At 51.3% G+C, this 57,671-nt stretch carries 46 protein-coding genes and 1 pseudogene (1 of these 47 running past the window's edge); 13 read left to right on the top strand and 34 right to left on the bottom strand.

Features of this window, described 5'->3' with window-relative positions:
* The 11 genes from ACGG90_RS09885 to ACGG90_RS09835 all read right to left on the bottom strand — a co-directional run.
* Positions 1–199 carry the beginning of a hypothetical protein gene (locus ACGG90_RS09885; RefSeq protein ID WP_390409007.1) on the bottom strand. The gene continues 380 nt to the left of window position 1, outside the view, so only the first 199 of its 579 coding nucleotides appear in the window; it begins with the start codon at positions 197–199; its stop codon lies beyond the left edge, outside the window.
* Between the two features lie 180 nt (positions 200–379).
* Positions 380–1,360 (bottom strand): ROK family glucokinase, encoded by a 981-nt coding sequence (locus tag ACGG90_RS09880; RefSeq protein ID WP_390409004.1) that lies wholly within the window; start codon positions 1,358–1,360, stop codon positions 380–382.
* 2 nt (positions 1,361–1,362) lie between these two features.
* Entirely contained in the window at positions 1,363–4,365 is a 3,003-nt protein-coding gene (locus ACGG90_RS09875) for an alpha-mannosidase (RefSeq protein ID WP_390409001.1), read from the bottom strand.
* 58 nt (positions 4,366–4,423) lie between these two features.
* Positions 4,424–5,521: a glycoside hydrolase family 88/105 protein gene (locus tag ACGG90_RS09870; RefSeq protein ID WP_390408998.1), complete on the bottom strand. Its 1,098-nt coding sequence runs from the start codon at positions 5,519–5,521 to the stop codon at positions 4,424–4,426.
* 68 nt (positions 5,522–5,589) lie between these two features.
* Positions 5,590–6,414, bottom strand: coding sequence for a carbohydrate ABC transporter permease (locus ACGG90_RS09865; protein ID WP_390408995.1), 825 nt, complete (start codon positions 6,412–6,414; stop codon positions 5,590–5,592).
* On the bottom strand, positions 6,411–7,298 hold the full coding sequence (locus tag ACGG90_RS09860; protein WP_390408992.1) for a carbohydrate ABC transporter permease: 888 nt from the start codon (positions 7,296–7,298) through the stop codon (positions 6,411–6,413). The genes ACGG90_RS09865 and ACGG90_RS09860 overlap by 4 nt, the downstream gene beginning before the upstream one ends.
* A 120-nt stretch (positions 7,299–7,418) precedes the next feature.
* Positions 7,419–8,711: an extracellular solute-binding protein gene (locus ACGG90_RS09855; protein WP_390408990.1), complete on the bottom strand. Its 1,293-nt coding sequence runs from the start codon at positions 8,709–8,711 to the stop codon at positions 7,419–7,421.
* On the bottom strand, positions 8,708–11,224 hold the full coding sequence (locus ACGG90_RS09850) for a hypothetical protein (protein WP_390408987.1): 2,517 nt from the start codon (positions 11,222–11,224) through the stop codon (positions 8,708–8,710). Before ACGG90_RS09850 ends, ACGG90_RS09855 begins: the two co-directional genes overlap by 4 nt.
* Positions 11,208–12,089, bottom strand: a complete 882-nt coding sequence (locus ACGG90_RS09845; RefSeq protein ID WP_390408985.1) for an AraC family transcriptional regulator — start codon at positions 12,087–12,089, stop codon at positions 11,208–11,210. The genes ACGG90_RS09850 and ACGG90_RS09845 overlap by 17 nt, the downstream gene beginning before the upstream one ends.
* Positions 12,090–12,636: 547 nt before the next feature.
* A complete protein-coding gene (locus tag ACGG90_RS09840; RefSeq protein WP_390408983.1) occupies positions 12,637–13,518 on the bottom strand; it encodes a hypothetical protein in 882 nt (293 codons plus the stop codon).
* 67 nt (positions 13,519–13,585) lie between these two features.
* Positions 13,586–14,242 carry a GrpB family protein gene (locus ACGG90_RS09835; RefSeq protein WP_390408980.1) on the bottom strand — a complete coding sequence of 219 codons (657 nt, stop codon included), beginning with the start codon at positions 14,240–14,242 and terminating at the stop codon, positions 13,586–13,588.
* Positions 14,243–14,783: 541 nt separating this feature from the next.
* Between ACGG90_RS09835 and ACGG90_RS09830 the strand changes: the two genes are divergently transcribed.
* On the top strand, positions 14,784–15,116 hold the full coding sequence (locus ACGG90_RS09830) for a hypothetical protein (RefSeq protein WP_390408978.1): 333 nt from the start codon (positions 14,784–14,786) through the stop codon (positions 15,114–15,116).
* Positions 15,117–15,183: 67 nt separating this feature from the next.
* Here the strand turns inward: ACGG90_RS09830 and ACGG90_RS09825 are convergent, their stop codons facing one another.
* The 15 genes and pseudogenes from ACGG90_RS09825 to ACGG90_RS09755 all read right to left on the bottom strand — a co-directional run bounded on the left by ACGG90_RS09825 (position 15,184) and on the right by ACGG90_RS09755 (position 37,330).
* Positions 15,184–16,344, bottom strand: a complete 1,161-nt coding sequence (locus ACGG90_RS09825) for a hydroxymethylglutaryl-CoA synthase (protein ID WP_390408975.1) — start codon at positions 16,342–16,344, stop codon at positions 15,184–15,186.
* A gap of 4 nt (positions 16,345–16,348) precedes the next feature.
* Entirely contained in the window at positions 16,349–17,593 is a 1,245-nt protein-coding gene (locus tag ACGG90_RS09820) for a hydroxymethylglutaryl-CoA reductase, degradative (RefSeq protein WP_390408972.1), read from the bottom strand.
* A complete protein-coding gene (locus ACGG90_RS09815; protein ID WP_390408969.1) occupies positions 17,590–18,768 on the bottom strand; it encodes a thiolase family protein in 1,179 nt (392 codons plus the stop codon). Before ACGG90_RS09815 ends, ACGG90_RS09820 begins: the two co-directional genes overlap by 4 nt.
* A gap of 172 nt (positions 18,769–18,940) precedes the next feature.
* The gene (locus tag ACGG90_RS09810; RefSeq protein ID WP_390408966.1) at positions 18,941–20,122 is read right to left on the bottom strand and encodes an NAD(P)H-dependent oxidoreductase; all 1,182 of its coding nucleotides are present in this window, start codon (positions 20,120–20,122) and stop codon (positions 18,941–18,943) included.
* A gap of 35 nt (positions 20,123–20,157) precedes the next feature.
* Positions 20,158–20,682 (bottom strand): annotated as a pseudogene (locus ACGG90_RS09805) (NADPH-dependent FMN reductase); the annotation flags it as partial.
* Positions 20,683–21,305: 623 nt separating this feature from the next.
* Positions 21,306–22,091 (bottom strand): DUF2399 domain-containing protein, encoded by a 786-nt coding sequence (locus tag ACGG90_RS09800; RefSeq protein WP_390408962.1) that lies wholly within the window; start codon positions 22,089–22,091, stop codon positions 21,306–21,308.
* On the bottom strand, positions 22,084–25,185 hold the full coding sequence (locus ACGG90_RS09795) for an SbcC/MukB-like Walker B domain-containing protein (RefSeq protein WP_390408959.1): 3,102 nt from the start codon (positions 25,183–25,185) through the stop codon (positions 22,084–22,086). Before ACGG90_RS09795 ends, ACGG90_RS09800 begins: the two co-directional genes overlap by 8 nt.
* A complete protein-coding gene (locus ACGG90_RS09790; RefSeq protein ID WP_390408956.1) occupies positions 25,175–26,185 on the bottom strand; it encodes a hypothetical protein in 1,011 nt (336 codons plus the stop codon). The genes ACGG90_RS09795 and ACGG90_RS09790 overlap by 11 nt, the downstream gene beginning before the upstream one ends.
* On the bottom strand, positions 26,178–27,761 hold the full coding sequence (locus ACGG90_RS09785) for a hypothetical protein (RefSeq protein ID WP_390408953.1): 1,584 nt from the start codon (positions 27,759–27,761) through the stop codon (positions 26,178–26,180). The genes ACGG90_RS09790 and ACGG90_RS09785 overlap by 8 nt, the downstream gene beginning before the upstream one ends.
* An 88-nt stretch (positions 27,762–27,849) precedes the next feature.
* Entirely contained in the window at positions 27,850–29,922 is a 2,073-nt protein-coding gene (locus ACGG90_RS09780; RefSeq protein ID WP_390408951.1) for a hypothetical protein, read from the bottom strand.
* Complete coding sequence (locus tag ACGG90_RS09775; RefSeq protein ID WP_390408949.1) at positions 29,919–32,027, bottom strand: hypothetical protein; 2,109 nt, start codon at positions 32,025–32,027, stop codon at positions 29,919–29,921. Before ACGG90_RS09775 ends, ACGG90_RS09780 begins: the two co-directional genes overlap by 4 nt.
* 42 nt (positions 32,028–32,069) lie before the next feature.
* The gene (locus tag ACGG90_RS09770) at positions 32,070–33,290 is read right to left on the bottom strand and encodes a hypothetical protein (protein WP_390408946.1); all 1,221 of its coding nucleotides are present in this window, start codon (positions 33,288–33,290) and stop codon (positions 32,070–32,072) included.
* Between the two features lie 901 nt (positions 33,291–34,191).
* Positions 34,192–35,271 (bottom strand): LCP family glycopolymer transferase, encoded by a 1,080-nt coding sequence (locus ACGG90_RS09765; RefSeq protein ID WP_390408943.1) that lies wholly within the window; start codon positions 35,269–35,271, stop codon positions 34,192–34,194.
* A gap of 93 nt (positions 35,272–35,364) precedes the next feature.
* Positions 35,365–36,246, bottom strand: a complete 882-nt coding sequence (gene galU / locus ACGG90_RS09760) for a UTP--glucose-1-phosphate uridylyltransferase GalU (protein WP_390408941.1) — start codon at positions 36,244–36,246, stop codon at positions 35,365–35,367.
* A 418-nt stretch (positions 36,247–36,664) separates the two neighbouring features.
* Positions 36,665–37,330: a sugar transferase gene (locus tag ACGG90_RS09755; protein ID WP_390408938.1), complete on the bottom strand. Its 666-nt coding sequence runs from the start codon at positions 37,328–37,330 to the stop codon at positions 36,665–36,667.
* Between the two features lie 298 nt (positions 37,331–37,628).
* Between ACGG90_RS09755 and ACGG90_RS09750 the strand changes: the two genes are divergently transcribed.
* The 3 genes from ACGG90_RS09750 (at position 37,629) to ACGG90_RS09740 (ending at position 39,313) form a co-directional block, all read left to right on the top strand.
* Positions 37,629–38,051 carry an OsmC family protein gene (locus tag ACGG90_RS09750; RefSeq protein ID WP_390408936.1) on the top strand — a complete coding sequence of 141 codons (423 nt, stop codon included), beginning with the start codon at positions 37,629–37,631 and terminating at the stop codon, positions 38,049–38,051.
* A gap of 107 nt (positions 38,052–38,158) precedes the next feature.
* A complete protein-coding gene (locus ACGG90_RS09745; RefSeq protein WP_390408933.1) occupies positions 38,159–38,989 on the top strand; it encodes a glycosyltransferase family 8 protein in 831 nt (276 codons plus the stop codon).
* A 51-nt stretch (positions 38,990–39,040) separates the two neighbouring features.
* A complete protein-coding gene (locus ACGG90_RS09740; protein ID WP_390408931.1) occupies positions 39,041–39,313 on the top strand; it encodes a type II toxin-antitoxin system RelB/DinJ family antitoxin in 273 nt (90 codons plus the stop codon).
* 292 nt (positions 39,314–39,605) lie between these two features.
* Here the strand turns inward: ACGG90_RS09740 and ACGG90_RS09735 are convergent, their stop codons facing one another.
* The 5 genes from ACGG90_RS09735 to sstT form a co-directional block, all read right to left on the bottom strand.
* Complete coding sequence (locus ACGG90_RS09735; protein ID WP_390408928.1) at positions 39,606–40,394, bottom strand: Fic family protein; 789 nt, start codon at positions 40,392–40,394, stop codon at positions 39,606–39,608.
* Between the two features lie 158 nt (positions 40,395–40,552).
* Positions 40,553–42,133 carry an IS1096 element passenger TnpR family protein gene (locus ACGG90_RS09730; RefSeq protein ID WP_390408925.1) on the bottom strand — a complete coding sequence of 527 codons (1,581 nt, stop codon included), beginning with the start codon at positions 42,131–42,133 and terminating at the stop codon, positions 40,553–40,555.
* Between the two features lie 147 nt (positions 42,134–42,280).
* Positions 42,281–43,162: a hypothetical protein gene (locus tag ACGG90_RS09725; RefSeq protein ID WP_390408923.1), complete on the bottom strand. Its 882-nt coding sequence runs from the start codon at positions 43,160–43,162 to the stop codon at positions 42,281–42,283.
* A gap of 116 nt (positions 43,163–43,278) precedes the next feature.
* The gene (locus ACGG90_RS09720; protein WP_390408920.1) at positions 43,279–44,094 is read right to left on the bottom strand and encodes an IS1096 element passenger TnpR family protein; all 816 of its coding nucleotides are present in this window, start codon (positions 44,092–44,094) and stop codon (positions 43,279–43,281) included.
* A gap of 31 nt (positions 44,095–44,125) precedes the next feature.
* Complete coding sequence (gene sstT, locus ACGG90_RS09715; RefSeq protein WP_390408918.1) at positions 44,126–45,376, bottom strand: serine/threonine transporter SstT; 1,251 nt, start codon at positions 45,374–45,376, stop codon at positions 44,126–44,128.
* A 1,079-nt stretch (positions 45,377–46,455) separates the two neighbouring features.
* Here sstT and ACGG90_RS09710 point away from each other — a divergent pair.
* The 8 genes from ACGG90_RS09710 to ACGG90_RS09675 all read left to right on the top strand — a co-directional run bounded on the left by ACGG90_RS09710 (position 46,456) and on the right by ACGG90_RS09675 (position 53,854).
* The gene (locus ACGG90_RS09710) at positions 46,456–47,280 is read left to right on the top strand and encodes a PTS mannose/fructose/sorbose/N-acetylgalactosamine transporter subunit IIC (RefSeq protein WP_390408917.1); all 825 of its coding nucleotides are present in this window, start codon (positions 46,456–46,458) and stop codon (positions 47,278–47,280) included.
* Entirely contained in the window at positions 47,273–48,112 is an 840-nt protein-coding gene (locus tag ACGG90_RS09705) for a PTS system mannose/fructose/sorbose family transporter subunit IID (RefSeq protein WP_390408914.1), read from the top strand. Before ACGG90_RS09710 ends, ACGG90_RS09705 begins: the two co-directional genes overlap by 8 nt.
* Positions 48,113–48,811: 699 nt before the next feature.
* Complete coding sequence (locus tag ACGG90_RS09700) at positions 48,812–49,291, top strand: PTS system mannose/fructose/N-acetylgalactosamine-transporter subunit IIB (RefSeq protein WP_390408912.1); 480 nt, start codon at positions 48,812–48,814, stop codon at positions 49,289–49,291.
* Positions 49,292–49,294: 3 nt separating this feature from the next.
* Entirely contained in the window at positions 49,295–50,167 is an 873-nt protein-coding gene (locus tag ACGG90_RS09695) for a MurR/RpiR family transcriptional regulator (protein ID WP_390408910.1), read from the top strand.
* A complete protein-coding gene (gene murQ / locus ACGG90_RS09690) occupies positions 50,160–51,065 on the top strand; it encodes an N-acetylmuramic acid 6-phosphate etherase (protein ID WP_390408908.1) in 906 nt (301 codons plus the stop codon). Before ACGG90_RS09695 ends, murQ begins: the two co-directional genes overlap by 8 nt.
* Positions 51,062–52,066, top strand: a complete 1,005-nt coding sequence (locus ACGG90_RS09685; RefSeq protein ID WP_390408905.1) for a serine hydrolase domain-containing protein — start codon at positions 51,062–51,064, stop codon at positions 52,064–52,066. Before murQ ends, ACGG90_RS09685 begins: the two co-directional genes overlap by 4 nt.
* A complete protein-coding gene (locus ACGG90_RS09680; RefSeq protein WP_390408902.1) occupies positions 52,063–53,112 on the top strand; it encodes a dipeptide epimerase in 1,050 nt (349 codons plus the stop codon). Before ACGG90_RS09685 ends, ACGG90_RS09680 begins: the two co-directional genes overlap by 4 nt.
* Positions 53,105–53,854, top strand: coding sequence for a serine hydrolase (locus ACGG90_RS09675; protein ID WP_390408899.1), 750 nt, complete (start codon positions 53,105–53,107; stop codon positions 53,852–53,854). The genes ACGG90_RS09680 and ACGG90_RS09675 overlap by 8 nt, the downstream gene beginning before the upstream one ends.
* A gap of 97 nt (positions 53,855–53,951) precedes the next feature.
* Here ACGG90_RS09675 and ACGG90_RS09670 read toward each other — a convergent pair whose 3' ends face one another.
* Genes ACGG90_RS09670 through ACGG90_RS09660 form a run of 3 tightly spaced genes read right to left on the bottom strand, consistent with a single transcriptional unit; the run spans position 53,952 to position 55,975 of the window.
* Complete coding sequence (locus ACGG90_RS09670) at positions 53,952–54,602, bottom strand: heavy metal-binding domain-containing protein (protein WP_390408896.1); 651 nt, start codon at positions 54,600–54,602, stop codon at positions 53,952–53,954.
* Between the two features lie 9 nt (positions 54,603–54,611).
* Positions 54,612–54,866 carry a TFIIB-type zinc finger domain-containing protein gene (locus ACGG90_RS09665; RefSeq protein WP_390408893.1) on the bottom strand — a complete coding sequence of 85 codons (255 nt, stop codon included), beginning with the start codon at positions 54,864–54,866 and terminating at the stop codon, positions 54,612–54,614.
* A 2-nt stretch (positions 54,867–54,868) separates the two neighbouring features.
* Entirely contained in the window at positions 54,869–55,975 is a 1,107-nt protein-coding gene (locus ACGG90_RS09660) for an SPFH domain-containing protein (RefSeq protein ID WP_390408890.1), read from the bottom strand.
* A gap of 738 nt (positions 55,976–56,713) precedes the next feature.
* On the opposite strand from ACGG90_RS09660, the gene ACGG90_RS09655 reads away from it, so the two are divergent.
* Positions 56,714–57,541 (top strand): hypothetical protein, encoded by an 828-nt coding sequence (locus ACGG90_RS09655; protein WP_390408887.1) that lies wholly within the window; start codon positions 56,714–56,716, stop codon positions 57,539–57,541.
* Positions 57,542–57,671: the final 130 nt, after the last annotated feature.

Here is a 57,671-nt window from a genome sequence, read left to right as displayed (position 1 = left end):
TTTCGGCTTCGGGGATATGCTTGATCAAGGTTTCTTGGTTATCGATCAAGGTCATGATGTCGTATGAATGCGACTTGCCTAACATTTCCAGCGAGCCGCCGAAATCGGCGATGCGAATGGTGCCAATGCGCTCTTGTCCGCCTTCTGGCCAAGCCACAACATCCCCAACGCGGTATTTCATGGGTGGCAGCTGATTCATGGGTTTGTCCTCCAGAATTATGAATATAGGCCCTCAACGCGGTTATCAAATGGAACTTACCAAGTATTTAATAAAGCAACATCATTATACAAGCCTTAAAGACGTCTTGATACCCTTTTGTTGTCTCTTGCAACGGGTGAAAACTAAGTTAAGATGCTTTCAACAGAAAGTTCTATTCACTCAATGTGAAATTTTCTTCAGTGCACTATTAATCAATGCCCCAGCCCCAATCACTCCCGCCTCATTTCCCAAGGTAGCGAGTGTCACCATTGTGGCCGAGTCATCACCGGCAAAGACATATCGTGGAATTGTCTGCTGAATACCTTGTAAAAAATAGTTTCCTCCAGCCGCCATTCCACCACCGATGACGATTGACGCGGGATTTAAAATATTGATCAAATTACCGACAAGCCACCCCAAATATTCACAAACTTTCTTCACAACCTCAATAGCTAGTCGGTCTTGTTCAACACTGGCCAAGCGCATAATTTCTTTACTGGATATCGGCTGTCGTGAATTAAAGGCTTCTACCAGAGATGACGAGTGTGGATATGTTTTTGCCATTCTCCGCGCAAGTCGCACCATACCATTAGCACTAGCAACAGTTTCTAAACATCCAGTATTACCGCAACTACATTGAAATTGATTCCCAGGTACCACAATATGGCCAACCTCACCAGCACATCCAGTAATTCCAGAATAAATTTCACCGTTGATGATGATGCCAGCACCAATACCTGTCCCCAGGGTAATCAACACCATGCTTTTGGCGGTTCGAGCAGAGCCAAAGCTAGCCTCCCCCAAAGCAGCAACATTCGCATCATTTTCTACCTCGACCGGAACATGTAAACGTGAGCGAATTTGCTTTGACAATGGAACTGATAACGGCCACCCGAGGTTGAAGGCTTTGAGAACGGTGCCATCTTTGGTGTTAATATTACCTGCAACACCGACACCAACTCCAACTAACACATCTTGATGATCCGCCAGTGAAGAAATGTGAGCGTGAATAGATTCGCAGATATCCGCCACGATTGTTTCCCCGTGATCTTGAATACGAGTCGGGATTGTCCAAGCTGTTAATTCACGCATTGATCGCGTGAAAAACGCCATCTTGGTCGTCGTGCCGCCAATGTCAACTCCAGCAAGCAATTCTGCCATTACTAATCCTCCTTTCGGTCGTACTGAGGAATTTCGAGCAACAACGTCTTAATTTCTTTCGGGCTAAAATGGACTGTTAGTCGCGTCCCGGCAACATTTCGACCAAACAATAACTCCTGGGGTTCATCTAATAGATTACCTGAATAAATTGCATCAACGTCCACCTTTAACAGAGCCTCAGCATTCATCTCAACACCGTTCGCTTGAAACAACCTGACACTAACAAAGCGTTGCGAATCAGTAACTTTGACGGCTTCGACAATAACACCCGTGGCCATTCCATCAATAGCGATAGGTCCTTGCACCGCTATATTTGAATGTATAATCTGCACTGGTCGGTTTAATTGATATGCTGCCGATTCAATTACAAGATTGTGATCATCCCCGGCATGCGGTAACAGTGAATAAGTGAATTCATGTTTACGCTGGTCGATGTGTGGTGCCGGGTAATTAGCACTTCTCAATAGCGTGAGATAAATATGATGATCATGGATTTGATGGCCATATTTACAGTCATTTAAAATTGCAACTCCACAGCTACTTTCAGACAAATCTGCCCATTTTTGAGCACACACCTCATACTTAGCCTTCTCCCAGCTTGTATCATCCGTTGTTGGTCGATGTAATTTACCAAACTGAATATCATAGGTTGCTGTACCATTGTTTATTGTAACCGGAAAGCTGACCCGCAATAGCTTATGATTTTCGTGCCAATCGATAGACGTTTTGAAGTCAATGCGCGGATTATCTCGATAGACAATGACATCTTGAATAAACTGTGAATGTAAAATCTTTTTTCTGATTCTAATAGTCGTTTTGAATGCATTGTTTGAGACACATTCGAACGTCGCCTTGTTCTCAATTGGGTTGGGGTGGTTAAGTGTCTCTGCATCAATATTCCAAGCTTCATACTCTGCCGGATAGTCATAATAGAATAACAGTTGATTTCCCTTTTCTCCTGGTGCAATCATCTCGCGCTGCCCCAACGCCTTCACTCGAAGTGATGTGATTTGACCGTACTCGTCAAACACAATCTTGTACCGTTCGTTATCGAGCTTGCCGTTAATAAAAGTGGACAAGGAGGTATCATCAACTTCCGCAAAATCATTCACTTTGCCAGTGATACTCGATAATCCCGGCACCGTTACAACCACTTGCTTCCCCTCAATATTAATCAGCTCGGTCCTAGTAAAGTTCGTACTGTTCACGATACACCAGTTGTTCGTACGTTCTTGGTTGTTCAACGCCAAGATCTGTTCATCGCACAAACTTTCAGCAGTATCATATCTCACAATAGCCTCATCATGCACTGCTGTAACTGAACTTCCAGGCAGAATATCGTGAAATTGATTGATCAACACCAAGCGCCAAGCTTCATCCATCTGGGCATGCGGATACGCAGCAAGTTTATGAGAATAGTTCGACGACAAAATAAACTCAGTGTCTAATAATTTCGTCTCCATCTGTCTGTTCCGACGCTTCAACAACGCATCATTCGTTAATGTCCCACGATGCGTTTCTAGATACAACTCGCCGTGCCACTCGGCCGGGTGCTCAACGACAGCCAACTGCCTCTCTAATTCATGGAAGAAGTCGCTTGGCTGTGCATTGATGACGACAGGAAATCCTTTTAACCCACGCGCATATAGTTGCTGTGCAACTAGCATTTTCTCCGTAGGCCCACCCCCACCATCACCAAAACCATACAACTGCAGAGTAACGTTTGATTCGGCCTGATTTTGATATCGCGTCCATGTTCCCATTACTTGTGAGGCATTCATCCGACCGTTATACGTAGTGCCTTTCTGATTTGACTCTGAATAATCAGAAGTGGTTAACAGATGTGCCAACACTTTTGACCCGTCAGGTCCATACCAATAGAAACTGTCATTTGGTAACCGGTTTGTGTCATTCCAATCCATTTTCGAAGTAAAGAAATATCTCAAGCCAGTTTGGCACATAATCTGTGGTAAAGTTGCCGGAAATCCAAAGCAGTCAGGTAACCATAGTATTTCAGATTCCCTACCGAACAGCTCCTTGAAACGGCGTTTTCCAAGTGCAATCTGGCGCACCAATGCCTCACCAGTTGGCATGTTGACATCACTTTCAACATACATTGCACCTTCTGGCTCCCAGCGGCCTTGAGTTACAAGTGCTTTGATCTGAGCGAACAATGTTGGTTCGTGCGCTTTCACAGCCTCATAGAGCAATGGCGTGCTAGACATAAAAGTCATCTCTGGAAAACGGTTCATCAGATAAACTGCATTAGCAAAACTGCGAACAGCTTTTTCTCGGGTCTGCTTCAATGTCCACAACCAACTGATATCAATATGGGTATGACCAACAACGAACTCTCGAGGTGATTCTTGATCCAAAGAATAGAGTTCTGGACGAAAACTAAGATTCTGGCAAGCAATCACTTTATCCATAAGCTTTTGCTGTCCGAACCAAATTGATTGGATTCGACGAAGTGTCTGTTCAATCAAACGGTAATCCTGGTGATGCTTTCCCAAGACTGTTAAAGCTTCAACCAGACTACGCACTGAGTGATACAAGCGATAGACTTGTTGATTACGTTTTGCATATCGACAAGTAACGAAAACATCTGGCTTAGGCGTGTTGGTGTAGATATTCATCAATACGTGAACCTTGCCGTTTGATGGCAAGACAACAAGATTATGATTCATATCCAGTGCGCGAACAACACAGCCATTAACAGAAACAATGAACTGCGGATTATTTGTGTTCCACATGTCATTAGCGTCCGTAACCACCTGCAAAACATTTTCAAAGGGCAACTCAACTGGATCAAGAATTGTATCCCAAACCACTTGATAATGCGTATCTAGATTGCCAATGCCATCTCTTGACTGTAGGCGCGAAGCCTCGTTTGGGATTTCCTGATGCCATTGATAATAATCACAAGGCATATAGCGGAGATTCTTAACCGTTCTGGCCTCGACGATGATGTTCTCCGAAATTGCTCGGCAAAGTCCTTCAAACATGAAATATCTCCTTTATTACTCGACTTTCTCATCAGCAAGCTAGCGCAAACTCCCTTGCTTAATCTAGATGCTTATACTGCATTAACGCGCAAATCATCATTGCTTGCCCATACGCCATTGGTTGAATCACAATATTTTTATAATGTTCAGCCGTCTCCCCAATCGGAGTACCAGCTGACACACCTTGAACGGTGCCGTCTTCACCAATGGTTGCCAGCAAAGACGCCACCGCATCTTCGGCCAACTGACGATATGCATTAGTGGGTAATAATCCCATCTGCATACCCATCAACAGGCCTGCCACAATTCCGGCAGAACCAGATGTCTCAATGTAACTAGTTGAATCATTCAAGATGGTGTGCCACAAACCAGTATCATGATCTCGGAGGCTCATTAGCGCATCAATTTGAACACGGTACACCCCCTGGAGATACTGTTTATCTGCTTGGGATATTGATGCCTCTGCGATGTTTAAATACTGTGGAATCGCCATGGTCATCCAGGCATTCCCTCGGCACCAGAACAGTCCGTTAAAGTTCGAGCGGCGAGTAAAATCCCAACCATGATAGAATAGCCCAGTCGGTCGGTCGAGCAAGTATTTAAGATGTAGCAACACTTGATAGTGTGCAACGGCTTGCCAATCATTACGATGATATTTGCGAGCCATCTTGGCAATAAAGAGGACTGCCATAAACATGGTGTCTGCCCAGATTTGATTTTGGTTGCGGTGTAACTTATCTTTACTGTTCCCGGTCGTGGTGTGTTCAATGCCATCCTCATTGGTACGAGGTAGATCATTTAACAATGTTATTAACCATTGATTCGTCAACGGTTCAAACTCCGGATAATCCATTAACGTCTGCATTGGACACATCGTATTTACATTTGGAATTGGCAATCCGGCAGCAGTTTGTCTTCTTGCCCAACTACAGATGTAGTGTTCATACGCCGGTCCTGCATAGCTAAGACCAAATAGGCCCACCCCTTGCGGCCAATCCCAATGCCCCATACCAAAGTCACGGGAGAAAACTCCAATAGCCGTTCTATCTTCTTCAGATAAATCGTCATACTTGTGTTGACCAGCAGCTTTCAAATGAATAAGTTGCTCGATTACCAAGTGCAGTTTGTCATCGATTTCATCCAAGTTTCGTTTCACAACATGTGCTCCCTCCATTTATGTTTCGGTGCTCATCATCGACTGATGAAAGAATCTGCTCAACACAATTACCCTTTATCACCAGCTGAAATATTGTTATTTACAATGTACTTCTGCAAGAACATGAAGATGATCATCACTGGAATAATCGAAATGACAGATGCTGCAAGAATAGAGTTCCAATCAACCCCATTCATGCCGATAAAGTTCTTGATAGCAATCTGAATCGTATACTTCTTTTGATCAGATAAGACTAATAGCGGCAGAATATAATCATTCCAGCGCCACATGAAACTGAACAATGCGAGTGTGATCGTCGTCGTTCGGGCTAACGGGAACATAATTTTGCGGAAGGTATACATCTCCCTTGCACCATCAATACGCGCAGCCTCAACGAATGAAAAGGGAACCGATAGATAGAACTGTCGATACATGAAGATACCCGTCGTCGTCGTAACTACTGGAAGGATGACCCCCCAGATATTATTGTATAATCCCACAAAACTGATTACTGTAAATTGTGAAACCGTCAGCGTCTCCCCTGGAATCAGGGTACCTAATAGAAAGATTCCAAAGATCAAGTTCGTATAGCTTATATTACGTCGGTAAAGTGCTAACGCATAGCCACACATCGCACTAATTGCAAGCGTGATAGCGGTGCCAACAACAGCCAGAAAGAAGCTGTTGTATATATACGTCATAAACCCGCCTTTCATGACGCTCACATAATGCTCTGCAGTAAAATGTTTTGGAAGCAACGTCAATGGATAATGGAAAAGTTCACTGGAAGGCTTGAATGAGCTAAACACTAACCAAATAATTGGAAAGACGATGAGTAATCCGCATATTACACTGATCAAAGTCAGCGCGATGCTGGTTTTTTGTCTTTTCATGATTTACCCTCTCCTCCTTCATTAAACTTGAATTGGATGTATGAAATTACCGCGAAAACTACCATGATGACTGCGGACATGGCAGCGGCATACCCGTACTCAGACTGGTTAAATCCTTTGTTGAAGATATATTGAATGATATATGTGGTACTTGTACCTGGTCCCCCTTGGGTAACCCCTTGAATTAGCGCATACTCTTTCAGAAGATTAACAGAACTTAGCAAAGTGACTAAGAATGTTGTTGGTGCCAATAGTGGCACTGTGATTTTTGTAAATCGTTGCCAAGGCGTTGCTCCATCAATTTCCGAAGCTTCGTATACATCTTCTGAAATACTGTTAATCGCCCCAATATAGATAATCATATAAAAACCAGTAGAAGCCCAAGTGCTGGCCACTGATATAACGAATGTTGCCAAAACGGGATGCAACCCCCACTCCACAGCCTTGCCCCCAAGGGACGTAATCAAGAAATTAACCAGGCCATATTCCTGAGAAAACATCCAGTTAATAGTGATGCCGACAACTAATGATGACAGGAGAACGGGCAAATATATCGCGGTTCGTGTCAACGTAGTCCACTTAACTCGTTTGGAGGTCAATAACCCCGCCAAACCTAATGGCAACAGCACTTTAAAAGGCATATTAACAATGGTATAAATCATAGTAATCCCTAATGATTTATAGAATGCACGATCTGTCAAGGCTTTGACATAATTGTCCAACCCAACCCAGTCCATTGTTTTCCAGCCATCATAATTGGTAAATGAGAGATAAATGTTCAGAAGTAATGGGATCATGAAAAAGACTAAAAACAGTATGCCACTGGGGGCAATGAACATCCAAAATGCTCTTTTCAGACGGCGATTTTGAATTTTCGAATACATGATTCGGTCACCTTTTTTCTATGTTGACGGTAAGTATCGAACGGATTCCATTTGATAAAAAAGCCAAAGCACTTGTGCTTTATCCCCTGCGGGTCAGTCACACGGCTTTGGCTACAATCATTATTCGATCTTCCAGCCAGACTTTTCGCTCAGGCTCTTGGCAAACGTATCCAAAGTTTGCTTGGCAGTTACTTCACCGCTAACAGCATTCTTAATGGCATCACGGTATTCATTATCCAGCCAAGTCCGCCATTCAGACTCTTCATCAACTAGGAATTGCTTCGAAACATTGCTCATCTCGTCATGCATCAACTTGTAATCAGCATCTGTTTGTGCATCATTTGACTTGTAATCCCAACCCTTAATGAAGGATAGGCCATGATCATTCTTAATGTATTCCAGATAGTTGTCTTTCTTGTACAACCACTTAATAAAGCTCAAGGCTAGCTTACTATTTTTAGCATCTTTCGGAATTGCAAGGCCTGCACCACCAGTGATAGCTGATTGCTGCACGGATCCTTTTGGAGATGGCATCACCGCGAACTTAAAGTCAGAAACTTCATTCTTCAATTGCGTATAGCTCCAAGAACCTGACATATAGATACCAACATCACCATTCTTGAAATAATCAAGAGGGTTATCACTTGAACCGCCAGTCCAGATTACTTTAGGCATAACACCTGATTCATTGGCTTTGACAAACTGATTCAGGGTTTTGACGTTTTTGTCACTATTGATCGCGACCTTAAACTTCTTGCCGCTTCGTTCAGTCATTGACCCACCGTTGCTGTACATCAGGTTATCATAACGTGCACGCGAGAAATCTACCGCCAAGCCATACTTAACGCCACCGTTCTTCTTCAACTTAGCAGCGTTTTCGTATAACTCGTTCAAAGTCCACGGATCGTTCTCAGACGGAACTGCAATTCCCGCCTTCTTAAAGGCATCTTTGTTGACGTAGTAGCATGTAATCGTGTACTGATTTGGGACCTCTAATACCTTGTTGGTGTTGTAGTTTTGGCTCACAATCTTCAACGCTGTTTGATCAAACTTCGTTGTATCAATTTTCTTGGACAGGTTGACGAATTCATCAGGGAATAATTGAGTCAAGAAGGTAGTCGAAACCAAGTCTGGTACATCATGGTTTTTGACCATGGACGGGAATTTTGTGCGCTGGTCATCGTATGGAATGACAATCTCGTCAACTTTATTACCACTCTCTTTAGCCCATTTCTGTAATGCAGCGTTCAACGCATCGCCTTTTTCAGGTTCTTCTGATAGCAGAATTTGCATTGTTTTGCTATTACTGCCGGACTTAGACGCGCCACTCGACTTACCACATGCGCCAAGCAACAGCAATGCGACACTCGCCAATACAACCCCGGAAGCTTTCCATATGGATGATTTTTTCATTTTTCCTTCTCCATTTCAGATTTCGAGTCAATTTGCTCAATCGTCGGTGTAAAATCGCAAGAATAATCTACAAGGGTACCGTTCAACTTTAGATCGTCTGAAAATTCAAACATTCCTAGCTGTTTATCCCGTACGGTCAATGTACCGTTCTCAAAACGTATTAACGCGTGCTTGGATGCATTTACAAAATGGGCAAAGTCTCCATCTAAAGACTTGCAACCCAGACGTAACATAACAACCTGTTCTTCACCGGAGACCCTCACTTCTCGACGTGTAACCGCACCATATTGCGTAATCGTAAACGGATTGGTGAAATACGCCGCAAGATAAGCGGTTCCCTTTCTAATAAAGATAAAGTTGTCATCCTGCTCGATACTATCAAGGTCCCAGTATGGTAGGTAGAGATGAATATATTTATAGTCGCTCTTCTCCAATGAATAATGCATGAACAGATAGTTATTATATTGGCGTGCAACTGGCATGAAGTCGTTTCCAGCCCAGAAACTCGGTCGATTGTTCCCACTGTATGCGGCTTCGCCTGGGTTATTCACCCACAACATCGTACTGTCACCTAGCGAGATATTCATAATGTGTTGCTGATGCCCTCGTTCGAAGGCACGATAATTGATAACAGAAGCGAGCGAATAGCTTGGCGTCTTATAAAGATAGGTATGAGCACGACTGGCACCTTGCAAGTACTGAATTCTCAAAGGCAAAGCACCTGGCTGAGAATTGAACAGGTTCACCAAATCCGACGGTGGCTGGTAATCAGACATGGCAAACAGTGCCCCGACACGCAAAGAGTTGTTGAAATACCCGTTGCCCCATGCAATCTCAGCCAAGCTAGACAGCTCGCCTTGCTGCATTGCCTTGAGGTTATGCTCGTAAACCCGTCCATAGGTGGATGCTAACGTCCCACCTTGATAATTCATTGCAATGATCCTGAAAGTATAATCCAGCGCCCGTTTACTTGCTTGACGAATATCATCGTCTGGTGCGCTTAGATATAAACTAAAGAATCCAATCAGATCAATCGGTAAATAAGTTGTTGAATTCCATTCTGAGAAGCCAACTTGTTCAAAATGTGTGAACCAATCAAGCAACCGTTGCTTACCTAGTGCGGCTTGGTCGGCTCCAGTACGATGACTAACGCTGAATACTTCATTAGGGTACAGAGAACCTGCAAGATATTGGCAACTGTGGAATAACAATGCATGATTCTCACTAAAATACCACATTACGTCGTTTCCGGGCTCGTCGATCCAGTATCGAAAGTTTAAACATAATCTCTTCACCGTCTCAGCAAATTCATCTGGAAATCCCTTTGGAAACGCCCGAAAGCAAGCAATCAACGGCGTTAGGATGAAATCTGCACAATCCCCCTTATCTTCAATTAGCTGAAACGCCGAGTGGTATTGCGTCAATATTTCATTGGTATCTTCTTGTGAAAGCATTCCAATCTTGGCTTCGACAAGTGCAACGTTAATATCAGGGAGCGTCAATTCAGCATAATACGCAAGCGCTTGCAATTTTCTGGTTTGTAAATGGGCTCCCGAGATAATCGATTCGAATTTTGACTGGTCATATAGTGAACAGGTCAAAGCTTTTGTTAGCCATGACTGATCTGACATCTCGATACCAAATTCAACAGTTGTTAACCCTGCAGTTGGGATACTTTCAACAGTACCAATCTGAAAGCTCGCGTCACTGCGGTGAATTTCAACGACCGTATCCGGGACCTCGAAATCTGTGATATCACCATCTTGCGCGTCATCTTCAATCAATCTATTCCTCGGATTAAATCTGACTCGTACCGTATATGACTTACGACGATTGGCCGACGGTAATTTCACTGTAACTGGCCCTTTCTTAAACATGTCGCGTTCAAAATACATTCCTGCCAACAGTTTCTCAGCTTCATGATAAAGCCGACTGTCACAAGGTAGTGGAATGAAACCTTTTAAGGTTACATCATTTTCATTCTGCAAATCGAAGTAATAACTGACGTCACGTTCAGCTAAGTCTTCCATGTAAATGACAACTTCGTTACTGCCACCCATCAACGATAATTTAAAATGTGCGCTAGAAGCGGTGTTACGGGTATACGGTGAGAACTCGAATTGTCGCTCACCATTGACCCAAATTATCACCGCACCACACGTTCTAATCTGAAAACTGTAACTTCCTGATGCATTAACTTGAAGATAAGTCTGCAAATAAGTCATAATTTTGTGCGGAGTTGCGAACTCCGTTGAAAAATCGACCCGGTCACTTTCGAATGCAGAATAGATATTTTTAAATTCTTCATCTGGAAACTTGACGTCATCTAGCCGATTATCACGAAGAAAATTCCGTCGCACGGGATAAACAACATCGGTATAACGCTCATCAGACGCGATTGTCCCAGTCATACTGGTCTTGGGGCTTTTCACTGGTTGAGCATTAATATCCGTATAGCGAAAGCGTGTAATCTTGCCTTGTGGCGCGACAATGTAACTAATCTTTTCTGCCACCCTCTAATTTCCTCCCTTCTCTCAAAATGTATTGCTTTGGGGAGATGCCTTTAATACTATGAAACTTTTTGATAAATGTAGAATCATCTCGATATCCGACTCGGCGGGCAACCTCTTTTACTGTGTAGCCACGCTTAAGAAGTTTCGTTGACTCGATTACCCGCACATACCCAATATATGCAGCCGGTGTCATTCCAATGTGATTCTTGAAGAGTCGTGTCAGCGTTGAACGGCTAATAAAGAACTGTTGTGAAAGTAGTACTAGTGTGATATCTTCCGCGTAGTTCGCCTTAATATACGCTACGACATTCGACAAGACATCCTCTTTGTGATATGAGATGGCGTCTTTTAGGTTATCCTTGAGTAAATAGATATCATCGAGAAACAACACAACTTCTAAAAGTTTCTGTTTGAGTTTTAGTTCCTGCAAGAAGACGTCGTTAGAACTGATCCGAATTAGCTCATTTAATAAATTCAACAATTTCGTTAGTTCAACATTATTCAGCCGGACGACATTCTCAAAATTTGGAAATCGTTCCGAAAATAGCAATAGTAACTCCGGATACTGAGCTGTTGCAAAGGCTAAAAACCGCGGTTTAAATAGAATGACATAGCGTTCATAAACAGAGCCCTCAGGCACCGTGACTCGATGAAGCTCTTGCGCGTTAAAAATTGCAACCGATCCAACGTCTCCTACATACTTGCGTTCGTCAACGTAGTAATATGTTTCATGATTTAATGTTAAATGTATCTCATACCCGTCATGAAAATGTGGTCGAAGCATCCGGTGAGTTGTATTTTTCTTGTAAGAGATATCAAAGTCTCGATCCAGCAATACTAGGTCATAGAAACTAGCTTCTGGCATATTCGTCCTCCGTTTATATAGCGCTTTCATTCCATCTGTATTATAGGCAGAACAAAATCAGAAAAGTTGATGTTTTGCACAATAAAATAGTTGAAAATCGTCATCACACGGAAAATATTCTAAATTACAACAGTTTACGTCTTCAAACAGCGTTCCCGTATCTTAATTGGCACTCTGTAAATGAATTAATTAGTCCATTTTTTACTAATGTGACGTTTTTAGCCAATTTTTCAATTTGATGATATTCGTCACCTCTGCTTCAGCGATTTACTTTATAAAAAAAGTCTTCAATGCGCGAATAGTGCACTGAAGACTATGAAAGGCTTCAACCCTCACTTTATGTTAATTGACCCAAAGCTGAATACGCATATTTCCAAGCCTAAACTTAACCATGAATTACGGTAATCAATCAACACCATGGTTCATCAACTCGGACACACTGTATATCAACAGCACTGATCAGCATTAGTATATTGTACCTGGCAAATCATCATCATTGATACGTGCATACGCATACTGCTTTAACACCTGCCCTCTGATAAAGTCGTCATTTACCCTTATACATCGTTTCAACACTGTGCCAAGCAATTTCGTAAAGCAGCCAAGCGAACCCTGCATAAAACGGCTGTGCTTCAACACGGACATCCATCCCCACCAACTCGGGATAAGACATCAACCCCAAACAACCATAATCCTTATTATCGCGGTCATCATGCATCACCGCATGCCAACGCAACCAGGGGTCTTGTTCGCTTGCATCATAATGCACAACGATGTGGCGGTCGGTGCGCTTAGGCGCTGATTCGGAGGCGTTGAGCAACTCAGTCAGCACGGTTTCCACCAGTTGGGCCACTTCAAATTTCGACATCTCTTTCAAGCCGTCGGACAACACGCCGATGATATCATCCCAACGCTCTTCCCTTTTTGCGACATAGGCCAGCGCCGCCAGTGAATAGGTCTCCGGATTCAGTGCCAACACCACCAGTGACTGGTCATCTTGGGCATAGTGCTGGACCACGTTTTCTTCCGTGGGCGCTGAATCTGCCGACCAGTCTATCGTGTAGACGGTCTTCTGCTTGCCGCGATAAAGCTCGATAGCTACAATGTCTGCGTAATCGCGGATCCGCGACAAGCCGGGATCTTGGTCGTAACGATCCAGGTAGATGCCGACGTCTTTGATGCTGCTTTCAGCGTTGACGATTTCTAAATAAAAGCCTTGGGTGAAAAAGTAAGGCTTGGGTGTTTTGCCGGTGATTGGCCGCAAGACTTGCAGGGCCTTGATGGCTTTAGGGTCAAGTGAGACGACTTCGGTGTTCTCGAATGCTAAATCGACTTTGTCGGCTTTTGCATAATCAACTGAGGTGAGCTGCGCGGCTGAGTAGCAGGTTTGAGCTGCGGCCATGGTGATTTCAGAATCTTGTCCAAGCATCTTGGTTCCCTCCAAACTTGCAGGTACAGCAATCAATCTATGGCACACAAATCCCGTTAGCGGACAGTCAGAAACAAATGCTTCGACGAGCCGATAGCAAAAGTCCAGCCGGCAACAATTTAAGAATTTCAACGAATTCCAGCCATCGCTTCGGTTGATAACGATGACCAAATGCTTGTCTGCCCAGCTGAGTATATTTGGCCACAAAAGCAGTCTTCCCTGCCGTATAAGCATCACGATCATGCTCATACTCGGCCATTAACCGTCGCTTAAGGGACGCATATTGACTGGCGATCTCAGGATGTGCGATCAAATAGTCGCGAAAGTAAAGTTCGCCCCAATCGCCAGCCGGCCTCACATGTAAACGAAAAACGCGGTCTGCAAAGCCGGCTGGCGTGTAACCTTTATTAAAATCAAGCGTGGCAGCGGCTTGGTTTTGATTCATCAAGCGCCACCTTGCGTGTTGCAGGCGAGCAATGACTGTCCTGCGGTCATAGTCCGCTGGTAATTCGAGCAGAATATCGACAATCGGTTTGGCCAGCAAACCAGGCACTGCCGTACTGCCGATGTGACTAATACACGTAATTTGCACGCCTTGCAATACCTGCAGTAAGGCGGCGCGTTCTTCCTGATACCAAGCAGCATAGTTGGGATCAGGCGTTTTTAGAATAATCGGGAAAAGCTGCCATAATTCCTGCAAGCTCATCTCTTCCAACTTTTTCATGCCCTGATACCGTCCTTTTCCACCTTACTTCGCTTCAACAGCAATGAAGATGTCTCCACATTTGGCTCGTATCCGATAACCGCGCCGTGCTATAATGATCGCAGAAAGCGCATGGTGTGTGACCATCACGCGCAATGCAGGCCGTTAAAGACGGCTGGCATTAAATGACAGCAATTAGACCGTCACTCTTCCCAGGAGTTTACTGACGGTCTTTTTTTGACTTCTGTTAGTTTAACGCTAGCAATCACGAGTTTGAGTAAGCCACCGAACGCGATCATCAGCGCGATTGCATCACCAACGGGAATCAACAAGACACCTCCCTTCACTTAGAGTTTGAATGTTCACCATAGGCGACCACCTCACAATGTGATTGGATTTGCCCAACCGTCATCAACTTTCTGCGCTACAATTCTATCATATGCCAGACGCAATTACTGCTCACATACAAACGATTGATCACTTCCATCACTAGTTCGAAACATATACATGATTCTCCAGCATGTTACACTAAAATCAGTCACCAAAATCTGCAGGAATTCCCATGCACACCCTTTTAGCCATCATCACCGCAATCAGCGCCGCCGTCAGTCTGGGCTTCGCCATTCAAGCCTATACCCAATCACGCAATACCAATGGACCAGCTTCAACCAATGCCAAATACGCCTTTTCCAGAAGCTTGGCTTTAGCGCTAGCAGCGTGCGGCTTGGTTATCATTCACGATTCAGGCTATCTGATTGCGTTAGCCGTTGTGATGAGCGGTGTCCAATTATTCGACGGGATCATCGGGCTAAAGATCAGCCGGTTCAAAACTTTCGGTCCACTGCTGACAGCCATCGCCAATCTGATTGTCTTGATCCTGTTCTTAACGATCTGACCATAAACAAGCCACAACAAAAGACGCTTGCCAACAACTCTGGCAAACGTCTTATTTATTAATTAACTCACTTTGCTAAATACTGTCGTTCCTGATCCTTAACCCCAGTCAACAAGAAGTCCCCAGCAAAGTACTTCGGATTAGCCTGATAATCATCCGCGGCATAAGGCACCTTATCGCTAAAGACCTGCTCGTATTCCGCTACTGACAATCGCTTGCGAGCATCTAACATCGCAACATGTTCTTGACCATGCAACATATCGCCAAACCCTGGCTGCAAAGTCCCAGAGAAGAACTCACCAACCGCACCAGAGCCATAAGAGAACAACCCGATCCGATCGCCGGCTTGCAGGCTGGCGTCGCCTTCCAGCAGCGACAACAAGCCCAGATAAAGCGAGCCGGTGTACAAGTTGCCGATGCGGCGGGTGTATTGAATGCTGTGGTCAAAGCGCGTCTTTAAGCTGGCTTGTTGCGCTTCGTCGGCTTCTGGCAAGGCCAAGCGCAAGGCTTTCAGGCCCATTTTGGTATAAGGCAGATGAAAGCACAAAGCCGCAAAATCAGTTATCGCGTGCTTGGTTTGCGCCTTGTATTGCGCCCACACCTTCGTGAAGAAGCTGAGATATTGTTCGGTGGAGTACTTGCCTTTGGCCAGCGCCTGATCGGTATAGACTGGACGCCAGAAGTCCATGATCGACTCGCTGCGATACACCGAATCATCGTTTAGCGCCAACAAGCGCGGCTCAGCTTTGACCAACATTGCCACGGCACCGGCGCCTTGGGTGACTTCCCCGCCAGTCGCTAAGCCGTAGCGGGCGATGTCACTGGCGATCACCAGCGCGGTTTTGTCAGGATGGGCAGCGACGAAATCACGCGCCATCATCAACGCGGCGGTGCCGCCATAACAAGCTTCTTTGATTTCAAAAGCGCGCACCCATGGGCTAAGCTGCAATAATTGTTGCACATACAAACTGGCGGCTTTAGACGAATCGATTCCCGATTCCGTGCCCACTACCACCATCCCTAAGTCGCCGGCTTCAGCCAATAGCGGCTTGGCGGCGCTGGCAGCCATGGTCACAATGTCTTGGCTGCTTGGGGCAACGGCTTGTTGATCTTGGCCGATGCCGATGGTGTATTTGTCCGGCTCATCCCCGCGGGCCTTGGCCAATTCGATCAAGTCCAGATAAAACGCCGGTGTGGCCAGCGACATTTGGTCGATCCCAATTTTCACGATGTTATCCTCCAATGCGAATTTTCTCTAATAGGCGCTTTGCCGTGGCCAAGTCTTTGGTTTCATGCTGCAAGGCAAGCGCTACGGCCTGAATCTCTGCGCCTGTGGCTCCCGCTTGCATGGCCAAGGCGTTAGCTTGCAGCGCCATGTGGCCGGCTTGAATACCAGGGCCAGCCAGTGCGCGCAATGCGGCGAGGTTTTGCACCAAGCCCAGTGATGCGATCACTTGTTGCAAAGTGGCAACGTCTTGGTAATGGCCAAGCGCCAAAGCGTGCTGCGCTGCCGGCATGGCAGAAATCGCGCCGCCGACCACGCCTAAAGGCAAGGGCAAGGCGAGTTCACCAAGCAGCGTATCGCCATCCAGTGTCCAAGTGCTTAATCCGCGGTATTGCCCGCGGGCAGCGGCATAGGCATGCACCGCCGCAGCTACGGCGCGGGTGTCGTTGCCGGTGGCTAACACGGCGGCGTTGACGCCGTTCATGATGCCTTTGTTATGCGTCACCGCCCGCGCCACGTCAACTTGCGCCAACTTTGACAGCTGGGCGATGCGCGCGGCGATCACAGCGCCGGTGTCAGTTTTAGTTGCCAACGCCGCCACCGGTACCACCAGCTTAGCAGTGGTGAGCTGGTCACTGGCATTGGTCAAAATCGCCACTAACGCCTGTTGCTGCAGCCAGCCGCCGATCACTGCGGCTAAGTGCTCACAAATGGTGTTAACGATGTTGGCGCCCATGGCTTGTTGGGTGTCAACTTGCACGGTGATCTTCAAAAAATCGTCGATGATCGTGCAAATCACGTCGCGTAAGCCGCCGCCGCGGCGCACGATCGAAGGATGCGCGGCCTTTGCCGCTTCAGCCAACGCGTCAAAGCGTTCTTCTACCAGCGCTGCGGCTTGGGTAATATTAGGCAAATCAGCAAAAACGATTTCCCCTTCAACCAGATGCGCGCTGGTTGCGGCGGTGACGCCACCGGCGAGCTTGGCGATGCGCGCACCATTTGACGCCGCTGCCACCACTGATGGTTCTTCAGTGGCCATGGGCACGTTGTATATCGTACCGTTGACCGTTAAGTCGCGCGCCACGCCCAGCGGCAAGGCGAACTGGCCGATTTGATTCTCGCTGAGGTGGCTGGCAACGTCTGCGGGCAACAGGACATTTTGCCCCCACCAGTCGGCGTCTGGTTGGCTGAGTTGGCCTTCTGCCACTAACTGAGCCAGGCGCTGCTGGGTTGTGAGTTGATAGAACTTCATTGCGCGTGGACCTGCATGGCCACCGCCATGCCGCCGCCGATGCATAATGCTGCGACGCCGATGTGCTTGGGATTGTGCTGCAGCTGATGAACCAAGGTCACCAGCAGCCGTGCGCCTGAAGCGCCTAGCGGATGGCCTAAGGCAATGGCGCCGCCTAGTGGATTAAGCTTGGCGGCTGGCAGCTTCAAGTCGCGCGCCACCGCAACGCTTTGCGCCGCGAAGGCTTCGTTGAGTTCAAAAATATCCACGTCATCCATGGCTGTGCCGGTTTTGGCCAAGAGGTGTTCGATAGTGGCTTTCGGCGCATAACCCATGATCCGCGGGGCGATACCATATTCGGCGAAGCCATCGATCACCGCCAGCCAGCTCAAGCCTAATTCTTCTGCCTTGGTTTGGGTCATTATCAACAACGCTGCGGCACCGTCGTTGATACCACTGGCATTGCCGGCGGTGACGGTGCCGTTAGCGCGAAATGACGGGCGCAGCTTGGCCAGCTTCTCTAAGCTGGTGTCAGCGCGCGGGCCTTCGTCGCGCTTGACCACCGTCTCGCCTTTGCGGCTGTGCACGGTGATGGGCGTGATTTCATCGGCATAAGCGTCGCGCGCTTGTGCGACAAGCGCCTTGTGATGCGAGGCCAAGGCGAAGGCGTCTTGTTGCTGGCGAGAAACTTGGTATTCTTGGGCGACATTCTCGGCGGTGATGCCCATTGGTTCGTTAGAGAACGCGTCAGCCAAGCCATCGCGCATCATGCCGTCAACGAAGGACACGTCGCCAAGCTTCTTGCCAAAGCGCATATTCGGCGCGTAAAAAGGCGCCTGGCTCATGTTTTCGGTGCCGCCGACTAAGACGATTGCCGCGTCGCCCATGGCAATGGCGGCTTGGCCTAAGCGCACCGCTTTGAGACCGGAGCCGCAAACTTCATTGATGGTCATCGCCGTGCTGGTCGGCGCCATGCCGACGCCTAGCGCGATTTGGCGGGCAACGTTTTGCCCGGAGTTGGCTTGTAAGACGTTGCCGAAAATCGCTTGGTCGATCAGTGTCGGATCGATGCCGGCGTCTTCGATCACCGCTTTGGCGGCATGTTGGCCCAGTTCTACGGCACTGAGGCTGCTTAAAGCCCCGCCGAATTTGCCGATGGCGGTTCGCTTAGCACTCACGATCACAATGTTATCCATACACCCTCCAAAGTTCCGCCAGCCCTGCTGGCATAAGAAATTATCTTTGTCCATTATACGCGTTTTGCTATGGTGGCGAAAATGGCATTAAGCATTTCTTAATCGTACACAACCTAAATCCTCACCGAGGCACGCAAAAAGCCCTCCCAAACATGGAAGGACTTCGTTGATGCTAGTGTTCAGACGCCCCAGAAGTGGCATCTGGTGCGTCTGTGGAAGCAGGCGTGTCAGAAGCGGCATCGGCGGGTTTGGCGTCAGAAGCGGCATCGTCATGTTCAGAAGCGCCAGACGTGGCATCAGGGACAGCCGGTGCGTCGTCATGCTTGGAGGCGCCAGTTGAGGCATCGGCGCCAGACTTGGAAGCGCCGGTGTTGCCGTCGGTGGCCCAGGCGCCATTTTCAAAGAAGTTCAAGATGTGTTCCACCGAGCCGGTGAATTCGATGGTGCCCAGATACGAACCGTCGACGTCACGCAAAGCGTAATATTGGATCAAGACGCGGTGGCCATGCATCCACAACGGGCGGGACACGGAATCTTGGGAGCCGTCTTTGAAGGAGTTGATGATCTTCATCACGATCGGCAAGACACGCGGCGGGTGGCACTCATCGACGCCTTCGCCGATTTCGCGCGGATAACGCACGTGTTCGCGGTTAGGCTTGTTGGAATACCAAGAGAAGGTGTCGTTGTGGTCGATCAAGTCGATTTCAAACGGAATGGTCGAGAAGATCTGTTGCACCTCACGGAAGCTTAAGCGCCCAGTGGGAAAGTTGATGTAAGCATCGTCTAAATAAGGTTGATTGTGAGCCATATCGGAAACTCCTTCTGCAGTTGTGTCGATGAATGTGACGAAATTGGTGAAATACTGCTCTAACTGCTGGCGCACCTGCGCGTCAGTGACGTTGTTATCGACGAACACCTTTGCAGCATTGCCGATGAGCATCTCGTTGCCCGACAAAGTATAAGCATCACAATCTGGTGACGCCAAGATCTGCCGCAAGTGCTCTTGGGCCCGCGCGGAAGCCTGCGGACCATAGCTGGTGCCGACGATCATCGCCGGCTTGTGGTACAAGACGTTGGACTTATATGACAGCCATTCGATGGCGGACTTCAACGCCGCCGGAATCGAGTGGTCGTATTCCGGCGTGGAGAAAATGACCCCGTCGGCCATTTGCACGGCCTTCTTGAATTTCCACACCGCCATGTCTTGCGGCGTGTCCACGGAAAACGGCGGCAATTGGTCGATTTCCAAGATTTGAATATCGGCCATTTGCGCAAAGTGTTTCTGCATGTATTGCAGTAATAATCGATTATATGAGAAGTCGGCATTAGTACCGACGATCGCAGTCAGTTTCACGCTTGTTCCCCCTTTGCAGCCAGCTGGTGCATAGCCACGAACTTGTCGAAGCCGTCAACGCACTGGCTGAGAAAATCGATGGTGCCTTGGTCTTTGAGCTGGCCGTCGTCATCAAACGCGTCAACCGCGTGGCCCAACAAGAACTCGTTGCCTGGGAAGACTTGCGCGTTGACGCCTGGTGAATCCAGGATCTGGCGCAAGTGCAATTGCGCGCGCGATGAACCTTGGGCAAAGCTTGATGCACCAACGATCATCACTGGTTTGTCGGCAAAAGGATGCAGGCGATAGGATTCCCATTCGATCAGGCTCTTCAGCGGGGATGGCACGCTGTGATTATATTCTGGACAGGCAATAATCACGCCATCTGCTTCTTCGATTTGTTTGGCCAAAGCCACGGCAGGCTCTGGATCTGTTGCTGGGTGATTCTCGTTAAACATCGGCCAGCCGCCGGATTCGACGATGGTGATGTCGTGTTGGGTGTAGTGCATTTGCATAAATTGTAGCAGTAGTCGATTATACGAATGCTTGGCATTAGAGCCAACAATAGCGACATACTTCACATGACTCACTCCTTTAATAACGCTTATACCAGAATTGTAACCGATTTACAGACGTTTGCAAATGGCCTAGGCCGTAATCACTTGTGCCAATTGAACGGTTTCCTTGGTCATGGACAAATTCACAGTTCAGGCACCTTTTCACAAGCGGGTCGGAGCGGCGTTGCTTCGCGGCGTGGGGCAAGCGGCGGCGCAAGCGGTGCGGCCGGCTTCAACCGCGCTGAAAGACGCGCGTTTTACGCCTAAGCCTGGAGCCAGGTTCGCTTTGCTCACCGGCCCGTCTCCAGTCTTGCCGCGATCAGCACCGAAAGCCAAGCACAGCCCGCTTGTCTTTGGGTGCTGATCGGTTCACGGCTTGACCGCCGCTTGCCCCACGCCACTACGCAACCCCGCTCCTACATTAAGGGTATCAGCTTACAACCAAACATGGCATCAATAACGTAGCACAGCGCAACCGACACCCCTGACGCCATTTGGCCTCCGCCTCAGCTACCCCCAGTTGCCATTTCCTTCGTCGTAAGTTTCAGACCACAGCATCATCTATCAAACGTTGCGTGAACAGTCCGTCACCCTGCTTGATACACCGCAGGACTGGTCCCACGTTGCGCAGCGAAACCAGTCCAGGCTTAACCTAACCAGTTTTGAATTAAGCGCTCGTAATCGGGAATCAGTTGCTCTTGCTCAACAAACTGGCGGAAAGTGACCGCGACACTGCGCATTTCTTCTTTCAATTGCGGATCACGGACTGCTTGCAACTTGGTGCGCTGCGGATCAGTTTTGCCATGAAAAATCAGCCAATTGGACACTTGTTGCGGGGTCTGAATCGCCAGCCAATCTTTGGCCGGCACTGCATGCACTAAGGTGTCGGCGATGCGAATGCCGGTGGCGTCTAAGTCGCCCAGATAGGCCAAGTGCAAGCCTTGCGCCACCATGGCATTAAGCAAGGTCACATAAGCGGGCTGAAAATCGTTGCCGCCTTGATCGATCAGCGGCCAAGTCGGGTGAAGATGATGCAGCCAAATGAACACGCCGTTGTTTTCGATCACCACGGCGCGTTCCGTCGCCAGCGGCCAATTCATCAACTCTGGCACCTGCCACGGGTTGATGGTCAAAGGCTGCGGTAAATTAGTGGCAAAGACATTAGCAGCAGTCAGCGCCATGCCGATCAGCTTGGCGGATAACTCGTTAACCGGCTGTTGCAGGTAGTGGTTCACCACCCAATCGTAATAATGATAAACCGCCGGCGCCACACGCGGATCGGTCAAGGCATGGGCGGTGAGCCCGGCGTCGACGGCTTGTTGGCCGCGCGGCGGCAAAAGCGTGCCGGCTTTGATTTGATCAAACAACGTGTCTAAGTTGTGCGGGGCCATTTTGCCGGTGGCGGCTTGATAAGCCTTGGCGTATTCACTCATCGGCGGCCGCCTGCCAGCGCAAGACCTCGTGGACTTGGTTGGCGTGGAATTTGCCGTCGGTGCGTCTTGGCGCCAGCACTTCATAGGCGCGGTTGGCCACGCCATCGGCTAAGATCTTGGTTTGCGCACCGCTGGGCATGGTGGCGATGAAGTTGAAGCCAAAAGCGGCGATGGTTTGCGCAAACGCTTTGGCGGTTTCCGGATCCAGCTTATCGGCGAACTCGTCAAACATCACCAAGTGCGGCGCATCAGCGTTAGCTTGGCGCAGCTGCATTTTCGGCACCAACAGCAGCGGCAAGACCATGGCTTGGGCTTTCTCGGCACCAGAGCCGCCGGATTGCACGAAGGTGTCATCGACCAGCTCGGACACATCGGAGTGCCGGCGGAAGATGCGCACTTCAAAGCGCGACCACAGCCGCGTGTCCAACAAGCGCGTGGCTTCAGCCATAAACGCGTCATCGTCGTCAGCCAAAGTCGGATCCGCCACCAGCTGGGCGATGCGGGTTTTGACCAAATGGCGCAAGGCTGGACGCTGTTGCAAGGTCAAGTCTTTGGCTTCAGCGACAGCTGGCGTGGTGTCGCCAGGTTCGGCCACCAAGTCGATTTGCAGGCGAATGCCATCGGCGGCTTGACCTGCCGTCAACATCGCGTTATATTCCGGCACCACTTGATATTGCGAAGAAATGCTGAAAACCGCGGCGTTTAGGTAATTGGTTAAGGCCAAGTCGTTGCCGGAAGCGAGTTCTGCTTGCGCCTTTTGTTGGGCGGCCACGTCTGCTTGCAAGGCAGCCTGCGCTTCTACCAGGTCAAATGGTACCGTCATGATGTCCCCTTTCATCACGGTACGCGCTGCATGCAAAGCCGTGGCATAATCGTCGTAGCCTAACTCGGCAAACAATGCGTCTAACGCTTTGCTGGCGTCTTGGCCTTGGCGATTGGTACCTTCTAACAAATCACGAACGGTACTGCCAAGACCGCCGAAATCATGGCTGCGGATCTCGCTGCGGTGTTGACGGCTGAAAGTCAGCAATTCCGGTACATCCCCTACTGCCAAGTCTTTGAGCACCAGCGGCTGCAAGGTTTCAAGGCTTTGCGTCAGGGTTTGCGTTAAGTCATGGATCTGCGCTTTGGCTTGGGCAGCTTGGGCACGTTGCGCTTGAGCGCGCCCAGCTTGCACGCCGCGATCGCCTTGTAATTTGCCCACGGTTTGTTGCAAGGTGGCGACTTTATCTTCTAAGCCAGCCACTTGTTGATCCAAGGTTGGATCGATCACTAAAGCATCGCGTTGGGTAGTTAGATCTTTGATGGCTTGGGTGTTTTCTGCGGCGTTGAAGGCTGGATCGATTTGCGCGGTGAAATTGGCCACGGCTTGCTTTACCGCGTCGATTCGGGTGTTGGCCAAGGCTTGTTGTTGGGTATTGGCTTGTTGCTGCTGGTTGATGGCCACCACTTGTTTGACAGCCTCTGAAAGTTCAGCAAAGGCGGCTTGATCTTTCAGCCACACCGCCAGATCTGGTGCATCCTGGCGCAATTGCTGTTGTTTGGTCAATAATTCGTCGGCATGCGCGGACATTTTGCCAGCGCCTGTTTCATGGATCCTGGTGTTGTCAGCGTGTAAGGCGCTTTTGGCCTTATTGCTGCCAATGCCAGTGACATCTACATCGATGGCGGTGCCCATGTCTTGTTGCATGCCTTGCACCAGCGCGACGTCGGCGTTGCTTTGCGCGATGGCGTCAGTTAAGTGCTGATAATCCGCTAGCTGGCGGCGCTTTTGAGTCAAATACTGCTGCAAGCCGCTTAACACTTTAGCCGCGTTGACTTCAGCCAAAACTTGCGTGAGTTCTTGCATGTTGGCTGAGCGTGCATGCAATTGGGCAAACACGGCTTCACTTTGTTGGGTGAATTTGGCTTGGGCATCTTGCAGCGCCGCCAAGTCATCTTGAGCTTTGCGCAACTGTTCGCCAGCAGCAACCAATTGTTTCTGCAGTTGGGCATCACGCGCCGCATCTGCATGCCGATGGGCGATTTGCTCATCTAATGCCGCGCGTTGTTGCTCAAGCACCGCCTGTTGGGCTTGGCGCTTGTGCAAGTCACTCAATGCGGCATTAGCCTCAGTCAGTGAGGCTTGCACGCGGGCCAGCTCTTCATCAAAAGCGGCGACTTGCTGCTCAGCAGTCGTGGCGGCGCGAATGGCGGCGTCTGCTTGCGCCTGCGCTTGGGTGTAGGCTTGCAATTGGGTCGCAGCCAAGTGATTGAGATTGCCCCAAAACAAATTCTGTTGCATCCGCGCCAGGCGATCAAGGCCAGAGTGAATCCGGCCTAACAAGGCGGTGACTTGATTCAAAGCTTGTTGCGACTTGGCTAAAGGCGCAATGATTTGCGGCACATCGATGGGTTCTTGAGCTTCGCGCAAGGCGTTAGGAATCGGGGCAAAACGCGCATTGCCGGCAGTTAAAATCGGCGAGGCCAGCAAGCGATAGGCGTTGGCCAATTTGCCTAAACTGTCGCCAGAATCAAAGCCATACACACTGCCAGCCACGGCGCTGCGGTAGTCTTCCCATTTGGTGAAGAGCCGCAGCTCGGCACCTAAATTGCCATTGGCCAATTCAAAAGCGTCTTTGTCTAAGCTCACCCCAGCCTTATCGGTGCATACTAAATCCACTGGTTCACTGGAGTCGACGACAAACCACCAAGTAGCGGATTTGAAGCCGTCGCTTTGCCGATGCGCGCCGATGCCTAACACCACATGGCGCGAGTCTGAGGCCAGCTGCAGATAAGTGTAGCCGGTGCGTGTGGCATAAGCGCCTTTGCCCCAGCCCAGCAGCATCGACTTGAAGTCGCGCCGATCACGGGTACTGTTGCGCGGGCGGGTAGATTGCGCCACCGCGTCGGAGCTTTTGGCGGGGTTAAAAGACGGCGTGGCAATCGAGCCGTCGATCAACACTGGAAAGAAGGCGTTGGCTAAAGTCGTTTTGCCCACGGCGTTTTCGCCTAACAGCGTTAAGTTCCCTGAAGTGGACGCCTTGAGATCTAACTTGCGGTATTGCCCGAAGTTGCGCAGGTGATAAGAAATTGGATGTAGTTCAGTCGGCATAATCGTCGCTTCCTTCTGTGCTGATGGCGTAGCGCTTGGCGATGGGCGTCGCTTGCCAATAGCCGTGATGTTGATAGGCCAAAGCAGACAGGCGCAGCTCGTCTTTGACCAGCGTTTGGTTGATGTTGGCGTTGGGATACAATTGCTGGCAGACTTGGCGAATGCGCGGGCCTAAAGCATCGTCTGCCAAGCCGGCGCCTAGCGTGTGGGACACCGCCAGTGCGACAAAATACTGCTTGGCGTTCTTCTGGCGGCGCGTGGCGTCAAGCAGCATCGCGTAATCATCTCCTACTTCCAAATAGAAGCGCTGCGCATCCGCCCAAGCCGCGGCAATCGCTTGGGCGTTAGCCTGCACCACAGCAAATAAGTCTGGCTGGGTTGCTTTGGCCAAGTAGCGGTGTTTGAGCAGGTAAATGTTGGCGCGTTGAATATCGGTGTGCTTGGGCGAGTCTTGAGGCTTGGCGATGGCTTGCACCAAAAGATTGGCCACCGCGACGAAATCCACATCCACGTCCCAGAACTCTTCCACTTCGCGGACGCTTTCGCCGCTGGTTTCCGGCTGATCTGCCGTCAACAAGCCCAACCGCTGCTCAAACAGCTCACTGATCATTTTGCCAATTTCCACTTCATCCAGTTGCGGCACCACCGAATGCACCGCGGTGACCACCGGCCGCACCGCAACCACGCGATCAGCGGAGTTCTGCTGGACTTCGGGCATGTTGATGATGGCTTTTAACGTCGCTAACAACACCGCCACTTGCGCTTCAGACAAGCGGTCTGGGCCTTGCAACCACAAGAGGTTATCTTGAAACGGCAGCGGCGTGGTGCCAAACATATTCTGAAACCAGCCGTTGACCTTGCGCTTGCTGCTCGGCCGCGCAAATGCGGTGATCGCTGCGGCCTGCGCTGGCTTGGTGTCTGGGGTGATACTGGCGGTGAACACCGCGTGATCCAGCAATTGATTAATCACGGTGCGCTCTGGTTTGGTTAACTCACTCATGATCGTCCTCCTTGACAAAAGTCACCATAAACCCTTGCGGCAGCCATGACACATAATCTTCGCCTGTCACATGCACCACCACCGGCGCGCTGTTTTCCAGCACCGCAGCGGCAGCCACTGGCCGGCCGAATGCGGCAAAACTCGTCGGCTTATCGTATTGCGTTGCCGGATACAGCGCCACCACCGCATTGCGGGCGGCGCTGGTGGTGAACTCCAAGTGCCCGCTGATTTGCGCATGGGCCGCATCAACCATCACCTTTTGTTCAAATTCAGCTAACGCCTGCGCATCAGAGGCCGTTAAGTCAGGATCATCAGCGACTGGCGGGTTATCGGCTTCGGACACTTGCGCGCGGGTGCTGTCGCTTAACGCGCGCAGCACCGGGCGCATGCTGCCGGCTTCAAGCATATCTTGGCGCACGCTGGTGGTTAAATCGGCAATGGCCGCTTCACGCTCGTCTTTAGGCAAAGCTTCAACATCGGCCATGGCCGCTTTATCTAAGCGGTCCATTGGCAGGTGCTTCGGGAGGGCTTGCGGGAGCACGATATGGGCGGCTTTAGGCAGGAGCTTGTCGATTTGGGCGGTGAGGGCTTTGATGTCAACAGTTTGCCGCTTAACATGAGCGAATTCCGACGCCAGCAGCTGCACCGTGTCCCACAGCGTGGCAAACAACAAATACATCGAATCAAAAGACGCTTGAATCGCGCTGGTGCTGGGGTCAAAGCTTTGCGCCATCACCGCCACGCGCCGCATCACAAACGCCTCGGTGCTTTGGCGCTCGGCAGCAAGCGCTGCTTCATCGCCAATGGCCAGGTTCACCGCCAAGTTCTCACTGGTTTGGCGGCTTTGCGCCACCCGCTGGCCTAACTTGGCTTGTTGGGTCAGCCACTGCAAGACTTGCGCTTGCGCCAGCATTTGCCGATAAGCAGGGATGGCTTGATCATGCAGCATCGCCTGCAAATGGGCCGCAGCTTGTCCGCCATGGTCAAAAGCCAGATCTGAGGCGATTTCATGCAAGTCCACGTCGAGTTTGCGCAGGCCGTTCATCACATCGTCATACGCTGACAACATCCGGTTGAAGTCGTCAAACATCGTCATGTCAGCTACCGACATCTGCTCAAAATGCCGAAACTGCTGCACCAAGGCGCAATATTCCCCGATCCGCTTGGTGGACGCGACCACGGTGTTTTCCGCGTCGATCACCCGCTGCATCGCCTTGAGGTATTCGATACCGGCGGCGTTGATGCGGTAAACAAATGACTGAATGATATGAAACTTGCCGGAGCGCATGCGCTCGCGCACTTTGCGCGGCGTTTCTTCCACCAGGCGGGCTTGTTCGACTAAGACCTTGAGCACCCTTTTGAGCACCGCATCGGTGGCTTCAGACTCATCGGCTTCGCGGTATTCAGCGTTGTAGCGCGTCACCACATAACCCAAGGTCATCGGCGCGCCGCTGGTGCTGCCGTCGTGATACAGCAGCGACAGCAGCTGCCAGCCGGCCAGCGGGTGATCTTGAGAGCGGCCAAGATTCATCGAAAGCAGCAGCTGGCGTAAAGTGGGATTCATGGTCGCAGGCATAACAGGCCCTCCTTTTGGGCAATCGTTACCTTGATTATACGCGAAAACGCGCCGCAATTCGCTAGCGTAAGCGATTCGGCGCGCGTTTTCACGAGTTCAGCAGCCGCTGATGTTGCAAGGCATATTCACGCAAGTATTTCACCGGATACGGCAGGCAAGTGTATTGCCCTTCGCGCACGAAATCAACAGTCATCAACGGCGCCAACTTGGCAAAAAGGCCTGGAAGCAAAAGCATGTCATCTTGGGCAACGAGCTGATACAGCCGCACGGCGCGCGCAACATTGGTTTGCAGCCCTTGCGCCGCGCCGACAAAATAATACCAGTTGTCCATACCGTGGACTTCTTGGGTAAATAGGCCGATGCCGGACAATCCGGCCAGCATGTCACCGTTAATCTTCTGCCGGGCACCAGTCGTCAGCGCAAACCCACCAATGGCATACAGTGCCCGGGACAATTGGCGCATCACGCCTAAGCGGAAGCTCAGTGTTGGATCGGACTTCATCGCCTGACGCAAATCGCCTAAATAGAAACGCTGCGGCAAGCTTTGCACAAGCTTCATCATGGTTTCAAGCTGCGGCAGCGGCTCATCGGTCACTTTAGCCAGTTGGATCAAAGCCTGCGCGACCTCCTGCCGCGTGAGCCGCTTGGTATCACGCCCTGCCTGCAGTAAATCAGCCAAGCGCGTGGTGTCTGGGATCGTTTGCGTATCAGTGCGCATGATTGCACTGTAATGGCCGCGGTATTCGATCACACACGCCACTTGCTGCTGCCAATAATATTTCTTCAGCTGCCCATGCAGCAGTGTTCTCCCCACCCAGGCACATAACGGATCCGCCTGCGCTAAGTGCACCAGATGCGTGGCAAAATGCAATTGCGCATCCGCGGTGACTTGCAACGAGTGAACATACACCTGCGCATCTGGGGCGTCGTGGTGCCATTCGAAAGTATAAAAGGTCATGCCCACCGTTTGGGCAAGCACATCTGGCGCTGGCACAGTTAAATGCTTAGTATACACATCGCGTTTGATCAACAGCTCTTGGGCCAATTTAATCACGCTTGCTTGCAAGGCGGCATCGGCTTGGCTCTTGGTGCGCCAATTCAAATGTCCTTTGTGATCTAAGCGTCCAAACTGTTCAGGTGTGATGTGTTGGATGATCGTGGTCGCATTTCCAACCTGGTAAGCATGATCCAAGTCGTGTTCAACACTTGGCACCGCTTGGATATTCCAGCCAGTCTGCGCCTGTGTGCTGCGTTGAACGGATACGCCTTGCGCTTGGAGCTGGGCACTCGCCTGCATGGCTTGGGCCAGTTCGTCGGCCAATTGATCAGCCAAGTTGCCGCTGCCAAAGATATTCAACTGCTGGCCGACATAACTATCCCACACGGTTGCCGTTGAGGCTAAGCGCGGCTGTTGCAGCTGCAAGAGCTCGGCCATATGCCAATGCGGGACGATTTCAAACAAGCCTTTAAAATGATCATGCAATCCCGCCATGATCTTAGTCGCTAACCCCACCTTAGTGGCTTCAAACTTATCCAATTCTGCTAAGTCCACCCAATCAATGGTGTTGTTGGATTTGCTGTGATTGCCAAGGATAAATACCGGGCCAACCACAGGTGCTAAGTTGTGCACCATGCGCAGGTGCGCTTGATCATACAGATAGGTATCGCTTTGGGCTGGCGGTTCGGTGGTTTCGGCAAAAGTCCTCACAGTGATCTCTAACGCATTCTCCCAATTGACCACCACCCTTGCGGCATAGCGCCAAACCAACCCATTCTGCCAGGACTTGTGCTGTTCTTTGCGCGAAATCAACAGCGTTGGTGTGATGTTGGGCAGCGGCGCAATGGCGCCAAGCTGATTGACCAACAATTGCAATAGGTGGTTGGGAAAGATGTGTTGCTCGCGCATCGTCGCAAGGTGAAGCTGCGTATAGTTCAGCCCTGGCAGCCAAGTATGCGGCAGATCGTTGTATAACAATAAATACTGCAGCTGATGCACTCGGCACAACGCCTGCGGGGACGTGGCTTGCACAAACTGATGAAAGATCGCAAAGTCAGCTTTACTTTGCAGCTTCACCAAAATTAGCCGATACTTCGCCTCGAAAGCTGCTGCGTTAAATTCGTATTCGATGATTGTGTCTCGCAGATAGCCATAATTACTCATTGCAACCACGCTCCGATCTGTTGGAATTGTTCTGGGGTGAGGACCATTTTGCCAGCGGCATTGATCAAGCCGGACACTTCTAAGCAGTTGCCAATTATTTTCACTGTTGGCTTGCCTCCTGGCTGAATCACGTTGATGATCACCGCTTGCCAAGGCTCATCATCGTCTGCCTGTACAAGCGCTAACTTATGCGCCACCCAGGCCCGCTGTGCTTGTGCATCAGTATCTCTAGGCGCTTGATACCAATATTTGAAGTCATACGCAACATGACCACACCAATAATCAAACAACTCATGCTGTGCCAAGTCTGCAAACCGCTTGAGTTGCACACCCCACTGGTGCTCAACGATGAAGCGCCCGGCAAACTCCCCTAACGCCCCGCGATAAAAGTTGCGATATTGCACCGGGTTCAGCAAATACGCGTGTGGTTGCCAAGTCGTGGGAATGTATGCTTCAGCCAAAGCCTCGCGCAAGCCAGGATACGCCAGCAGCGCAGGCAAACCCGCCGCGTCAGAGGAAATCTTTTCGCCATCACCAAAGGACCAGTCAGCCGCATCCCCGTGTGACTGGGCGCAGTAACTCGTGAGCCGCTGAGGATTCGGCAAATATTGCCCGCCTAGCCGCACGCCGATTGGCAACTCATCACGCGTGGGAAAGCGCAGAATCTCCCATCGCAGGCGATCGTATTGATCCGCAGCGTCTTGATTATGCCGCAAGCCGCGTAACAGCCGGTTCAAATCGTGGCGGGTGTCCGCCGTTAAGTTTGCCCAGCGGATCAGCTGCAAGGTTTTCGTATGATCAACCAGCGGTTTGGGGTCTATGGTCAATAAGGCATCCAGTTCCGGACTATGGAAAATCGGGTCGAGGCTGTTTTGTAAATTATCCACTACTGCTTGATGCGCCAACACCCTCAGCTTTGGCATCCGGTTAAAGGTGCGATGCATCCGCCCGAGTGCTTGAACGATCATCCGCGCATAGCTGAACGCGTAACTGCGCGCTGATTTCGACTGCTGCACAGAATCGCCTTTGGCCAAGGCAACAAAATTATCTCTGAGCGTTGTATAGTCGATATCGTTAGCGTCATACAGCCGCTCTAAAGCAATGATCATTTCAATGCCAGCCGCATCCATGGTGAAGACGCCGCTTGGCAAAATATGCGTTACCGGACCTAAATAGATCCCAGCCAAATCAGCCTTGTTTCGTCTGGGATCGTCTGCAGCAGCGGTACTTGGTGCGACGCTGCGCACGCGCTGGGCTTCACCGTCGCCTAAATCATGCTGCAAATCCTGACCCACGCCAATCGTGCTATACGCGCTGAGCAAATAGACGCGCTTGCCAGCAGTGACCAACTGCAAGGCGTCATGTAAACATTGTTCAACCGGCACTTTGGGGGTTGCCGCCACCACGACCAATGCGCAGTCGTCATCGGTTAATGCCGCCTGCAACGTGTCGAAGACTTGCTGCAGAAATGGCTGGTCCAGCTTAGGATAGTGCTGCATTCTCGGCAACGCTTCTTGCAAGCCCAAGAAGCTGGTCATATCCGAATCACCTAAGAAGACGATGAAACTGTCGATCAAGGCCAGATAGCGGTTGCGAAAATATTCAGCAGGTTCATCGATTAAGTTGAGTTGGACTTCAAGCGCGGCCTCTAACGCAGTAAAGTCCCCTGACGCTTCAGGATAGCGCGCCTGCACCGCATCGGTGATGCTGTCCGCCCAGCCTGCCTGCTCTGCTTGGACTTTCACCTTGGCTGCGGCATATCGCGGGGCCAGATCCAGCGCCTTAAGCGTGTCTGGCGACATCAGTTGGTTGCCTTCAATCATGTGCGCGCCTAATTGCGCCTTGAGGTAGTCCAAATCATAGTTATCCAACACTGAGGGCATGGTGGCCGTGGCGGACAGGCCCAACACCTTGGCTTGGTTAAGCACCGCCAATAAATAGCGTTCCGGCGTCATTTGTAAGAATGCCGCCGTGATATTGGTGCGCAAATCGTGACTATCGGCATCAGTCAAGCTAAACACACTCAAGCCTTCATCTTGATAGCGCCACTGTCGCGCAGTCGGCGCCTGATGGAAAGGCACTGGCCAAGCCTGGCCAATCGTCAATAATGTCTTGATCTGATCAGCTGCAAATCCCAGCGCATCATATCACGATGATGCCGCATCTTGAGGGGTCAACGAAGGCGCCGCTTGGGCATACCACTGGCTTTGGGCGGTGATGAAGTTGACGAAGCGGCGAATGAAGCGCGCCAACTGAATCAGCATCGTTTGAAAATGCAACCCCGCGTGATCCAGTTGATCGAATTGATCAAGCAGCACCACGTTCTCTGCTTCAGCCACATGCGCCTGCCAGCGCTTATTGGCAGACACAATGGTGCGTTGCGGCGTGTTGATCACAAACCCAGTCTCAATCAGCGGCTGGGCGGTTTTGTACAGCAGATCCAAATGGTACTGCTTTAACAACTTGGCGGCTTGTTGTTGCAGTTTCTTTAACCGAGCTTCAGCTTCGAAGCGCTCGCGCACCGTGATGGGCAAAGCCGCGACGTTGTTTAAAGCCGCTTGGATGCGGTGAAACAAGCGCACCAAGTCGATCTTGAGCTTCAAGGCATCTTTGATTTCTTGCTCCTGCAAGGTTTCCTTGGTCGCATCAAACTCATCTAATACCACCAAGCTGTTTTTCAACAGCGGCGAATCGAGAAAGCGCTGAGTGGTTTGGGCAAAAAACGGCTGATAGGTCGAGATGAACTTGTTGGTGGTCAGAATGTACAACTGACGCGTTTGCAAGTCAATTGTCGGATACACCCGATCGAACCACGGTCCGATCTTACTGTCATCTTCGCGCACCCACTGCTGTACTGCGGCGATCCCGGCGTCATCTAACGGCAGCGTTTGCCCAGCGCGCGCCGCCAGATCTACTGTCAACGCCTGGCGCAACGCCGCTTCACTTGTCTGCAGCGCCTGATAGGCTGCATTGACCCCGGACTGCTGCGCATTAGCATAATGATAAATTTGCAGTTGAAACCGCAACGCTTTCAACAAGTCAGCAACAGCCGGTGTCTGCAAGACCTTCGGCAGCGGATCCTTATTCAACAGCTCGTCCACCGTATCGACCAGCCCGTGCAACACCGCCGCGTGCTGATAGAATGCCGCTTTATCGCCCCAGGCTTGGATAAAATCTGGGACTTTCAGGTTCTTCTTCTGATCAGAAACGAACCACGCACGAAAATGCGGATCTTTGCGGCAACGGACACACAAGACATGAATGATGGCATAAGTTTTCCCGCTGCCAGTTGGTGCATTCAACAACATTAACTGACGCGGACTTTGCATGAGTTGTTCCACAAGGTGATCGATTGCTTCTGGTTGCATAGCTGGCCTCCAAGGATTTTTGGCTACCGTATGCGATAGCACGGCAAGCGTGCGCCGGAATAAAAACAATGTCAATATCAACGCCGACTATTCCAAAATTGCTCTGAAAAATATCATTATTCATGCATTATCTGCATATTCATTCACTTCTAGGCAACATAAAGTGTTTTCATAGTTTGTTAAGGATAAACTTGAATTTTCACTATAAAAAACCGCCAAGATCCGCAAGATTTCAGCCACTAGTACTGAACCGGAAAATAATAACTGCGGGATATCTGCCAATATCACGAAAGTTAACATAACATCGACACGCTGCAGTTGCCGAATAAGCCATCAAACCAGTTATAAAAAGTTCCCGCCAGCTCACAAATCCCGCCACTGCGTGCTTTTGCAGCTAGCGACACAGCAGAGACAACTCTCATCAGACATATAGTACACATTTATAATTTTTTCTGAGGTAACACCGTCACCACGCGTTGATCACTCGCGAAGATAAAGCCGCCTTAATGCGACAGCAGAGACAGTTGCCAATCGCCATCACCGGCTTCACTGACATCCCCTGCTGCGCAATCCCTCTCCCGAACCCGACAACGTAGGCCAGGGGTTGCGCAGGTGCACGGGGCAAGCAATGGTCAGGCCGTGAAACGATCAGCAGCGCAAGACAAGCGGGCTGTGCTTGGCTCGCGTTGCTGATCGCGGCAACTTTTGAGATTTGCAAGGCGAGCCGCAGGCGAGCGCAAAGCTCAAAAGTTAGGCGTAAAACCCGCGCTTTTTGCGGGGTTGAAGCCGGCCGCACCGCCTGCGCCATTGCTTGCCCCGCGCACCGAAGCAACACCTGGCCGGCCGCTACACGACAAAAAAAGCCTTCCACCCATACGGATGAAAGGCCACATTTAAAAAATCAGTTGTTATCATGAACCACATACCCAGTACCATTTTGTCCGCTCCAGTTGAAGTTCGGGTTCAACTTATTCTGGCGGGTTTCTTCGTTAGCCACAGTTTCATGGCCTAAGCCTAAGTTGCCGCGGATGGTATCGGAAATGCGTTGCAATTCTTTGGTCGAGGCGACTTGATAAGAAGCATTCAAGATATTGGCGCCAACGCCTTGCAAGTGATCTTGCTCAACGTTGTTCGCCGCGGTGCGATAATTGCTGAAAATCGACACCATATCGTTAAAGCTCAAGTTGGTGCGCAAGTTGCTTTCCACTGAACTTAACAACGTCTTGAAGTTGGCCAGCGATTGAAATGACGGGGCGGCCTTTAAAATCGACATGATGATCTGCTGCTGCCGGGCTTGGCGGCCATAGTCGTTGTTTGGATCGTCATAACGCATGCGGCTGTATGCCAACGCTTTGGCGCCATCCATGTGGGTCTTTTGGCCCTTTGTGAAGGTGTAATTGTCGATCTTAAAGCTCAACGTCGGCGTCACATCCACGCCGCCTACTGCATCAACAACTTTGGTCAAGCCGCCCATGTTCACCAGTGCGTAGTAATTCAGCGGCACATTGATCAAGCTGGACACCGAATCAATGGTCATATCCGCGCCGCCGATTGAATACGCCGCGTTGATCTTTTGGATCTCGGTGCCGGATTCGCCGATCATTTGCGCCATGGTATCACGCGGGATCGAAGTCATGGTCGTTTTCTTCATCTCGGGATTCAAGGTGATGACGATGATCGTATCGGTGCGCCCGCGCTTTTCCGTGCGGCCCAAGTCGCCAGTATCCGTCCCTAACAGCAGAATCGAAATCGGTTTCTTGTATTTAAGACTGGAGCCGTCGTCGCCTTGCTTCTTAAGCGGCGTGTATGTTTTGTCCACGGTATTGTGGACGCTAGAATATAAGTAGTACCCGTAGCCGCCGATGGCCACCAGCAAGACTAAGACGATGCCGATGATCCAGCGCATCACTGGATGCTTCTTCTTGTTGCTTGTGTGATGATGACGGTGATGTTGATGATGATGTACGTGTTCTTCTGGCATGCCAGTGCTAACCCCCAATGGCTTATTCAGTACTGCCTTAACATTCTAACAAATCCCCACGCCAAAGACGTGTTTGACTTCAAACTGCAACAATTACGACAGCTTCTTGGCCAAATCGAGAATGTAAGCTTTCAGCTGATCTTTGACTTCCGGATGAGTCAAGCCATATTCGATGGTGGTTTGCACAAAGCCGAACTTATTGCCGACATCAAAGCGCTGCCCTTTGAACTCATGGGCAAAAACGCGCTGCGTCTGGTTCAGCTTATCAATGGCATCGGTCAATTGCACCTCACCGCCCAGGCCTGGCTTAGTGTTATCCAGAATGTCAAAAATCTCCGGCGTCAACAAGTAGCGCCCGATGATCGCCAAGTCTGATGGCGCATCTTTGACGGCAGGCTTTTCCACGAACTTGCGCACGTTGAACAAACCAGGTGCCACTTCAGATTCAGGATCGATCACCCCATAAGCCGACACTTCTTTATGCGGTACCTTCTTAACGGCTAAGATCGACGCATGCGTCTTGTCGTATTCGCTGATCAATTGCTGCGTTAACGGCACCTTGTCTTCCATCAAGTCGTCGCCTAACATCACCACGAAAGGTTCGCCAGCGATGAAGGACTTGGCCAAGCGCACCGCGTCACCTAAGCCTTTAGGATAAGCTTGCCGCACATAGAAAAGGTTCACGCCGATATCGGTGGTGTCATGCACCAGCTTCAACAAGCCGGTTTTCTTCTTGGCTTGCAAGTTCTGTTCCAATTCCGGTGCGGAATCGAAATGGTCTTCAATGGAGCGCTTGTTTTTGCCTTCGATGATCAGAATGTCTTCGATGCCGGAAGCCTTGGCTTCTTCCACGATAAATTGAATGGTCGGCTTATCAACGATCGGCAACATTTCCTTGGCCAACGCCTTAGTGGCAGGCAAGAAACGGGTCCCTAACCCAGCGGCTGGGATCACGGCTTTACGAACTTTAGTCATAATTTAATTAACTCCTTGTTGGATAATTGATTGACTTACTAAGTATATACCCATTCATTAGGGTCCAGACTGCGGGTCTTGCGGCAAAGCACGCGAAATTCTGTTAGCATCTGCCAATTCACCAGGGCCGGGTTTTGGCGTGGTGTGGGGTCAGCCAGGTGGTCAGGCCGTGAACCGATCAGCAAAGTGAGCCAAGCGAGTTGTGCTTGGCTCGCTTTGCTGATCGCGGCAAGTTTAGCGACTCGTGCTGAGCACAGCGAGGCGAGGCGCTAAACTTAGGCGTAAGCCGCGCTTTTCGCGGCTGAAGCCGGCCGCACCGCCTGCGCCGCCTAGCTGACCCCGCGCCGCGCCAAAACCCGGCCCGGCCTAACTGTAAAATCAGCCGGCTCCCGATTTCCGAAAGCCGGCTGGCTATGTATCAATATGCGCCGTTTGGGCGAATGACGATCACGAAGGTTTTAAGCAAAATCGCCAAGTCTGTCTTGATGCACGCGGAGTTGATGTATTGAATATCCAACTGCACCATTTCGTCAAAGCCCACATCGCTGCGGCCTGACACCTGCCACAACCCGGTTGCGCCAGGCACCACGGCTAAACGCTGCTTATCATACGCGGTGTAAGTCGCAAGCTCGCGCGGCAACGGCGGCCGCGGGCCCACCAAGCTCATGTCGCCCACCAAGACATTGAACAGCTGCGGCAATTCGTCGATGCTGTACTTGCGGATCACGCGGCCGATCTTGGTGATGCGCGGATCGTCTTTGATCTTGAACATGGCGCCGGTGACATCATTTTGGGCCACCAGCTTGTCGACGAGCTTATCGGCGTTTGCGATCATTGAACGAAACTTCCACATGCGGAATTTCTTTCCATTGAGCCCCACCCGCGTTTGCGAATAAAATACCGGGCCTGCCGGGTCGTCAAGCTTGATGATCAAACCAATAATGGCAAAAGGAATCGCCAGCAAGATCAAGCCGCAAGCACTGGCAATAATGTCAAAAAGCCGCTTCGTCGCTAAATATGTTGCGGATAACTGTTCTGGTGCTGCTTTGATCCGTGGATGTGCATGAGTAGTTTGTTCCAACATAAGTCCCCCCGAACTATGTTTTGCGCTAAGTAAGCCGCAAGTCTTAGTTTAACGGAATCTTAACCAAATATCAACGCAAAACCCTCATTATTCGTGAATTAGTATCACGTATCCATTCCTTAGCCGGCTTATGCAATAACATATCGCATAAATTTTATTCTTATTAGTTGTTAAGCAAGCGGTTACCAACCGCTTGCTAGTGCTATTCTGTGTGATTAATTGTGGGTATCTGCCGCAAGGACACCGCAGCTTGAAAGCGGTGTACAATGACCCTATCTTGACTCGGGAGGAAGAAACAATGCAATCTTTATATCACACTTATGTCGCAAACGAAACCGGCTTGCCTGGCACCAGCTATGTCTCAAGCCCTGAAGGTTTAAGCTTAGGCGTCTCATCGCCGTTAACTGACGAACCTGGGACCAATCCGGAACAATTGATTGGCTTGGCCTTGGCCACTTGCTTAAACGCCACCTTGCGTATCAACGAAGCCAATCGCCATGAACCTGTCGACGCGGCGGTGCGCGTGCGCGTTGACATGGCCCATGACACAGAAGGCTATCAATTCTTCTTACACGCAGAAGTGCACCTGCCAAAGCACAACCGCCAGTCTGCTGAAGCGATGCTGGCACTGGCTGAACGCCGCTGCCCGGTAGCCAAGCTCGTTGGGCCAAGCGCCAATGTCACCATCGAATTGGTCGATGAATTCACCCCCCAAGCATAAGCGCACCCACCCCTATCAGTTGCAAGCGCTTGCGTCAACTTGTTACACTGAAATTATGGCAAAGATCAGTTGCCGGCACGAGTAAATAATGATAGGAGCGATTTTTCATGCAAGAACCGACGCGCCTTCGCGCTTTGACGCAAGCGCCGATCAACTTGATGTTTGTGATCGATGAACAAATGGTCCTGCAAGCGTTGAAGCTGCTTAACACCATCATCGCCCACAACCGCCACGAACCCTTAGCGCTGTATATTGTGTGCGATCACGTCTCATGGCGCTGGCGGCAAATATTCAAACAAGCCGTCGCAAATCTTCCACAAATCACCTTGCACCTGGTGACGCCGCACATGGCCTTGCCCAAGAATCTTGCCACCAGTTATCGCATCCCCCATACCGCCTATTACCGCATCTATGTTGATCAGCTGTTGGCAAGCTTGCCGGTGAACCGCATCTTGTACTTGGATGTGGATATGATCAACGTCGGCGCATTGCGGCCGCTCTATGAAACTGATCTAGGCCACAACGTGATCGGTGCGGTGGCTGATGGCGGCGACTTGGGGCGTTTTGCCCAGATGGACTTGGCGCATGTGCCCAATACCCGCTATTTCAACTCGGGGGTGCTGCTTATCGATGTCGATAAGTGGCGCGATGCGCAAATCGCCACGCAGGTGTTGACTTACGCCCAAGACTTCGCCGACCGCTGCAAATACCACGACCAAGACGCGCTCAATGCGATCTTGCACAGCAGTTGGCAAGAATTGCACCCGCGCTACAACGCGCAAACCAACATCATGTTAGGCGACACCACGCGCTATGATTTGCAAACGCTGCAAGCAGTCCGCAAGCAGCCGGTGCTGGTACACTTCTGCGGGCGCAAGAAGCCTTGGCGCGCAGATTTCCCGCATCAAGCATTGCAGGCGCTGTATTATCAAGCGTAACGCCATCTGCTACCGTCTGTTACCCAACTCATTAAGAAAAGGAGTTTTTAAATGTCTGCAACTAAGCAATCAAATCTCAGCATTGCCATGGATCCGAAATTACAGAAACAATTGTTAAGCGAACTGGACGCTTTAGGCATCGATATTGCCACATTCATGAACATGGCTGCCAAGCAAGTGATTCGCCATCACGGGCTGCCTTTTGAAGTGACCAGCCGGCCGATTCCACTTGAGCGCGTTGTGACCCGCGTTGAAGCAGGCCATGTGATCCACCACAGTGCAGGCGGCCACGACTTGCAAGAAACACAAAGCGCTGATGCCTAATTGGCCGCCCCTCAGACGATAAAGCGCCTGGTACAAGTTTTCCTTGTAGGAAGCTTGTGAAGTGCAATAGAAAAGTTAGCCAAATTCGCTTTTGCATTAAGCAACCATGGCTTGTTCCCGGTATTCCACTGGGGTCAAGCCATTTTTGTTGCTTGAGCTTCTGACATGATTAAAGTCGCTTCAGAATGCGTTTCGAGCACCCGATAAACACTGCCATCTCTATGAGTAGGGCAGCAAAAAGGCGCTGGTCCATCAGCACCAACGCCTGTAGCAGTTTGCAAAGCGGTGTTTATCACCGATCCAGCCTGGAATCGCTTTGTCGCAACTGTGGCTTGAGTCTTATCGTTTTTGCGTCTTCATTGGCACTTTCTATTGGTTTCGAAAGTTCTCTCAATCGTTCGTTCTCACTGGGTAAAAGATCCAGCATTCGATTCAAGGCGGCGGTACGTTCTTCTTTATTAGAAGCAATGTAGTACCTCATCGATCCAACCGTAAAGTCAACTCGGTCCAAATCGTTGAATGGTAAAACAAGATAATTCTCACTTTCAAGAGCGCCCAATGCTGCGTTAGCGGCGATTAAAGCCGTCCGCTTATTTCCATCCTGAAACGGTTGGAGTTTTGCTAATTCAGCAAACACCGTCCAAGCATCTCGTTCAGTTTTGGCAGAGTTATTAAACTGTTCAACTATCTCATCAATATCAGCTCGTGTTACGATTTCTTTGGGCGTGTAGTACTCGTGACTTTTTTTATCAATAACAATTCCAATACGGTCATCTTCATTGTAATACGCATTTCGAAGGTGCCCAGGCATTGAGGGTTGTTCATCTGACGGCGAATCGAATTGTTTGTTGATTGCAATTATGCCGTCGGTTGAAAATCCAGCTTTCTTGATTGCATCAATACCCTTCAGCGAATCTTTAAATATCGCAATATCGTCGTTATTCTGGCGAAGGTGTTTCGTGGAATGTGTGTCCAACGCTTTCTTCGTTTGCAACACACTACTGCCATAATCGTTTAAGCTCCCTAAGGAAGTAATAAACCTTGCCAATGCAGTGTTATCTGTAGATTCGGTACCAGCCATTAGTTCATACCCCCTAACGTTTCAAGTGCCATCAGTGTACACCAACAGTACTACAGGTTACCGTTACTTTTCAATGAGTGAGAAAGAGGTCAGCAATCCAGTCCGTTGTAGGATGCACTTTGCGAAAAACTGCGTCGGATTATGCCGGGGGGTATATTTCAGCCTTGTAAACTCAGCTTGCTGACTTGCGCATGCATCAGCGCCTGCAAGGCTCTGGCGCGCTCAAGGGCAAGCGATGTGTGCTTGGCGCGATCGCTTAAATATACCGACAACAGCCCTTCAACTGCCGCTTGGTCTGACGCCGTGGTGTTGGCCAGTTGTTTGCGCAACGCGGCACTCAACGCCTCATCTGTCCAATGCAGCGGCGTAAGCAAAGCGTTGGCATAAATGTCATCGATCACTGAAAGCGACAATTGGATTACCGCATCATGGGCGCCGGCAAACCCGGCCACGTCCCACACCCGATCCAAGTCGCGCTTGGCTTGTTCATGCACCTTGCCGGCGGTTTGCTTGGACCACTGGCGCTTGCCCACGGCTTCAACATGCGGCAATTGCCCGCGCGCCGCCAGCGCTGACTTGACGGTATCAACGATTGTTTGCGCAGCTTGGCCAGACAAAATATCCGCCTGCAAGAACTCGGCAAAAGCCGCCAGCGCCTCAGCAAAAGCAGCCTCGTCAACTTCATAATCAGCCGGTTGCGTCGCCGCAATGCTTTGGCGCAGCGCTTGGGCCTCCCAATTGTCAAACGGCCCGTGATCACCTGCCACCCAAGCATCATAGAACGCCCGCAGCGCGCCAACTGTCGCCTCAAGGCCCAGCTTCTGCGTCAGCTGCTCGCCTTGCTTGCTGGTGTAGAAGGCGTAATATACCGCCGGAATTTCCGGATCAGCTGGGGCAAATTCATCCAGCCGATCAGACAACAGCTTCATCACCTCAGCAAGCGGCGCCTGCAAGTGGTTAGTGCGCGCAAGCATCCGCGCCACCTGGGCATCCATGGCCAAAGTCATCGGCACCGTATCAGCATCGACTTGCGGATCGATTTGTTCCTCAACGGCTTGCTGCCAATCAGCGACCGTCCAGCGCTCGATTGGCTGATGCTTGGCAATCAACAAGCCCACCAAATCGATTTGCACATTCACATCACTGACTTGAGTCAAGGCTTGGCGCTCGTCGGACTGCAAGAAAGCGTCAATCAGGACTTGTTGGTCTGTGGTTAATGCCGCCACCAGCCCCTTGGTCATTTGATCCAAGCCATCGTCTGAATCAGGATCGGTGAATTCTTGATCTGCCGCCCAAATCGCCAACACGTCATTGATGCCTTGCCGCGAATAAGGCTGTGCCGCAGCTTGGTCCAACTCGCCAAAACCAGCCCCGGCGCCAGCCAAGCACTGCGGCGCAACCGGTTGCTCAGCCATCTTCACTTGGTTAATGCGCACCTGCCATTGGCCATACACATAATCCACCGCGCCATCGGCTAAATCATCGCGCAACAAATACAAATCAGCGTCGTCATGCGCATCATCTTCAGGATCTTCACCCGCATAATCGAAGTGCACATACGAAAAATCCGAAGCGATTTCCGGCACAAAAGCAAAAGGCTGCAGATTCTGCCAGCCATACGCGATTTGCAAAATCGCATGCAGCTGTTCATAAGTGGTGTTAAGCGGCACCGCTATGCGCCGCCAAGTCAGGGGTTTGTAATGTGAAAGCGTGGTTTTGATGATCAAGGCTTCTGCCATAAGCAGCCTCCAGAAAGATTTTGCTTTAGTATACCATGGGCCAAGGCACCAAAGACAGCAGCAGCTATGTGAGAATCATTGACAGCAAAGGCACTCAGTCGAGTGCCTTTGCTGTCAACGATTCTTCTTTATCAACGTTACAACCGACTAGTCCGCAGCTTCTTCAAACGGTACTAATTGCGAACGAGATCTTGCCTCAGGATAAGTATTGCCATTGCGGCGCTTTGTCATCCGGATCACAACCTGATAATGGCGTGATCGAGCTGAATCATAACAGTAAAGGGGCTTGTTGTCAGCTGCAGACTTAGGAATTTTCCACATTATCGTTCTCTTATTATATGGCAGTGGCATCCCATCACCTTGTCCATCAGAAGGCTCCGTGCGCACCTTACATAACCTGTGCGACCGGTTGACAACAAGTACTTCGATGGTATCCTTTGCCAGATGGGCCTCCCAGTCTAACTCCTGCCCCCACTGCTCTTTTTCAAATGGATCCTTCTGGGTATGTAAATCCGCCACCAAGTTTTTCGCGGCAGGATTGTCATGCAACACGACTTGATAGTGACGCTGACTCACGGCATCGTAGAAGTACCAGTCCATTTCATCTGTGGAACCTGAATGGGAATTTTTGGGAATGCGACCACGCAGCATACTGCCAAATCGCCACAATACCTCAGTCGATTGTGGCGCAACTGCACGATCCATCTGAAAATAGTCAGCTCTTGCATCTTTGACAACTTCGCTAGTGGACCATTTCTTATTCCCGAAAATATCGTCACGTACTTCAGTCACCAGTGGTGAAGTCGTGTTCTGTAAGATCACCGAATTACCTTCACTATTATTAATGGCCACTAGTTCATATCCTGAATAACGCTGACCATCCTCATCACTTTCCACACTTTTGAGCACCACACGCAACTCTGAATCACGCTGCTGCTTAAATTGCCGATGTGAGAAGTATACGGCTACTACCGCCAACGCAGATGTGGCAACCATATTCAGCCAATCTGCAACACTGCCTAAGTCCATGTGCCAATCCTCCAGATTTTGATTATAGCTATCATACAATTTAAGCGTTATCACGACAAGGCAAATTCATCACATTAGTATAAAAAAACCGTCCCCTTCTTCAGGAGACAGTATGTTTAGCTACCTATTTGATGCTTCGCTGCTTGCTTGATCATTTCCAGCACGACTTGCTCCGGTACCTGCAGCTGCTTAGTATGACTTAACATATTCACAAACATGATATCAATAGTCGCCGTCATCGGCGCTGCATCGCCTTGTTGGCCCAACTGCTGATCGATTGCTGCTTGCCAATCGGCTTGCGTCCATTGATCAAGCGGCTTGGCATTAGCCTGCAAGAGATCCGTCAAGTCCAAATCGATCAACACATCCGGCACTTCAGCATGTGCTTCACGTTCCGGCGCTTGCATGAACTGCAAGACCAGCGCTTGTTGCGCTTCTGGCAGGATATCCGCGAAGTTGCCGTCATCATCGAAGTCATCTGCCAATTCGCCGAAAACCTCGCCTGCCGCCCAACTGCTCAACGCCGCATTGATGCCGCTGATGGTTGTGCTTGCCGGCGTCGCGCCGTCTCCGCGCATGGCCAAGCACACCGGCGCAACCGCAACGTCTTGCACGGCAATTTGATGCACCCGCAACTGCTGCTGCCCACAAGTGTACTGCACCGACGCATCTGCCAACTCATCGCGAATCGCAGTCATCCCAGCGTCTTGCGCGTGTTCCAAGTCGTCACTGCCGTCATAGGCATAATGCACATATTTAACGTTAGGGTCACTGGGCAAAGCAAATGCCCATTGCGAGTTCTCTGCCCAGCCAAAAGCCAGCTGGATCATCGTGCTTAATTGTTCATAGTCTGATTCTGTCGGCACCGCCAAGCGCCGCGCATATTCTGGCTGGTGGTCGATTGTAATGTTTAGGATCAATGCTTCTACCATAGTTTCACCTCACCTGCAGTATAGCACCCGCCTACTCAACGGCTTTGGCCTTCTTCAACGCTGTCGTGATTTTCACCGGCGTGCCGGCTTTGCGCAAGTCGTGGTATTCAGCCGTGGCAGTGAACAACAAGTCAGACGCGGAGTTAACCGCCGTTTCCACTGAGTCTTGGATCACGCCGATAATGAAGCCGATGCCAACCACTTGCATGGCGATGTCATTGGATATGCCAAACAAGCTGGCCGCCATGGGAATGATCAACAAGCTGCCGCCAGCGATGCCAGACACGCCAGTCGACGCCAGCGCACTCATGAAGCACAACAACAGCGCCAGCGGGAAGGACACTTGAATGCCCAAGGTGAAACACGCCGCCAGCGTCATGATCGAAATCGTGATCGCCGCGCCGCCGGAATTGGCCGAACCGCCTAAGGGGATAGAAATCGCATAAGACTTCTCATTCAACCCCAAGTCCGCGCAGGCTTTGAGATTAATGGGAATATTCACCGCCCCGCTGCGCGTGAAAAACGCTGGGATCCCAGAAACTTTCAGCGTCCACAAGGTCAAAGGATATGGGTTCTGCCCAGTCATCGCCCACACCATCGCCGGATACACGATCAAGTAGACAAACGCCATCGTCCCCACCAACAAGGCGACCAGCTGGCCGTATTTCAACACGCCGGAGAAGCCGGTTTGGCTGATGGTGGTGAACAACAAGCCCACGATCCCTACCGGCGCGAATTCAATGATCAACTGCGCCACGCTTTGGATCGCGTCAGTGAGATCTTGCAAGACACTTTTGGTCGCCGCATTGGCGCGCTGCAACGCCGCGCCGATCATCAGCGCCCAAAACAAAATCGCCAAGTAATTCCCTGCTGTGATTGCCTGCACCGGATTGGTCACCGCGCCCACCAGCAAGCTTTGAATCACCGAGCCCAGGTCTTTAGGCGCGTGCTGCGCCACTTGGGCCCCTTGGGGAAACACCAGGTGCACTTTGAAAATGAAGCTGGCGATCACCGCCGCCACCGCCGAGAGAAAAGTCGCGGACAGATACAACTCGATGACCGCGCCAAAATGCGTCTTGCTGCCGGATTCATAGCGCGCAATGGCTGACATGATCAAAAAGAACACCAACAGCGGCGCAATGCCTTTAAGCGCACCGATGAACAAGTCCCCAAACAAACCGATGAAAGTCCACTTCGGGACTAAGACGCCAAGCAGGGCGCCGAGAATGAGGCCGATGATGATGCGTAAGATCAAGCTGATAGAACGATATCGTTTAAACATGGCAGATGCTTCCTTGTGAGAGATTGAGCGGATAAGTCGCTAGCGATATTATACACGACCAAACCCGCTGCACCTAATCAAAATTTAATCTTCAGTTGGGAAGGGCCGGACTGGTTTTGCTGCGCGCCGCGGGCCAGCAGGTTGGCGCAGGCAGTGCGGCCGGCTGCAACCACGCTGCGCTTAGCCACAATTTAATCCTTAGTGGCGTGGGGCCGGACTGGTTTCGCTGCGCGCCGTGGGCCAGCGGGTTGGCGCAGGCGGTGCGGCCGGCTGCAACCACGCAAAGAGCGCGTGTTTTCCGCCTAAGAATCGAGCCAGGCGTTCGCTGCGCTCACCTTTGCCTGTCTCGATTCTTGCCGCGATCAGCAGCGCAAGCCAAGCAAAGTGCGCTTGTCTTGTACTGCTGATCGTTTCACGGCCTGACCAACCCGCTGGCCCACAACGCTCCGCAAAACCAGTCCTCCTTTATTCAAACAGTTGACAATTTGGCGCGACACCAGTTGCTTTGACGCAATCGGACGATGAAACGTCATTTCATAAAAACTTCGTCGCTGTCACCACAATTCTCACCGAGTTTTATATCATGTGCCAACATAAGTAGATAGCCTGACACGCATCACTTCATCGTATGCTTACCAGCATTGCGCCTGAAACAACATGAGGAGGAAACGGGATCTGGTGGCCACATTGTGCGGAGGTCAGATGGCGTCAGGGGTGTCGTTGTTCTTAGCACCGAAGCGCAACGCGCGCAGGCGCTTAGAACAAGGCGTGCAGCAGAGATCCACTCGACAAGCGTAGCGAAGCGGAGTTGTCGAGTTAGCTCTGCTGCCGCCCACCCCGTTCCACGCCATCTGACCGGAGCACAATGCGGCCACCAGATCCCGTTTCCGGGCACCCTCGTTTTGTCAGCATTTCTCACGTCCACTTACAGCAAATTCCCCGCCACTGCCGCCACCGCACGAAAAAAATCGCAAATTGTGAAATAACATTACATTTTTGGTTGCAATATCAGCCAAAAGGAAATATGATTTCAGTGTTGGTATAGTTGATAATTATTTCGCAAAGGAGTGCGAGAACACATGGCAATATCATGGATTACTCTGCTTTTCCTGACCTTATATGTTGGTGTCGGGCAGCTGGATGCGCTGTCTGGCAAGATTGGTCTATACTCGCCAGTATTTGCCGGCACGATCACCGGCTTAGTCATGGGTGACGTGAAAACCGGCCTAACCGTCGGCGCCACCTTGCAGCTGACCACCTTGGGGGTCGCGACTTATGGCGGCGCGACGATCCCGGATTTCTTATCCGGCTCTGTGATGGGTACCGCGTTTGCCATCATGGCTAACCGCTCTGCCGCATACGGCATCGGCTTGGCCATTCCAATTGGCTTGTTGTTGACCCAAATGGATATCCTGGGCCGTTTAACCAACACCTTCTTCCAGCACCAAGCCGACAAGCACGCAGCTGCCGGCGACTACAAAGGCGTCTCGCGCGATAACCTGCTAGGGATATTGCCATGGATGCTGTCGCGGGCGATTCCAACTTTTGTCGGGTTGTACTTCGGCTCTGCCGTGGTCAAAGCGATCAACGAATGGATCCCGCAATGGCTGATGAACGGTTTGAAAACTGCCGGCGCCATCTTACCGGCGATGGGGATCGCGATCTTGCTGCGGTACTTACCAATCAAGCGCTACTTCCCATACTTCATCTTGGGCTTCGTGTTGATGGCGTATTTCGCCAAGACGTTCTCGCTGTTAGGCACCGCGTTAGTTGGTATCGCCTTGGCCGCCATTCACGTGTATGGCGTGTTGGATCGCAAAAACAGCAGTAACAACAATAATAACAACACCCCAACAGACGGTGGCAACAGTGATGACGATGAGGAGGTAGAAATCGATGACTGACTTGAAATTAAAGCATTTAACCACTAAAGATATCCGCCAAGTCTTCGTCCACACTTGGTTAGGCCTGCAATTAGGCTGGAACTACGAGAAAATGCAAGGCCTAGGCTACGCATATTCCGTCATGCCTGCGTTAAAGCGCCTGTACGGCAACGACAAAGAAAAAATGAAGAAAGCCTTGAACCTTGAAATGGGCTTCTTCAACACCACGCCGCAAATGAGTCACTTGATCATCGGCGCTGATATCGCGTTGCAAGATGAATTAGGCATGACCGACGAAAACGAAGCCGCCATTGCCGGGCTCAAAACCGGCTTAATGGGTCCTTTTGCCGGCGTCGGCGACACGGTGTTCGTGGCGATTTATAACGCGATCATTTATTCCATCACCGCTTATATGGCGTTGTCTGGGCAAGCGATCGGCTTGCTGATCCCAATCATTGGCTTCTTCTTCATTACTTGGGCACGCTGGAAGCTCTTCAATGTCGGCTTGACTCAAGGTAAGAAATTGGCCACGACGTTTGCCGATAGTATGTCGCTGTTTACTGAAGGCGCATCGATCTTAGGCTTAACTGTTGTTGGCGGCATGATTCCATCAGTTGTGGTTTACAGTGTGGCGTTGACCTATAAAGTCGGCAAAGTCACGATGTCTGTGCAAGACATGCTCGATAAGATCATGCCAGGCTTGATTCCATTGGCCATTGCGATGTTCTCTTATTGGTTGTTAGGCCGCAAGCACATGAATTCCACGCGCTTGATCTTCGTCTTGATCGCCATTGGCATGGTACTGGGCAACTTACAAGGCATCGCCGGCTGGATCGGCGGACTGTTCGGCTAACGGCCGGACTGGCTCCGCTACGCACCGTTGGGCCGGCAAGTCGGCGCAGGCTGTGCGGCCGGCTGCAACCGCGCAAAATACGCGCGTTTTACGCCTAAGTTTAGAGCCCCGCATCGCTTTGCTCAACGCGGGTCTCTAAACTTGCCGCGTGTGGTGTCGGGTAAGCCTCGCAAAGTACGCGAGTCTCACCTGACACCACACGTTTCACGGCCTGACCGACTTGCTGGCCCAACGGTGCTTCGCTACACCAGTCCTACTCTTTCAGTATCAGCAGCTTAGTTCTCAGATCAGCGTCTAATTAACATCATCGCAACCAGACACATCCTTCAATCGAGCATCACAGCAATAGCTCAGACTATTCCAGCTCAATGTTCGATCGGTGACACAGTACGCTGAAGCGCCATTCGGAGGAAACGGTGACCGCGGGCGGCTGGGGCGGAGGCCAAATGGCGTCAGTGGTGTCGTTGTTCTTGGCAACGCAGCGCGCAGCGCGAAGGCGCCTAGAACAAGGCGCGCGGGCGAGATCCACTCGACAGGCGCAGCGCAGCGGAGTTGTCGAGTTAGCTCGCCCGCCGCCCACCACGTTCCACGCCATTTGGCCGGAGTCCCAGCCGCCTGCGGTCACCGTTTCCGGCACTTTAAGAACATCAGTAATATCAATCTAAGCAGAAATCAATCACGCAATTAGGGGGAACCATCATGACAATCGTAGCAGCAAGAGTTGATGAACGCATGATCCACGGGCAAGTCGCCTTTGTTTGGACCAACACCGTGGGCGCCAACCGCATCATGGTCGTCAACGACGCGGTCGTTCACGACCAAATGCAAATCGACGGCCTAAAGATCGCCCGCCCTGCTGGCAAGAAGCTGGCGATTTCAAGCGTCGCCAAAGCCATCACCAACTTGCAAAATGACAAATACGCCGCAGACAACGTTTTTGTCATCACCAGAAACATTCCTGACATGGCCGCATTGATCGACGGCGGCGTGCCGATCAGCACCTTCAACGTCGGCAACATCTCTGCCAAGCCTGGTTCTAAGCGCATCAAACAATCTGTCGCCTTGACTGATGACGACATCGCCGTCATCCACCGCTTGATCAAACAAGGCATCAAGATCACCGCGCAAATGGTGCCTAACGAATCCAACGCGTCTATCGAGACATTCATCAAGGATTAGCCCATGGGACTAATCGAAGAAATCAACGCTGAGTTCAATCACTTGACCCCAGCCAACAAAGCACTCGCGCGTTACGTCTTGACGCATCCCGAGCGCTTTTTGGCGCAGACGGCTTCCCAAATCGCCCAAGCCGCCGGAGTCTCTGCCGCATCAACCGTCCGTTTCGTCAAGACGCTTAATTACCCGGGCCTGCAAGCTTTCAAGGTTGCTTTAGCCCGCAGCCAGCCGCAAGCGCCTAGTGCCAAACCGCAGCTCAACACGCTGGTGCAGCCGGATGACGCGCTGGCGACGATCATGTCCAAGCTGACCCAAACTTATCACAACACGACTGAAGCGTTGACCACGCAACTGGACGCCAACGCCATCACAGACAGCATCGCCGCTTTGCGCCATGCGCGGCGGGTGTTTGTCTTAGGCGTAGGCGCTTCGGCATTGGCGGCCCAAGACTTATACCTCAAGCTGCTGCGCGCCGGGCGCTCAGTGGTTTACGATGAAGATCCGCATGCGGCCATTGAGCATGTGTATTTTGCCAATCGCGTCAGTGACTTGGTGATCGTCTACTCTTATAGCGGCATGACGGCTGAACCATTGATCGCCGCGCGCCAAGCCAAGGCCAATGGCACCACGCTGATCGCCGTGACGCGCAACTTGTCCAGTCCCTTGGCCAAGCTGGCCGATCATACCTTAGGCTTGCCCACCACCGAAGAGCTGGTGCGTATCGGCGCGATTTCGTCGCTGTATGCCCAGCTGTACGTCGGCAACCTCCTTTTCTTAGGGGCATTCAAGGCCCAGATCCCGCATATGGAGCAGAATTATCGCGAAACCAGTGCTTTGCTTGGGCAATTGAAGAACACGGAGGACAATGACCATGATTAAAGATCTACCTACAGAACAACGCAATCCCAACAGCATGCGCATCGATTCGGTGCCGACTGAAGAGCTTGTGAACATTTTCAACGCTGCCGACCACCGCGTCGCCGATGCCGTCGCCACGCAGAAAACCGCCATCGCTCGCGCCATTGACGAAGCCTCTGCCCGCTATAATCAAGGCGGGCGCTTGATTTATTGCGGCGCCGGCACTTCCGGGCGCTTAGGGGTGCTGGACGCGGTGGAATTGGTGCCGACTTACGGCATTTCCCAAGATCGCGCCATCGGCTTGATCGCCGGCGGCCAATCGGCGATGTATGCCGCTGTTGAAGGGGCCGAAGACGACCCAAGCCTGGCGCAGCAAGACTTGACCAAGCTCAACTTGAATCAAAATGACATCGTGATCGGCATCGCCGCTTCCGGCCGCACGCCTTATGTCATCGGTGCTTTGCAAACGGCGCATCAAGTTGGTGCGTTAAGCATCGCCGTGTCTTGCGTCTCCAGCAGTGCCATTTCAGCATATGCTGACATCCCCATTGAAGCGGTGGTCGGCCCAGAAGTCGTCACCGGCTCCACGCGCATGGGCGCCGGCTCCGCGCAGAAAATGATCCTCAACACCATTTCCAGCGGCGTGATGATCAAAGCTGGCAAAGTCTACCAGAACTTGATGGTCGACGTCTTGCCGACCAACCAGAAACTCGTTGATCGCGCCATTCGCATCATCGCCGCCACCACCGGCGTCGACGAAAATGTCGCCCAAGCCGCCTTGGCCCATGCCCACAACGTGGTCCCAACCGCCATCGTGATGGCGCAAACCGGCTTAGATGAAGCCAAGGCCAAAGCCTTGCTGGCCCAGCACCATGGTGTCATCAGCCAAGTCTTAAGCGACTGGCAGGCGCAATTATGAACACGCAAGCCATGGCGCAAACCGCCCGCCTTGCGGTCAGCGACGGCAAAGTGTACGGCTTATCTTATAGTGTGATCAGCCCCACGCACAATGAACAAACGATTTTAGGCTTTCAAGGCGCTGGCGCCGATCACTTGCCGCTGGATGCCCATGCCCATTATGATCTGGCCTCGCTGACCAAAGTTGTCGCCACCACCACGCGCTTGTTGCAGCTGTTAGTCGCCGGCAAACTCGACCTTAACCAGCCAGTGGGCCAATATGTGGCAGGACTGGCAACGCCTGAATTGACCATTGGCCAATTGCTGCTGCACCGCAGCGGCTTGCCGGCAGACTTGCCGAATGTGCACCAGCTTTCGGCGCAACAACTGAAAGCTGCCGTTAAAGCCGCCCAGCCGCACTTTGCCCCAGGCAGTCAAATGGAATATTCTGACTTGAACTTCATCTTGTTAGGCTGGGTGATTCAAGCCATTGACGGCGCGCTTGCCACCAGCATCAAAGACCATGTGCTGGCGCCGTTGGGGATGGCTGACAGCGGATATGCACCGCAAGGCATTGATCTTTGTCAATTTGTGCCGACTGAATCAGTGCCGGATCGCGGCGGCATCGTGCGCGGCGCGGTACATGACCACAAAGCCTATTTGCTCAATGGTGTCAGCGGCCACGCCGGGTTATTCAGCACCTTAGGCGACTTGACGCATTTTGCCGCGGCGGCTTGTGCCTTGACGCAAAACCCCGCCTATTCAGATGAAATGCGCGACTTATTGGCGCAATATAACGTTGACGGGCGGACCTTGGGTTGGCGGCGCTGGCGCAGTGAAGGTGCGCAATATTGGCACACCGGCTTCACCGGCACGTCGATCGCCTTTGACGCTGAGCAGCACCGCGGCTTTGTGTGCTTGACCAACCGCATCTACCCCACCCGCCAAAAGCGCGAGTTCTTGGCGGTGCGCAAGCAGTTGTTAACAGAATTCTTTGATTGTGAAAGCGAATGGACAGTATGACAGTAATCACCAGTATCACCACTTCAACAGTTGCCTTGCCGCTAAGGGTCCCTTTTACCACGGCGCGGCATACCGTCACAGCAGCGCGCAGTGTGCAGGTGCAGATCCACACGCAAAATGGCCACGTCGGCATCGGTGCCGGCACGCCTAATGAAGTCGTCACCGGCGACACCATCGCCAGCATGCAAGCCGTATTACAAGACGTCTTGATCCCGGCTTTGATCGGTTGTGACTTACGAGATTGGCAAGCGACCTTAACGCGCTTGCACAACGCCGTGCATGGCAATCAGACGGCCAAAGCCGCCTTGGAGTTCGCCTTGTATGAGCTGCGCGCGCAACAATTCGGCGTGAGTCTGCCGACATTGCTTGGCACCAGTGCGCCCACAGTCACCACAGATCTCACCATCAGCATCAAGCCGCCAGCGCAAATGCTTCAAGAAGCGCGCGCTTATGTTGCGCAAGGCTTCACGGCGTTAAAGATCAAAGTCGGCGGCAACAAACTCGCCGACGACTTGGCATTAGTCAAACAAATCGCCGCAGTCTTGCCTGCTAATGGTTCGCTGCGCTTAGATGCCAATCAAGGCTGGACAGTTGCCGAAGCGGCCAGCGCCTTGCGGGAATTGGCCGCGCTGCATTTGCCCATCGAATTTGTTGAACAACCTGTCGCCGCAGCCAACGTCGCTGGCTTGCAGGAATTAACGGCGCTGCATTTGCTGCCGATCATGGCTGATGAAAGTGTCTATTCTGATCAAGACGCGCTGCGCATACTGGCGCTGCACGCCGCTGATTACGTCAACATCAAGTTGATGAAAACCGGCGGCATCAGCGTGGCCGAGAAAATTAACGCCGCATGTGCGGCTTATGGCGTGCCATGCATGGTGGGCAGCATGATCGAACCAGCACAAAGCCTAGCACCTGCCGTGGCTTTTGCCGCAGCCCATGACAATGTGCGCTTCACCGACTTGGATGCGGTATACATGGTGGCCGATCAGCAACCAGCCCTATCGATCGATGGCCCAAAGTTGACGGTGAACGCCCATGAATGACGCGTTAAACCGCACCCTCGCCACCTTACCCGCCTCAGTTGAAGTTTGCTTATTCGTGAGCGACGCACATGGGGTCATTTATCAGCACAACGCCACCACCGCTTGGCCTGCTGCCAGCTTGATCAAGTTAGGCATCGCCGCATATGGCCACGCCTGCTGGCTGAAAGACTCGGCCTTACTCAATCAGCAGCTGACCCTCACTGATGAAGAACGCGTCGGGGGTGCGGGGGTGCTGCGCTTTATGGCGACCAACACTTACACCATCGGCGACTTGTTGCAGCTGATGTTGATGCAATCAGACAACACCGCCACTAACGCTTTGATCGATTGTTTCGGTTTGGCAAATATCAACACTTGGCTGCAAAGCCACTACCCAGGCGCAGTGCTAGGCCGGCGCTTGATGCAAGCCGGGGCGCAGAATACCTTGACGGCACAAGCGGGTGCGCAATTGTTGGCAGCGTGCTTCAAACCGGATGACTATTGGGCAGTGGTGCAATCAGCATTGCGGCATCAAGTTGTGCAGCACAAGTTATGTTTAGCCACAGCCTGCGGTGAGTTCCCAGTGCTGACCACTTATAACAAAACCGGCGAGTTGGCCCATTATGAACACGACGCGGCACGCTTTAGCAATGGGGAACACTGGATCGATTGCGTAGTGTTGACGCATTATGAGACTGACCGCGCGGCGGCGATTCGGTATTTGCAAGCGGTTGGGCGCCTGGTGGCCACGAGTCTTTGTTGATGAACGACGTTATCGCTATACACAAAATGCTCACCTGACACATCAATTACCTGTGTCAGGTGAGCATTTTGCGATTAGCTGCAATTGAAAAGCCCCGTCAATTCTTCTGGATCACTACCGCGTTGCCATTGGCGGTCACGCCAAACACATAAGGCATATACACAGTCGCACCTTGTGTGCTAACCGTTTCCGGATCCAGCGTCAAATAATCAAAATCCACCCCGATGATCGCATTGCACCCTAGCGCATAGGCCTGCTCTTTGAGCTCCGCCAAGGCATTTCTGCGGATCACGGTGAGATTAGCCATCAGCGCATCCCCCACATGCGTCGCTCTGGCGAAAATGCCTTCGCGACCGCGGGCGACTTCAATGGCGTCATCACCGGAAATATACCCCGAGTACTTCACCACGGTATAGCCGTCAAAGTTAAACCCTGACGTGATCAGCATTTCCGCCAAGGCCCGCTTCTTGCGCGCGGCGGCGTCAACCAGCTCCATTTGGCGCTGGGCTTCAGCTTCGCGGGCCAGGCGCTGCTGTTGGACTTCAGCGTCGCGCTTGGCTTGATCTGCCGCAAGTTTCGCCTCTCGGTAAGCCGTGAATGCCGCGACAATGGCGTCGACATCGCCGTCTTGGACTTGCAGCCCGCCTAAGGCCGTGGACGTCTTGGCAAAATTATCGTTGTTGCGCAAATAGTCGTTGAGCATGCTGGGTTCAAAGTCGTGGGCTCTGGCAAGATCTTTGGTTTTCATGATTTCACCTCATCGCAAATACTTGAGAATCTCGGTATTCGTCGGGTCAAGATCCAACACCAAATTCGCATAACGCCGCGCATTGGCAGGATCTTCGCGCATTTTCTGCAGCAAGGCTTGCACATCGTCGGCTAACGCAATGGTCGTGGGCGCCTGGATTGGTGTGTCTGGTTGATAAACCGCGCCGCAATAGCTGCAAATCAGCTTGCCATCAACTTGGATAAAGTCGCTGGCCCCGCAATTCTGGCACTTATAATCTTTCATCTTCACAACCCCATGATCTCGCGCTTCTTGGCTTCAAATTCTGCTGCTGTCAGAATGCCTGCATCCAGCAGCGACTTAAGCTTGGTGACCAAGGCGATTTGTTCGCTGATGTCCGCTTGCTGATGTCCGGTGATTTGCGACGCCACATTCAGCCCTACCAAGAGCCCGGCGCCATCGCCTAAGCCCTTGTGCTGAATGCCTGCTGCGATTTTCTGTTGGGCTGCAATATCTGCTGCGTGTTTGGACACCCCTTCATAAGACGTCACATCAAGCCGCTTGGCCGAGTATTGCCGCACCAATTCCCGCGACGCTTCAGAAAACTGAATGCTTTCGATTCCAACTGACTCCACCACCATGCCGAAGCGCTGCGACCAGCTGCCGGCTTGGGCTTGTTGCTGCTTCAAGACACTGGCCAGCGCTGCGCCTTGGGCCGGCAGCTGCGAAATACGAAACTGCTCGGACAACGCATTCAATGCGACGTTGAAATCCTGCAAGAACTCCGCCACCACCTGCTCGCGCGTCGCCAAATCTGCGAAGCTGTAGCTGATCACGTTAGGCGGCAAGAAGTTGCGCACGAACTTCGCTGGATCATCGATGCGCAGCGAGAACTTGCCATACGCCATCACCTCCAGATCCACATCATAGAACTTGTCATGATAAGGCATCGGCCCACGGGTGCCGAACTTGATGCCGCGCAGCTCGCGCAAGTTCACAAACGCCACATGCTTAAGCTCACTAGGCTGGCCGCCGAATTCGAAGCGATCAGCCACCGAATCCAGCAGCGTATCGACGCCGCCGTCATCAAACACTGTCGCCTCGCCGTTGTCATACACATAACCGCCAGGCGCAACCACGACTTCTTCAATACCGCCTTGATCAAAAATAACCATCGCCGTGTGCTCTGGCACAAAGATCTTCGACCCGGCACTGATCACCCCCACCGACCCGCGCCGATTCACGCCGCGGCCATTGTTGGCCAAGATCATCACGCCAGGCGCTACAGCAGTTAGTTCATCAAACGGGCCTGCAGTGATCACTTCTTTCCACTGATCAGCGAAAGTGCCTTTCACCGCACCAGCGAATGCTTTGAAAAGTCCCAATTCGATCACCTCAATTAAATTGTGTGCAAGCTTATTGCCAGATTATAGCATGTGAAATTCGCGGTGAATAGTCCTTAATGGCAAAAAATTAGTCAATCGGTACCGTGTCATGATAGCACGGCGAAATCAATAATTATGGCGCAAATTTTATCATCGACATAAATTGGCCAACACTAAGTTCTCGGTAAGGCCACAGCAAGCGTTCAGCGCGTGCCACTTCTCAAACACACAAAAAAACGCGACTCAGCAATCATTTGCTGAGCCGCGGCTAAGTGGAACTTCTAGACACAACGAATACACGATTAGGCCTTCACCCATCGTGGATTTTCGTTGCAGCAGGCGATTTATTTCTGATCTTGTTGCCTGCCAATTGATATTTAATTAAGTACCCAGCCTTCGTAAGCCTACTCCAGCTGAGGTGGTCGTGGAACGATCCCGTGGTACTCCCTGGCATTGCCCGTGGACTAGGTGACCGGGCTTCATAGCGCGCGCTCTGGGGGAACAGGCCACACTCCTGAGCAGAACTCATTCGTGCCAGATCGGCCTGTTGGGGGGTTCGGGGTACAGACAAGCTTGGCCTTCGTTCGTCTCCTCTCCCCTATGCGGTTGAGCAAGTATAAGATAACACCATCTCGAAACTAATGCAAGCGCTTTTCTAACTTTTTACAATATTTACAAAGGCAAAAGTTCGCAGGATTTCACGACGCCTCGTATACTTAAGACAAAACCAGAAAGGAGGCCACTGATATGCCTAATCTACTTTACAGTGCCATCATTGACCGGCCCAAGTCATTATTGATCGTGTCAGAATCCGGCCATGTCCAACCACTGGAAGTATTGTTCGTCCGCGTGTTTGCCGTCGCTTACAAGCGCCGGCGGCTGGATGACCAGGCTACTAAAACCTTGGCGCTGGCGATGACGCCGCAGATGGTGGACACCAATCAACCGATCCGCTACGGCGCCGATATTCTTGTGCGCGGCAATACTGAAACCGTGCACGTCTTGACCCATCCCCAAAACCGGCGCCAAATCACGTCGTTGTTGCGCACCAATCGCGACAAGATCTTGCAGTTGCAAGCGCAATGGTTCAAACGCTATATCGGCGATCCTAAAGTCGTCACCAAATGGACTGAACACTTCGCCGACGCGACCAAAACCTGGCCGCTGGGGCTTGAATTGGCAGCGTATCAACAACGCATCCACAAGCTTGCCTGGCAACATCGCGGCGCACCAAAGCGCAATCTCTCTCTGTTGCAACAACGGCAACGGCTCATGAATGAGCAGACCCGCGACGCGATCATGGCTTTGACCACCCCGCTGACCTTGTTGCGCCAACCAACCAAGCCAGTCGTCGTCAACTCGATTTTCGGCCGGCCCCAACGCCCACGGGAGCCCTCACAAGCCGATGATGCACAAGCCTATGTGCAAGAACAAGTGGAAGGAATCATGCAGGATTATTTGTATGATCAAGCCCATAACTTGCCGCTGTCAGGCAAAGGCACGCCGCTGGATGATGCGGAGTTGGCGCGGTGGCAGCAGTGGGTGGATGAGACTTATTTGTTGGGTGGAGAGTGAAAGGTAAGCACCTAATAACAGACCGCCTATCCCTCTCAATTGCCAAGCGGTATCATGACCTCATCATAAGAATGGTGAGGTATTTATATGGACGAAGATCAACCCGAGATTGTTCGTATCAAGTTGGACG

It is taken from the genome of Lacticaseibacillus jixiensis, assembly GCF_042847315.1.
In the GTDB taxonomy this organism is placed as follows: domain Bacteria; phylum Bacillota; class Bacilli; order Lactobacillales; family Lactobacillaceae; genus Lacticaseibacillus; species Lacticaseibacillus jixiensis.
Note: the sequence above shows the minus strand (reverse complement) of the source record. Positions and strands in the feature narration are given on the sequence as shown.

What these genes read in the sequence shown, in the direction of transcription:
- ACGG90_RS09880 (WP_390409004.1), bottom strand. Translation starts at nt 1,360, where the DNA reads ATGGCAGAATTGCTTGCTGGAGTTGACATTGGCGGCACGACGACCAAG.
- ACGG90_RS09875 (WP_390409001.1), bottom strand. Translation starts at nt 4,365, where the DNA reads ATGTTTGAAGGACTTTGCCGAGCAATTTCGGAGAACATCATCGTCGAG.
- ACGG90_RS09865 (WP_390408995.1), bottom strand. Translation starts at nt 6,414, where the DNA reads ATGAAAAGACAAAAAACCAGCATCGCGCTGACTTTGATCAGTGTAATA.
- ACGG90_RS09860 (WP_390408992.1), bottom strand. Translation starts at nt 7,298, where the DNA reads ATGTATTCGAAAATTCAAAATCGCCGTCTGAAAAGAGCATTTTGGATG.
- ACGG90_RS09855 (WP_390408990.1), bottom strand. Translation starts at nt 8,711, where the DNA reads ATGAAAAAATCATCCATATGGAAAGCTTCCGGGGTTGTATTGGCGAGT.
- ACGG90_RS09845 (WP_390408985.1), bottom strand. Translation starts at nt 12,089, where the DNA reads ATGCCAGAAGCTAGTTTCTATGACCTAGTATTGCTGGATCGAGACTTT.
- ACGG90_RS09840 (WP_390408983.1), bottom strand. Translation starts at nt 13,518, where the DNA reads ATGCTTGGACAAGATTCTGAAATCACCATGGCCGCAGCTCAAACCTGC.
- ACGG90_RS09835 (WP_390408980.1), bottom strand. Translation starts at nt 14,242, where the DNA reads ATGAAAAAGTTGGAAGAGATGAGCTTGCAGGAATTATGGCAGCTTTTC.
- ACGG90_RS09830 (WP_390408978.1), top strand. Translation starts at nt 14,784, where the DNA reads ATGCACACCCTTTTAGCCATCATCACCGCAATCAGCGCCGCCGTCAGT.
- ACGG90_RS09820 (WP_390408972.1), bottom strand. Translation starts at nt 17,593, where the DNA reads ATGAAGTTCTATCAACTCACAACCCAGCAGCGCCTGGCTCAGTTAGTG.
- ACGG90_RS09815 (WP_390408969.1), bottom strand. Translation starts at nt 18,768, where the DNA reads ATGGATAACATTGTGATCGTGAGTGCTAAGCGAACCGCCATCGGCAAA.
- ACGG90_RS09800 (WP_390408962.1), bottom strand. Translation starts at nt 22,091, where the DNA reads ATGAGTGAATACGCCAAGGCTTATCAAGCCGCCACCGGCAAAATGGCC.
- ACGG90_RS09795 (WP_390408959.1), bottom strand. Translation starts at nt 25,185, where the DNA reads ATGCCGACTGAACTACATCCAATTTCTTATCACCTGCGCAACTTCGGG.
- ACGG90_RS09790 (WP_390408956.1), bottom strand. Translation starts at nt 26,185, where the DNA reads ATGAGTGAGTTAACCAAACCAGAGCGCACCGTGATTAATCAATTGCTG.
- ACGG90_RS09785 (WP_390408953.1), bottom strand. Translation starts at nt 27,761, where the DNA reads ATGCCTGCGACCATGAATCCCACTTTACGCCAGCTGCTGCTTTCGATG.
- ACGG90_RS09780 (WP_390408951.1), bottom strand. Translation starts at nt 29,922, where the DNA reads ATGAGTAATTATGGCTATCTGCGAGACACAATCATCGAATACGAATTT.
- ACGG90_RS09770 (WP_390408946.1), bottom strand. Translation starts at nt 33,290, where the DNA reads ATGCAACCAGAAGCAATCGATCACCTTGTGGAACAACTCATGCAAAGT.
- ACGG90_RS09765 (WP_390408943.1), bottom strand. Translation starts at nt 35,271, where the DNA reads ATGCCAGAAGAACACGTACATCATCATCAACATCACCGTCATCATCAC.
- galU (WP_390408941.1), bottom strand. Translation starts at nt 36,246, where the DNA reads ATGACTAAAGTTCGTAAAGCCGTGATCCCAGCCGCTGGGTTAGGGACC.
- ACGG90_RS09755 (WP_390408938.1), bottom strand. Translation starts at nt 37,330, where the DNA reads ATGTTGGAACAAACTACTCATGCACATCCACGGATCAAAGCAGCACCA.
- ACGG90_RS09750 (WP_390408936.1), top strand. Translation starts at nt 37,629, where the DNA reads ATGCAATCTTTATATCACACTTATGTCGCAAACGAAACCGGCTTGCCT.
- ACGG90_RS09745 (WP_390408933.1), top strand. Translation starts at nt 38,159, where the DNA reads ATGCAAGAACCGACGCGCCTTCGCGCTTTGACGCAAGCGCCGATCAAC.
- ACGG90_RS09740 (WP_390408931.1), top strand. Translation starts at nt 39,041, where the DNA reads ATGTCTGCAACTAAGCAATCAAATCTCAGCATTGCCATGGATCCGAAA.
- ACGG90_RS09735 (WP_390408928.1), bottom strand. Translation starts at nt 40,394, where the DNA reads ATGGCTGGTACCGAATCTACAGATAACACTGCATTGGCAAGGTTTATT.
- ACGG90_RS09730 (WP_390408925.1), bottom strand. Translation starts at nt 42,133, where the DNA reads ATGGCAGAAGCCTTGATCATCAAAACCACGCTTTCACATTACAAACCC.
- ACGG90_RS09725 (WP_390408923.1), bottom strand. Translation starts at nt 43,162, where the DNA reads ATGGACTTAGGCAGTGTTGCAGATTGGCTGAATATGGTTGCCACATCT.
- ACGG90_RS09720 (WP_390408920.1), bottom strand. Translation starts at nt 44,094, where the DNA reads ATGGTAGAAGCATTGATCCTAAACATTACAATCGACCACCAGCCAGAA.
- sstT (WP_390408918.1), bottom strand. Translation starts at nt 45,376, where the DNA reads ATGTTTAAACGATATCGTTCTATCAGCTTGATCTTACGCATCATCATC.
- ACGG90_RS09710 (WP_390408917.1), top strand. Translation starts at nt 46,456, where the DNA reads ATGGCAATATCATGGATTACTCTGCTTTTCCTGACCTTATATGTTGGT.
- ACGG90_RS09705 (WP_390408914.1), top strand. Translation starts at nt 47,273, where the DNA reads ATGACTGACTTGAAATTAAAGCATTTAACCACTAAAGATATCCGCCAA.
- ACGG90_RS09700 (WP_390408912.1), top strand. Translation starts at nt 48,812, where the DNA reads ATGACAATCGTAGCAGCAAGAGTTGATGAACGCATGATCCACGGGCAA.
- ACGG90_RS09695 (WP_390408910.1), top strand. Translation starts at nt 49,295, where the DNA reads ATGGGACTAATCGAAGAAATCAACGCTGAGTTCAATCACTTGACCCCA.
- murQ (WP_390408908.1), top strand. Translation starts at nt 50,160, where the DNA reads ATGATTAAAGATCTACCTACAGAACAACGCAATCCCAACAGCATGCGC.
- ACGG90_RS09685 (WP_390408905.1), top strand. Translation starts at nt 51,062, where the DNA reads ATGAACACGCAAGCCATGGCGCAAACCGCCCGCCTTGCGGTCAGCGAC.
- ACGG90_RS09680 (WP_390408902.1), top strand. Translation starts at nt 52,063, where the DNA reads ATGACAGTAATCACCAGTATCACCACTTCAACAGTTGCCTTGCCGCTA.
- ACGG90_RS09675 (WP_390408899.1), top strand. Translation starts at nt 53,105, where the DNA reads ATGAATGACGCGTTAAACCGCACCCTCGCCACCTTACCCGCCTCAGTT.
- ACGG90_RS09670 (WP_390408896.1), bottom strand. Translation starts at nt 54,602, where the DNA reads ATGAAAACCAAAGATCTTGCCAGAGCCCACGACTTTGAACCCAGCATG.
- ACGG90_RS09665 (WP_390408893.1), bottom strand. Translation starts at nt 54,866, where the DNA reads ATGAAAGATTATAAGTGCCAGAATTGCGGGGCCAGCGACTTTATCCAA.
- ACGG90_RS09655 (WP_390408887.1), top strand. Translation starts at nt 56,714, where the DNA reads ATGCCTAATCTACTTTACAGTGCCATCATTGACCGGCCCAAGTCATTA.